Raw genomic sequence first — 57671 nt, 5'->3', positions numbered from 1 at the left:
CCGTTAGTGGTGAGCCTGTCGAACCACGTCTCTCGTCGATAGACGCCCTTCGACAAGCTCAGGGCTAGCGGATCGATTTAACCCAGCTCCGCCATCGAAACTGCTTCCGCCCGATATATTTTTATCTCCGGTCGTTCGCCCACCAGCGCCGTCAACCGCTTCACAAACGCGCCCGATTCCGGAACCGCGAAATGCGCGGCGACGGCGGCTTCGTCCTGCCATTCCTCATGAAAGAACAGACGTTCCGGATCCTCGCAGTCGGCGTGGATATGGTGCGAGATACAGCCCGGCTCGGCGCGGGAACGGGCGCTATGTTCCACACATAGCGCGATGATATCTTCGCGCCTGGCGGGCGGAACGGCGAAGGAGGCGGTGATAATGATCATGCACCACGACTAGCTCAATCAGGCCGGTTTGGAAATGGTCAGAGCTGCAGCGTCGCCCGGGTTGTGCTCTTGGACATGAAATAAGCCAGTACCGCCGCAATCACGGTGACAATCGCAGTAAAAACCATCGGCGAAAAGCGGAGCTCCGGCGCGGCACCTTGCAGAATCATGACGATCAGGATGGCGGGGACCAGAGTGAACATGAGATGTTTCAGCGCGAGAACCAGCGGCGTAAAACCTGACCTTGTATCGGCCAACAGGCCGGGCACGATCTTGCCCGCCTTGCGCTGCGAAACCGTGATCGCCCAGACAATCAGCGACAGCAACACACTCATCAGCACTGCGATGGCAATCAGGGTTCCGCCCAGATTGGGCGCCGGGTCGCCAAAAGGCAGAACCGCCGGAATAAAAGGCAGATCACGCGTCAGCCAGTAATTGATCCCGCCCGCCAGCACGATATTCACCACCGCATCCGCCCGCGCCTGCTTTTCGATAAAAGCATCCATGGTGGTGGGTACTGCAGCGATATTGGTGGCCATATTCTCACTCCCTGTTTTTTTAGGGGAGAGTGACGGTGGCGGGCGGAATGTCAAGCCGGGATGATCACTTGCGATTATCCGATCATACCAAGCTTCCGCAGCACCCGCCAGGCCAGCGCCTTCGCCTTGTTCCGTGCCGGAAAGCGCCCCGGTGCCCTGGGCGTCACGCCCCTCTTGCGCAGCCAGCCGTTAAACGCCCGCGCGTCCGCCTCTTCAAAGCTCCAGTCGCTGCGCCAGGTGATCGAGAGCGAGATGCTGGACTCGCCGCCCACCTTCACATGGTGCGGGGCCATCACGGGCACAAAAATCGCCTTGCCGGGAGTCAGGTGGTGACGGCTACCCTCGGCCTCGAACCCTTCCCGCCAGACCAGATTGCGATGCCCGCCGAGATGATAGCCCTCGTGGATTTCGTCTGCCGCAAAGCGGGCGTCACCGGCGGGGAAAGTCGTCATCCATTTTTCGCCGCGCAGCTGCAACAGGATATTATGCTCCGGATCGAAATGATAGGGCGTCACCGCGTCGGGTGACGACACGAAGATAAAGCCCTGTGGCTTGAGCATCTTGCCGGTCTTGGCTTCCAGTATCGGTCGGATTTCACCTAGCAGCGAACGCAGCAATTCTTCATATTCCGGCATCTGCTCGATATTCTTGAGCACCGCCCAGCTGGCCGAGCGATCGATCATCCGGATGGTGTCACCAATGGTCATGCCATTGCTCGGCACATGCTCGGGCTTGATGCCGACAGGCAGATCGCCGGGATTATATTCAATGCTCTTTTCAGGGAGCACCTCCCCCAATCGCGCCAAGGCGTCCAGTGTCAGCAATTCATGCGACACCATATTATGATCCAGCACCCGCGCCTGTTCAGGATAACAGGCATCGAATTGCCGACGCATCTCGGCACCGAAAACCTGCGGCTGAAAGCTCGCCTTGGCGGACATCCGGTTCATTGCGAACGCTCCGTCGGGTCGACAATGGTGCGCCCCTTGATTTTGGTCATCAAGGTTTCTCCCAGTCTGACTCCGCGGAAGACGGCGCGACGGCAGAGGCCCTGCAATTCGATCGAGAAGCGGCCGATATGGCGGCGATCGGACCACAGGCTGTCGATCATCGGATGATCCTGCGACGCGCAGCTGTCGATCCATTGCAGCGCCCGCAGATCCAGAAATTTCAGATTTTCAATCTGCAACAGGACACCGGGCGAAAAGCGGGAATATTCTTCATCAAAGGCGGTTTTGAAGCCGAAGGCGCCGGGCGGGGAGAGAAAGTTGACCAGCATCGCCAGCGGCTTTCCATCGAGACGAATATCGCGGCGTTCCAGTTGGCCCGCCGCCGCCGCGCCGGCAAGCGCCTGCCGGAAAAACGCGCTGGTTTCCGGAGAGCTGTCCAGTGCCGACCCATTTTTACCTTTCCATCCGGCCTTTTCCAGCCTCAGAAATTCGTCGGTCCACTCGTCCAGGCCCGCTGCACCGAGATGCTGCCCGAAGGTCACATCGCCCTGTTCGTTCAGCCGTTTGCCCAGCCGCCGCCATTCCTTGCGCTTTTTCCCCCGCAACGTGGCACGGTGATAGGCATCAGAGCTGAGGTCGCTCTGGAGCAGCGCCCGCGCGGTACTGTGCACCAGATCGCAGCAGCGCTTCTGGTCACTGCAAACCGCGCGCAGGGCCTGATCCAGCGGGCCGCCAATCGTCATGCCATTGATATGCAGAAAACCCGGCCAGTCGCTGCTGTCGAGCGCGGTCAGCAACTCTTCCCAGAATATCTGTTCAAATCCCGTGCGGACCAGCGGCGTGCCGAGAAAACAATTGTGATGCATCCAGTTCTGGACATGCCTTGCCGGCAAGCGACCAAAGCGGTCGACGGGGCCAAGCGGGAGCAGCCCGAGCAGCGGCGAATGACCAGGCTCACCCGCCCATAAGAGGAAAAGTCGCAGCTCGGGGTCTTGGCCAAATTGAGTCAGGCCGGGACGCAGAAACCATTGCTCGTAAAAGATATTCGGCTCGCTCGCCTGTCGAGCAAGATCCGTCCACGCCTCCGCCAGATGGGCATCAATGTCCGCGACCGGAAGGAATATTGCTCGGGGAGTGGACGCGGACAGGTGATCGTGGAACCGGTCATCCCCAACCTGTTTGCAAGCAGCGTCCTGTAACCCGCTTAGATCCATCAAATTTTATGCCCCGCGTCCGTTTTTCGATCTAGCGGCAATGCTAGGGACAAAGGGGTAATATGTGATTAACGCTCGGTCGACGGACGCAGACCGGCTCCGACCATGAAAAAACCCCGCCGAAATCGCTTCCGGCGGGGCCTTTTTTGAGATCGATAGGTTCAGCGTCCTAGTGGATGCCGCCCTGCGCCGCATAGAGCGCTGCTAGCAGCAGCAAGGCGACGATATTGGTGATCTTGATCATCGGATTGACGGCCGGACCCGCGGTATCCTTGTAAGGATCGCCAACGGTATCGCCAGTCACCGCAGCATGGTGGGCGTCAGAGCCCTTGCCGCCGTGATTGCCGTCCTCGATATATTTCTTGGCATTGTCCCAGGCACCGCCACCTGCCGTCATCGACAGGGCAACAAACAGGCCGGAGACGATCACGCCGAGCAGCAGAGCACCAAGTGCGGCAAAGCCGTTCGCCTGTCCCGCAACCGCGGTGATCACGAAATAGACCACGATCGGTGCCAGCACCGGCAGCAGCGATGGCAGGATCATTTCCTTGATCGCAGCCTTGGTCACGAGATCGACCGTGCGCGCATAATTGGGACGCGAAGTACCGTCCATGATACCCTTGTCGGCAGCAAATTGCGCGCGAACGTCTTTCACAACGTCACCCGCAGCACGGCCGACAGCGGTCATGCCCATGGCTCCGAAGAGATAGGGCAAGAGCGCGCCGAGCAGCAAGCCGACGATCACATAGGGGTTTTCCAGGCTGAAGCTGACTTCGAGGTTCGGGAAGAACTCTTTCAGGTCAGCGGTATAAGCCGAGAACAACACCAGCGCCGCGAGACCGGCCGAACCAATGGCATAGCCCTTGGTTACCGCCTTGGTCGTATTGCCAACCGCGTCAAGCGCGTCGGTCTTCTCGCGGACGCTTTCGTCCAGACCGGACATTTCGGCGATACCGCCGGCATTGTCCGTTACCGGACCATAAGCATCCAGAGCCACAACCATTCCGGCAAGCGCCAGCATGGAGGTTGCCGCAAAGGCGATGCCGATCAGACCGGCAAGCTGAAATGCGATGACAATGCCAATGACGATGACCAGCGTTGGCAAGGCCGTTGCTTCCATCGAAATTGCCAGCCCCTGGATCACGTTGGTACCGTGGCCGGTTTCCGAAGATTTGGCGATCGACCGCACCGGACGATATTCCGTACCGGTATAATATTCGGTGATCCAGATGATCAGGCCGGTCACAGCCAGCCCCACCATCATCGACCAGAACAGGGCCATGCCGGTAAACCCGCCAGTTCCGTCAAGCGCAACACCGATCGGCGTATTCATGTCACCGAGCGTGCGCATGGTCACATAATAGATGGCCGGGATCGACAGCACCGCAGTGGTGATGAAGCCCTTGTAGAGCGCGCCCATGATGTTCGTGCCGCTGCCGAGCCGCACCATATAGGTACCGATAATCGACGTCAGGATGCAGACACCGCCGACGATGAGAGGCAGAGACATAAGGTCATAAAGCATTGCGCTGCCAACGAGATCGCCGAACAACAGCGCCAGAAGGACCATGGTGGCTCCGACCGTCACGACATAAGTCTCGAACAAGTCAGCCGCCATGCCGGCGCAATCGCCAACATTGTCGCCGACATTATCTGCGATGGTTGCAGGGTTGCGCGGGTCATCCTCGGGGATGCCTGCTTCAACCTTGCCGACCAGATCGGCACCCACGTCGGCGGCCTTGGTGAAGATACCACCGCCAAGACGCGCAAAGATCGAGATCAGCGAGGCACCGAAGGCCAGAGCGACGAGCGCGTCGATGACCGTGCGGTCATTGGCGGCCATGCCCATCTGGGTGGTTAATACATAGAAGAAGATGGAGATCGCGAGCAATGCGAGGCCAGCCACCAGCATACCGGTCACTGCACCAGCGCGGAAGGCGACGGTAAGACCGGTTTGCAGGCTTTCGCTCGCACCCTGAGCCGTGCGGACATTGGCCCGAACCGAAATGTTCATGCCGATATAGCCCGCTACGCCGGACAGTATCGCCCCGAGCAGGAAACCTACGGTGGAAATGCCTCCGAGGAAGATGAAAACGAGAACCGCAACGACAATGCCGACAAGGCCGATGGCCCGGTACTGGCGGTTCAGATAGGCTTGTGCACCTTCCTGTATCGCGCCTGCGATAGATTGCATTTTCTCATTGCCAGCCGGCGCACTGAGCACCTGTCGGCTGGTAATAAAGCCATATAATATGGCGATAAACCCGCATAAAATTGAAATGGTGACGACGGTCATCGCTTCAAATCCCCTCCGTTTGTTACAATAAAACGCCCCGTCAGACGCGGGGCTGTCATCCAAACTATAGGGCGGGACGAAAAACGTGCAAGTCTTGATTTTACCCGTTTTGACAGGCGCAACCGCGGCTGTGGAACCAGACCGGGCCCGACGGGTCAGATGTGCACAAAACCCAGATGTTCAGGAAGCTCCAGCCGTTCGCCATGACTATGCAGGGTGAGGCCCGATCCCGGGCGACAGGTTCCCACGCATGTCAACGCAATTGGCAGAACGGTCTCGGGACTGGCAGTAAGCAGCAACTGATAATCGTCACCGCCGGTTACCGCCTTGAGCCGGGCCTCCTGGTCGTCGCCCAAAAGGCTCTGAAACTGTCTGGATAGCGGCACTTCCGCCAGATCTATTTCGATCTGGACGCCGCTGGCCTTGGCGATCCTCGATGCATCAAGCAGCAGGCCGTCCGAAACATCCATCATCGTGCTGACGAGATTGGACAGCGCTCTCCCCTCTTCTACCCGCGGCATCGGACGGGTATGAGCTTTCAGCAACGACGCGGTGATCTCGATATCCGGAGACTGCAACAAGCCGGTTGCAATTTGCAGGCCCGCCCAGGCATCACCAATCGTACCCGTAACATAAACGGCGTGCCCCGGTTTCGCATCGCTGCGCGAGGGCACGATATGGCCCTTTGCTTCGCCGATCGCGGTCAAGCCAAAGGTTCTCGGCGCACCTTCTCCCATCGCCACCGTATCACCGCCGAGCAAAGGCACGGCAAAGCGGTCAATCGCTTGTTTCAGGCCCTCGACAAAAGCAGCGTCCCACCGGTCTCCGGACGTCCGGCCATAGCCGAGCAGAAGGCCGAGCGGCTTCGCGCCCTTGGCCGCAAGGTCGGAAAGATTCACCGCCACCAGTTTCCAGGCCACATCAGCAGGATCGGCATCGCGTAGGAAATGTACACCTTCGACCATCATGTCGTGAGTCATCACCAACTTGTGGCGCCCAAAAGGCATCATCGCGACATCGTCAGCCAGACCACGCGCAGCAGGATGGGTGGTAATGGCCTTAAGCCGGTCAATAAATTCCAGTTCGTTCAAGAGAGAGCGTGCTCCAGTGCCATTCTGATGGAAGCGTTGGCGCGCTTGCTGACCGCTGCCTGGGGGACAAATCCGTTAAACCCGTGCGGCGCGCCGGGGTAGATAGCGAGTTCAACCGGAATGCCGGATGAACGAAGGCGGTTGGCATAGGCAATATCTTCATCTCGAAACAGATCGAGATCGCCGCACATGATATAGGCCGGAGGCAGGTCAGCGAGATCGGTTGCCCGCGCTGCGGCTGCATAGGGGCTGGCACCGTCTTCCTCCGCATAGAGCGACCAGGCATGCAGCGAAACATCCCGGGTCCAGAAGGATGGCGGAATATCCATCCGCCCCGATGGTGTATCATGCCGATCATCCAGCATCGGGTAAACGAGTAGCTGGAACGCGATGTCCGGGCCACCACGGTCGCGATTCAGCAACGCGGCGCTCGCCGCCAGTCCGGCTCCTGCGCTTGCGCCGGCAAGAATGATTTTGCGCGGATTGCGGTTTTCAGCCACCCCTTCAATCACCGCACACACGTCGCGGGCCGCTGCCGGAGAGCGGTACTCCGGAGCCATCCGGTAGTCGACCGATATCACCGGTGCGAGTGACGCATAGCTTTTCGCCGACAAGTCATCGGCATTCCCCATCAGATAACCGCCACCATGTAGCCAGATGATCGTGCAATCCGGATAGAGCATGTCGCGCGCGCGAAATTCGATCACCGCAACGTCCGGGTCCCCCGCCAATCCGGCTATATGATATTCATCGCTCTGGCCTTCAAATGGGGGAACCAGAGCCGCCATTTCGGCAAAGCGCCCATCCCGTATCGCTCTTGCACGGGCAATATCGGTCTTTAATATGCCGAAAATATTGGGCCACACATCCGGGACCAGGTCGCGGAATGCGGGATCCAGCCGGTCCAGAAAATCAGACAATAATCCTACCCCCCAAACACAAGGGGGTGCGGTTCAGCCCCTTACCTGTTTCGCGATGGCGTCCAGCAACCCATTGACAAAGCCCGCATCCTTTTTGTCAAAAAAGGCATGCGCTACATCCAGATACTCGTCAATCACCGTTGCGATCGGCACATCGTCCTGTGCGACCAATTCAAATGTCCCGGCGCGGAGAATCTGGAGCATCGTCTTGTCGAGACGGCCCAATGTCCAGCCGGAAGCCAGCTTTGCATCTACAAGATCGTCGATTTCTTCCAGCCGGGAGGTCACGCCAATAACAATGTCATCAAAGAAATCCCGCTCCGCCGGATGATATTGATCATCCTCAATTTCCTGACCCAGCCGATGATCGTGAAATTCCTTGATCAACTTTGGCACCGGCGTCTTTTCCATCTGGTGCTGGAAAAGCGCCTGAACGGCGGCCAGACGGGCGGCAGATCGGGATGCAGATTTTGCAGTCATGCTCTTTTAATCCTTGGAGTGCCCAGAAAATCGCGCTTGCCAATCTGGAGGCCCTGCTCGCGTAGCAGGTCATAGGCAGTCGTTGCATGGAAATAGAAATTGGGCTGGGCAAAGCTCAGCAGAAAATTTTCGGCGGTGAAAGGCATTACCGCGTCCTTGAAGCGAAACTCCATATGCTGGCCGACAAAGCCCTCCATCTCGGCTGCGCTGACCGCTTCCAGCCCAGTCTTCGCTTCATCGAGTTTTTCGTACAAGCCCTCCCAATCATTGGGTGGGGCGACGAGGCTTGGCGTGAACATGCCCTCTCTCACCCCTTCAATCGCGCCCAGCGAATGCTCACGGCAACTTTTCACCTGATAGGAAAAGGGCTGCATATCCTCAATCAGCCGCGCGCCGATAATCTCTTCCGGCGCCGTGCCCTTGTCCTCGCAATGGGTTTTTGCCTTGTCGACCAGTGCACGGACGGCAGCGATAATCTGGAGCTGGGTTGGAATTATGGCATCATATAGTGAAATGGTCATGGCATTTTCTTTCTGTTGACTGTCAGCTTTGGTCAAGCCGCTTTTCTATGCTGGCAGCGTGCGCGGGCAAGCCCTCTGCCTCTGCCAGAGCGACCGCGGCCGGGCCAATATTGCGCAAAGCTTGTTCGTCGCAACGAATGAAGCTGGTGCGTTTCATGAAATCGGTCACAGACAGACCGGACGAGAATCGTGCCCGGCGACCGGTGGGCAGGACATGGTTGGGACCGGCAACATAGTCGCCGACCGCCTCGGGCGTGTGCCGGCCAAGAAAGACTGATCCGGCGTGGCGGATTTTCCGGAACAGAGCCTCGGGGTCATCGATCGCCAGTTCGAGATGCTCGGCCGCCAGCCGGTCAACCAGCGGTGCAGCCTGGTCCAGCCGCTCGACGATGATGATTGCACCATTGTCATTCCAGCTGGTCGTCGCGGTTTCGGATGTTGCAAGAATGCTCAGCTGTTCATTTATTTTTTCAACAACTTGATCGGCAAACTTTTGATCATCTGTAAATAATATCGACTGACTGGTCGGATCATGCTCCGCCTGGCTGAGCAGATCGGCGGCAATCCAGTCGGGATTATTCTTGCCATCGGCGACGACCACGATTTCCGATGGGCCGGCAACCATATCAATCCCGACGACGCCGTATACTTGCCGCTTCGCTTCCGCGACCCAGGCATTGCCGGGTCCGGTTATGACATCAACCGGTTTGATTTTGTCCGTGCCATAGGCCAGCGCTGCAATCGCCTGCGCCCCGCCAATCCGCCAGATTTCATCGACACCGGCCAGTTCTGCGGCAGCCAGCACCAGCGGATTGATGCTGCCTCCGGAGGCCGGCGTCACCATGACAAGCTGATCAACCCCCGCCACCTTGGCCGGTATCGCGTTCATCAACACCGACGACGGATAAGCCGCACGACCGCCCGGAATATAGATACCTGCCCGTTCCACGCCGTTCCACCGGGCCCCGATGCGAACTCCGGCATCGTCAATATAGTCCCGGTTATCAGGGAGTTGCCCCTCATGATAGTCACGAATTCTTAAGGCTGCCAGCTCCAACGAAATGCGCAGAGATGCTTCCAATCCTTCCAATGCGGCAGCGGATTCGGCTTTGGAAATACACCAGCCGGTCTGCTCGAGATCGTGACGATCGAATTTGCTGGTCAGCCGTAGCAGCGCGCCATCGCCCTGTTCGCGAACATCCCGGATGATCGCCTTCACATCAGCGGAGACATCCGCATCCGCCTCGCGCCGGGCGTTGACCAGCGCATCGAAGGCCTCGGCAAAACCGGCGTCGGTTGTAGCCATCCGAAATGGCATCAGACCTGCCCCGCCAGCTCGCGAAATTTCTGCACCAGCGGTGTCAATTCAGCGCTGCGCATCTTGTAGGCTGCGCGATTGACAACCAGCCGGCCAGAAATATCCAGTATCCGGTCGGTCTCGACCAGATTATTCGCTTTCAGCGTACTGCCGGATTCGACCAGATCGACAATATGCCGCGACAGGCCCAGCGAGGGCGCCAGTTCCATCGCGCCGTTCAGCTTGACGCATTCCGCCTGGATGCCCTTGCCCTCGAAATAGCGGCTGGTGAGATTGGGATATTTGGTGGCGACCCGGAGATGGGAGATATTGCCCACCTGCTCCGCATCGTCCTTCGGCTGCGCCACCGACAGGCGGCAGCGGCCGATACCAAGATCGACCGGGGCGTATAGCTCGCTGTAGCCGAATTCCTCGATCACATCCGACCCGACAATCCCGATTTGCGCGGCGCCATGGGCGACGAAGGTCGCAACATCAAATGCCCGCACCCGGATGATCGACATATGCGGGAGATTGGTCGCGAATTGCAGACTGCGGTTGGACTTGTCAAAAAAGGCGTCCTCTGGCACGATCCCGGCCTGCGCCAGGAGCGGCAAGGCATCGTCGAGAATCCTCCCTTTCGGAATTGCAAAGATTAGTGGTTTGGCCATGATGGCCGCGGCTTTACGGCTTCGCAGATGAAAGGGCAACGAGTTATGGACATTTTGGACGTCGAAGATATCGCGCAGGGAATGCGCGGTCAGGCGGAACATTGCCGGCGCAACGATGCCCCGGTCACCGCGTCGATCATTTTGGCCCAGATAGCGCTGATGGACGGCGACACCCAATGCGGACAGACAATCCGCAACTGGCCCGGAAAACCACTGGAAGATGCGATGCCGCTGCGGCTGACCGGCGGGCTGCATTATTTGCATCTGACGGGCCGGGAATCGCGGCTGGGGCCGATTTACGGAGGCGAAATTTCCGATCAGCAAGCGATCAACGCGATCGTTGCTGACGTCGTTGCCGACCATGATGCAGAATTGCTGCCATGGTTCGACAATCCTCCGCAGACCAATGAATCCGGCCGGTCGGCGAGCTTCATGGCCGGGCTATTGTGGCTGTCGGGGCGTATCGGCCCGCGATTCGAACTGCTCGAATTGGGGGCCAGTGCTGGCGTGAATACGATGATGGAGCGCTATCATTACGACCTCAATGGCGTGCTTGCCGGGCCTGAGGATTCGCCGATGCGGATCAAGCCGATATGGCGCGGTCCCCCTCCCCCGCAGGCCCCGGTCGAGATTGTCAGCACCCACGGTTGTGATCAGAATCCGATTGATCTCACCGATGATGAAACCGCTGCACGGCTCAAAGGCTATATCTGGCCGGAAATGCCCGCGCGATTCGAGCGAATGGAGGCGTCTATCGCATTGGCCAAACAGGACGCACCCGATGTCGCCAAAGCCGATGGCGCCGACTGGGTCGAAGCGCAATTGCTCCTGCCCCAGCAAAGCGGCGTCACCCGGGTGCTGATACATTCGATCGTCTGGCAATATCTGCCACAGACAACCAAGGACCGGATTACTTCAGCCATGGAAACGGCGGGCAAAGCGGCGACTGCGGACAGGCCGCTGGCATGGATGTCACTGGAAACCAACCGCAAGACCTTCAGCCACGAACTGATCATCCGCTATTGGCCGGGCGGCGAGGAACCGGCTCTGCTGGGCCGGGCGCACGCCCATGGCGCCTGGGTCGAGTGGTTTGAAGGCTAACGGGAAAGCGTAAATTGCCCTCTCCCATAGGGAGAGGCAAGTGTAGCTTGTCAGCTTGCTGACTAGCGAAACTCGGTGAGGGGTTCGACTGTCGAGAAGGCAAAACCCCTCACCGACTGCGCCTAAGGCAATAAATTGCCAAGGCTTGTTGCCTCTCCCTCTGGGAGAGGGCAATTCAATCCGTAACCGTCTTCGGCCGCCCCTCGGGCAGCGGAATAAATTCATCCGAATCCCCCGGAACGATCGGAAAGCGCCCCTCGAACCAGTCGGCCTTGGCCTGCTCGATCCGCGCCTTGCTCGACGAGACAAAATTCCACCAGACATGCCGTTCGCTGGCAAAAGCCTCGCCGCCGAGCAGCATCGCGCGCCCTCCCGACAGTGAAGTAAGCGAGACCTTCGCCCCCGGCGCGATCACATAGAGTATATATTTTTCCAGCGACACGCCATCCAGCGCGCCGTCGCCGTCGACCAGCATCACCGCCCGTTCGTCGGCCTCGGCATCGATCGGGATCGCGCCTCCGACGTAGAGCAGGATATCGGCATAAATCGTCTCGGTATGACAGGTGGTCGGCGCCGTCTGCCCCCAGAGTCTACCCATGATGATCCGGGCTTTTGCGCCACCATCCTCGACCAGCGGCAAATCACTCGCGCCGACATTCTCGAACGCTGGATCCATCTCTTCCTTGCCATCAGGGAGTGCCAGCCAGGTCTGCATCCCGAACATCGGCTTTGGCTCATTTATTGTTGCAAGCGGAGATCGCTCCGAATGGACAATCCCCCTGCCCGCGGTCATCAGGTTGACTTCGCCCGGCCGGATTGTCTGATGGGTGCCCAGACTGTCGCGATGATCAATCGCGCCTTCGAACAAATAGGTCACCGTTGCCAGATTGATGTGCGGATGCGGGCGCACCCCCATACCCGGCCCTTCCGGCAGTGTAGCCGGTCCAAATTCATCGACAAAGATAAACGGCCCCACCATCCGCCGATGACGCGACGGCAGCACCCGGCGGACCTGAAACGCGCCCAGATCATGGGTGGCGGGAGTGATGGTCTGGATGATGCTGGTCATAGCCTGTCCGGATTTCTGACGGTTTTTTCCGTGATGACATTGCCGGTATTCAATGTCTGGCCCGGCTCCATCAGCACCACATGACATTCGCCGTCCAAAGCTTTCGGGCAATGTTCGACGCCTTTCGGGACAATGACAAATTCCCCTTCGCCGACATCGATATCACCGGTCCGCAAGCCCATACGCATGACGCCCTTGATGACCAGAAACAGTTCATCCTCATTGTCGTGCCGATGCCAGTCAAACTTCCCGTCAAATTTGACGAGCTTGATCTGCATATCGTTGATGTCGCCTGCGATTTTCGGGGACCAGTGGTCCGAAAAGCCGGCAAATGCCTGGGCGAGGTTGACTTTTTCGATCACTCCCCCGGCGCTCTGGCCTTGATCACCATCGCGTGGACCTTGTCGCGCATCAGATCGCCCAGCGCCTTGTTCACCATGCGCTGCCGGTTGAGCCGGGACTTGCCTTCAAAGGCCGCGCAGACAATCTCGACGGTAAAATGCGATTCCCCGCTGCCGTCATCGCCGGCGTGGCCGTGATGGCTGGCGCTGTCGTTGGTGACGACAAGCGATATTGGCGCGAGTTCTGCGGTAAGCCGCTTTTCAATCTCGCTGTGCACTGGACCTTTGGACATCGAATCTCCATATTGCTCGTTCATTGGCCATATTAGCTGTTCCCACCACGCTTGTCGAAGTGCGTTTACGGCTTTCAAACAGCCCGGCTACGAGCGCCGGACCAACGGAGTAACATTGACCGTTTCCCCCAAAAGAAAACCAAACCGCTTTCACGGCCGCGTCGAAACCGATGGTCAGCGCTGTGCCATCGAAGGCTGTGCGCATGAAGGCGAGTTTCGGGCACCACCGGTCTATGGCGTCCGGCACAGCTATGATGGTCCCGGCGAGTATCGCTGGCTCTGCCTCGACCATGTGCGCGAGTTTAACCAGAGCTATGATTATTTTCAGGGCATGGACCAGGAGCAGATATTCGAGGCACAGCACCCCGTGCGGGGGTGGGATTCATCCCGCCGAATCTATGAAGGCGGCGCCGGTGCCCAACCGGCCTGGGCCGACTTCACCGATCCGCTCGATGCCATTGGCGCACGGTTTGCAGCCGGAATTCACCGACGCCAGACCGCCGGCCCGACCATTTCCCGTGTCGACCAGAAAGCGCTGGAGACGCTAGGGCTTGGCGTGACAGACTCCCGATCCATCGGCCGCAGTGACATTCGCCGCGCCTATTCCGCGCTCGTCCGCAAATATCATCCCGATCGCAATGGCGGTGACCGCAGCCACGAGAAACAGTTGGCAAAAGTGATCGAGGCCTATACGCAGCTTAAGGAATCACCAGATTTTAGATAGTGGCCCGCCCCTATTGCATTTCTTAGGGCGGCAGAGATTTTTCGAAGGACGACGATGACCAACATTCCCGATATCAACCCCGACGCCAGCGGCGAAACTATTCTGGACGCTCCCGATATAACCGTCGATGCGCGCGAAGTCTTCGGTGTGGATGTGGATATGCAAATTCCGGCATTCAGCGAAAAAGACGAGCGGGTGCCCGATCTCGATCCTTCCTATGTTTTCGATCCGGAAACCACGATCGCGATCCTCGCCGGATTCGCCTATAATCGCCGGGTGATGGTGCAAGGCTATCACGGCACCGGGAAATCGACCCATATCGAACAGGTCGCCGCGCGCCTCAACTGGCCCTGTATCCGGATCAACCTCGACGCGCATATCAGCCGGATCGATCTGGTCGGCCGCGATGCCATTGTCCTGAAGGACGGCCAGCAGGTCACCGAATTCCGCGAAGGCCTGCTGCCATGGGCACTGCAGACGCCAACCGCGCTGGTGTTCGACGAATATGACGCCGGTCGCCCCGACGTGATGTTCGTGATCCAGCGCATCCTGGAAGCGGAAGGCAAGCTGACTCTGCTCGACCAGAACCGGGTGATCCGCCCGAACCCCTATTTCCGCCTGTTTGCCACCGCCAACACGGTCGGCCTCGGCGACACCAGCGGCCTCTATCACGGCACCCAGCAGATCAACCAGGGCCAGATGGACCGCTGGAATATCGTGGTGACATTAAACTATCTGCCCGCTGCGACCGAAGCCAAGGTGATCCTGTCGAAGGTGCCGGAAGCAGGGGACGAAACGGTCCAGAACATGATCAAGGTCGCCGATCTGACGAGGCAGGGATTCATCAACGGCGATATCTCCACCGTGATGAGCCCGCGGACCGTAATCAGCTGGGCGCAGAACGCTGCGATATTCAACAATATCGGCTTCGCCTTCCGTCTTTCCTTCCTCAACAAATGCGACGAGGCGGAACGGATGCTGGTGGCGGAATATTATCAGCGGGTGTTTGGCGAAGACCTGCCCGAAAGCGTGATGGGCGGCTAGTCAGACTCAGCTTTCGTCGGATGGCGGATTTTCTGCACGATCCGAAAATTCGGTCATCACGGCCAACGCCGCCCAAACGGTCAGCGTTGGCAACACGCGATCGGGGAAATCAATGGCGCCGCCGCCATTATCGCTTTCTGCATACCAGGCAGCCAGCAAGGCCCCCGCCAGCATGATGCTGTTCCAGATTCGCCGGTGGCTATAGGTCACGAGCAGGATGCTGCTCACCAGCACCGAGATGATGATCAGCAAAATTACATATTCATCCATCGGGATTTCGGTGATATTGCCCAAGCTGACACCGATGATGGCGCCGAAGAAAATATTCAGCGCGTTGATCGTCGCTTCATATTCGCGCTGAGTCAGTTTAAACGGATTCCCGATTTTAAACAGTTTTCCTAGCATCATCCATTCCCGAGATATGCCCATTGACTAGCAAACCGTTCATGTTTTCCAAACTTCTTTCTCGCCAGCGCCGTATTATTATGGCAACACAGCTTGCACATGCCTGAGCATATCCAAGATTCTTCCGTCAAAAGGCGCTGGTATTGGCCATTTGGTCAGCAACAGGCCGCAGAAACCACCTTTTACGAACCCTATGGCGACGCCATCCCGCCGCGCATCGACGAACCGGTTGCCCCGCTCAAGAAGCCGCGCGGCAAATGGTGGTGGTTCAGCCGCGGCGTGGCGGCGGCCCTGTTGCTGTTCATCCTGCTGGTCGCCTATCTCGCGATTACCGCACCCTTGTCCAAATCGCTGCAACCGATCGCTCCGCCGCAAATCACGCTGCTGACATCCGACGGGCAGCCTTTTGCTCGCAATGGTGCGGTCGTCGATGACCCCGTTCAGGTTGCCAAATTGCCCGATCATGTGATCGAAGCCTTCATGGCGATCGAGGATCGGCGCTTCTATTCGCACTGGGGTGTGGATCCCCGGGGACTGGCGCGGGCATTGTTCAGCAACCTGTCCGGCAGCGGCATGACCCAGGGCGGCAGCACGATTACCCAGCAACTCGCCAAGACTACTTTTCTGACTCCGGAACGCAGCCTGACCCGCAAGGCACGGGAAATGATGATCGCCTTCTGGCTCGAAGCCTGGCTGACCAAGGACGAGATACTCGAACGCTATCTGTCCAACGTCTATTTCGGTGATAATGTCTACGGCCTGCGCGCGGCATCGCTGCATTATTATTATCGCCAGCCGGAAAATCTGAAGCTGGAACAGGCTATCATGCTCGCCGGACTGGTTCAGGCACCGTCCCGTCTGGCACCCACGCGCAATCCTGAACTGGCAGCAAAACGGGCCAGTCTCGTCAAGTCCGCGATGGTCAGCGCCGGCTACCTGACCCAGAAGGAAGCCGACCGGCTGGGAACCGCGAGGCTCGACGTTCGCGCCAGAAATGCCCTGCCCACCGGCACCTATTTCGCCGACTGGGCCATACCGCAGGCGCGCGAACTCACGGACCTGAGTTACGAACAGCTCAATCTGACGACCACGCTTGATTCCCGCCTGCAGGAGATTGCCCGCCGTGCAGTGGCCCGGGCGCCGCTTGGTCAGGCACAGGTTGCGCTGGTCGCGATGCGCCCCGATGGCGAAGTCGTGGCAATGATAGGTGGCAAGGACTATGCCCAATCCGCCTTCAATCGGGTCACGCAGGCGAAGCGTCAGCCGGGATCGACTTTCAAGCTGTTCGTCTGGCTGGCGGCGCTCCGTTCCGGCATGACACCCGATGATATGGTCGACGACAGTCCGATCACAAGGGGCGGCTATCTCCCGAAAAATGCAGGCGAAAAATATCGCGGCCCAATCAGCCTGAAAGAAGCTTTCGCCAAGTCGAGCAACGTCGCGGCGGTGCGGCTCTTCGGCCAGGTCGGTGACCGGGCCGTTATCCGCGAGGCGCGCAATCTGGGAATCCGGTCGCGGCTGGCCGAGGATGATCCCAGCCTGGCCCTCGGAACATCGACGATGACGCTGATGGAACTGACCGCGGCCTATGCCGGGGTGGCGGGGAATAACTGGCCGGTTGAGCCTTATGCCTTCAAGAAGGAAAAACAGACCTGGCTCGAGTGGCTGTTCGACTGGCCGGGTCGCTACAGCTCACAAACGCACGCCGATATGGAGGAGCTGCTGCGATCCGCAGTCAATGATGGCACCGGACGCCGGGCCATGCTGTCGATCCCCAATTATGGCAAGACCGGTACCAGCCAGAACAATCGCGATGCGCTGTTTGTCGGCTATGCCGGCGACGGCGACGAGCGGCTGGTCGTCGGTGTGTGGATCGGCAATGATGATAATAAACCGCTGAAGGGCGTCAGTGGCGGCAACCTGCCAGCACGTATCTGGAAGGATTTCATGCAGCAGGCTGTGCAGGCAAAGAAGCCCGCTTCTCCCATCAAACCAGACAAAAAGCCCGATCCGGAAGGCCCGGTCATCCCGCTCGACCTCCCCGAGGTGCCCGAAATCCCGGTAGATATCGGGGAATCTGAAATCAGAATAAATGGCAATTCCGGCGTACGGGTTGGCACGGAAATCGGGGGCGTGCCGATCGATCTGAAGATTAACGGCGATGGTGTAGCGATTGAACGGCGCCAGGAGGAAAATCCATCCGCACCGGATCGCTAGCCGCGGGGTTCCGCCCGACAAAAAAGTAGGAAATTAGGTCTTTGATTCCCCACACCTTTCCGCTTAAAGCTGTTCGCTTCTATGGCCGATCGTTCCAAACTTGATGACCTGAAAGACGTGCTCGGCGGCGCGGCACGCGCCATCGCCCAGGTTCCGGACGTCGAACTGGCCTATACCGCCGAAGCACCTTCGCAATCCGGTGAGCATCTCAAAGTACCGATGCCGGCGCGCGATCTGCCTCCGGCGCAAGTCGCCGAAGCAAGGGGATTTGCCGACAGTTTTTCGTTGAAATTGCGCCATCATAACGAAGCGGTGCATCGGAAGAATGCACCTCAGGAAGCGGTAGCCCGCACCTGTTTCGATGCCCTCGAACAGGTTCGCACCGATGCGCTGGGATCGCGCAATATGGCGGGCGCGAAGGATAATCTCAACGCGGCGCTGGAAATGCGGATGCGGTCCGATCCGATTGCCCGGGCACAAAATCGGGATGAAGTCCCGATTTCTACAGCTCTGGCGTTGCTGGCACGGGAAAAACTGACCGGACAGGCCCCGCCGCAAGGCACGATCAAGGGCCTCGACATGCTACGCGAGTGGATCGAGGAAAGCGCCGGCGCCGATCTCGACGGCCTCAACCTGACACTCGACGATCAGAACAGTTTCGCAAAATTGTCCACGCAATTGCTGCAGCATCTCGACCTGATCAAGAGCGATGAGGAGTCGGAAGCCGAAGACAGCGACGACGACGATAGCGACGAAGACAGCGACGACAGCACCGATGACGGTGCCGACGAGGAAGCGACCGGCGATCAGGGCGAGTCCGAAATGCGGTCAGAACCCTCCGATGACGATAGCCAGGAGGGTGAAAGCGATCAGAACGCCGAGGAACTGGAGGAAGGCGCTGAAGAGGAAATGGGAGATGCCGGCGATGATGGCATGATGCCAGTCCGGCCCAATCGGGCGATGTCCGACTTGCCTCCCGGTTTCAACTATACCGCATGGACCGAGAAATATGACGAAGTCGTCAGCGCCACGGAATTGTGCGATGAAGAGGAACTGACGCGCCTCCGCGCCTTCCTCGACCAGCAACTGACCAGCTTGCAGGGCGCGGTGACCAAGCTCGCCAACCGGCTGCAACGCCGGCTGATGGCGCAACAAAACCGCAGCTGGGACTTTGATCAGGAAGAAGGCATGCTCGATGCCGCCCGCCTTGCCCGGGTCGTGAGCAACCCGTCACACAGCCTGTCCTACAAGATTGAGCGCGAAACAGAATTTCGCGACACGGTCGTGACCCTGCTGATCGACAATAGCGGCTCGATGCGCGGACGGCCGATATCGATTGCCGCAATCTCTGCCGATATCATGGCACGCACGCTGGAACGCTGCGGCGTCAAGACCGAAATTCTCGGTTTTACCACCCGCGCCTGGAAAGGCGGCCAGACCCGCGAAGACTGGCTCGCGGCGGATCGCCCGGCCAATCCCGGACGGCTCAACGACCTGCGCCATATCGTCTACAAGAAAGCGGATGAACCCTGGCGGCATGCCAGGAAAAATCTCGGCCTGATGATGCGCGAAGGCCTGCTCAAGGAAAATATCGACGGCGAGGCCCTGCTCTGGGCCCATAGCCGATTGATCGCCCGGCCTGAGGAACGCCGGATATTGATGGTGATTTCCGACGGTGCACCGGTGGATGACAGCACTCTCTCGGTCAACCACGGCGCCTATCTGGAAAACCATCTGCGCAAGGTTATCGAATGGATCGAAAGCCGCTCGCCGGTGCAACTCGTCGCGATTGGCATCGGCCATGATGTGACGCGCTACTACAAGAGAGCCGTCACGATCATGGATGCCGAGCAGCTGGGCGGGACCATGGTCGAGCAACTGGCCGGACTATTTGATGAGGAATGATGCCATGAACGTAACCGAAGCCGTCACCTCCCGGCGATCCGTTCGCCAGTTTCTCGACAAGCCTGTCGACAAAGCGACTCTCGAACGGGTTTTGGAAACAGCTCAACGCTCGCCTTCCGGCGGCAACACCCAGCCATGGAGTGCCGTTGTCGTCACCGGCAACGAGCTGACCCGGATCACCGACGCGATCAAGGCCAAGGCTCTTTCTGCACCCATGGGTGAAGGTCATGAATATGCCATATACCCTGGCGAATTGGACGGCAGATATGAAGAACAGCGCCGGGCGGTAGGCAAGGATATGTTCGACAGCATCGGACTCGCTCGTGAGGACAAGGCGGGACGCATCGCCCAAATGGCCAAGAACTGGGACAGTTTCGGCGCGCCGGTGCAATTGTTCACCTACACCAAGAAATATATGGGTCCCCCGCAATGGTCGGACATGGGCATGTGGCTGCAGACAGTGATGTTGCTGTTGCGCGAAGAAGGTCTGGATAGCTGTGCTCAGGAAATCTGGGCGATGTACGGAACCTATATGCGGGAATTGCTCGACATCGGCGATGACTATATCTTCTTTTGCGGCATGGCGATCGGATATCGCGATCCGGACGCGCCGATCAACAATTTCAAAGTGTCTCGCGTCCCGATCAGCGACGCCATAGAGTTTCGGGGTTTTTAACCAACAAGACCTTTGATCTTCAGACTAAAATCTGAAGAATGTCCCGCGATGTGACAACAATCACTCAATCTCACTCCAGAGTCGATAATTTACTATTAGAGACTCGGACCTACCCGCTAGCACATGTAACTATTAGAATATTCTGGGTCGCAATGATCGTTGCTTGCGTTTGAGGGAACCGGGCAACGCACAAATATTGTGGGAGAATATCGTGCGCCGAACAAGGATTTGCACTCTATTGATATTTTTGGGGTTGGTAACCAGCCCTACGGTGGCCCTTGCTCAGTCGACACCGGTTTCTCTGCGCGACAGTTTCCCGATCGGAAGCAGCGAGGGCATCTTATGCCAAGTTCAGGATCGCAGTATCGAAAACAAGGCAAAGGCCAATATGTTCGACCGCAGCTGGGCTGTCGTCTGTCGGGATTCCGCCCGACCGGTCGGCTATGTCTATTCGTCGCGGGCATCTGAACAGGATCTGCTGAAGCGCATCATCCCCTATCGCAGCGAATCTGTGATTTGCACCAGCAATGAAACCCGCCCCACTCTCGCAAGCTTTCGCCACACGGAATGCCGCCTTTCAGCGGAACCAGTCGCATATTCACTGATCGTCGGCCAACAGGACGGTTTGACCTATATTGCGGAAGGTTTGGCCGCATATGATAGTGCTACGCTACTGGCGCTAAGGTCGATTCTGAGCGACTCGGTCGCCGAAGGCAAAATTGATGTCGCGTCGACATCAGTTGAAGATCCCTTTGCCTTTGCGCGGGTACAGGCCGCTACGCTCAGACCCGACCAGGCCTTGGCGGAAGGCTATAGACGAAATCTCAGTGGCAATTATGCAGAAGCTGCTGCTTTTTTTGAAACGCTGCAGCAGCGCACATCGGGCATGGATGGGGAAGATATCAACCCCGAAGAGTATTTGATCAACCGCGCCCTTCAAAAGTCCAATCTGGGTGAATTTGCCGAAGCGGATGATCTGTTCGAACAAGCCAGAGAGCTGAACACCGTTGACCCGGTGACCGAACGGCTACAACGAAATTTTGAAGCGATGCACATGCTTAATCAGGGCTTTTTCAATGCAGCGGTCGAGCGGATAAATATGCCACTCCAGACGTCGCTAGTAGAACAACGCGCATTGTCCAAGCGCCTGGAAATCACCACTCCGATCTCGACCCGGATCAACGGCAGCGTTCGAACCCGCAGTCTGCTCGGTTTCGTTGATGAATTGAAATTGAGCGTGCCCGAACGCGCAGAGATTATTGACGCGCAGGCGCTGCAACTCATAGGCACCGCGCAACGGATCAACGGCGACCGCACGGCTGCACGAAATTCGCTCATCTCCGCGTATAATCGCGCTGTCGCTATTCGTGACGGTCGGGTCACGTCAATCACACGCCTGAGAGCACAGACATTGGCGGAGCTGGCACTGCTTTCAGAAACCGAGGGCAATTTGGACGAAGCCGAACAGCTGCTTCGCGATGGTCTGGATTTGCTGAGTGTCCAATATCCGGAGACGCGCGCTGTCAATGGCGCCAAAGCGCGCTTGGCCGCTTTTCTCCTGCGGCACGGAGAGGAACCTGAAGCCCGCCAACTATATGGCGAAGTTGTTGATAGTTCGCTGGGGAAACGAAGTGCGATTTCTGGCATGGCTAACCAGCTGGCTCCCTATTTCGCCCTGCTGGCAGCAGACAAAACAGCGACCGAGCAGTTTTTCAAAGCTTCCCAGATATTGATCCGCCCCGGTGTTGCGGAAACTCAAGCCGTTCTGTCCCGCGAACTGAGCGGCGGCACTGATGACGCCGCTCGGCTGTTCCGGCAATCGACCAATCTTGCCCGCAATATTGAACGACTGAGAATCCGGTTCTCGGCACTGGGTAAGACAAACCAAACAGCGGCCGTTCGCCGGCAACGCGATGATATGGCATCAGAAATTGAAGCATTGGAGAGAAGTCAGCAGCTCACCCAGGTCAGACTTGCAGAATTCCCGCAATATCGCGCGGTTGCCGATCGTTTCCTAAGTCTCGACGAATTGCGCAGTACCATGCACGCCGGGGAAGCCTATATACGCATGGCAATTATTGGTGGCGATATTTTCATATTCTACGCTGATCAATCAGAAGCGGAAACTTACAAGGTTCCGCTTCACGAAGATGCGCTCGACCGGACGGTCGATACAATTCGCGCTTCAATCTCCGTTTTCGAAAATGGTCAATATGTAACCTATCCTTTCGACATCGAAGCGGCGCGCGCGCTTTATTCGAATCTTTTTGAACCGGTTTCTGACCGGCTTGCGAGCAAGACACATTTAATATTCGAGCCCGATGGGGCGATGCTCAGATTGCCAATTAATTTGCTTGTCGCTGATGATGCGTCGGTATCCCAATATCTTGCCAGAACCGAAGCACCCGATGGAGACGCTTTTGATTTTACCGGTGTTAAATGGCTCGGCAAGGATATCGATATCAGCACTGCTGTATCTGCCCGGGCATTTGCCGATGCCCGGATGGCGCCCCAATCCGGCGCCTCCCGGCAATATTTGGGAATGGGCCGGAACCTTCCGATCCTGGCCAACACCAAAATTGCTAGTATTCGCGATGGTTCCGAGAATAGAAATGGTAATTGCGAATGGCCGCTCAGCCAGTGGAACAGCCCCATATCCGATCGCGAACTGCAGGAAGCAAGGTCTCTGGTTGGTGCAGAAAATTCCGACATCATTACGGGTGCGGCGTTTACCGACACCCGTATTTTGTCGAACAAAAAAATCAGCGATTATCGCATTTTGCATTTTGCGACGCACGGGCTGGTGACTGCGCCCAGCCCTTCCTGCCCGGCCAAACCCGCACTACTAACGTCTTTCGGGGACAGTGGATCGGACGGACTGCTGGCTTTTGATGAAATTTTCGATCTTAAACTGGATGCGGATATCATCATTCTTTCCGCCTGCGATACAGCGGGCAAAGCTAGTATAGCCGTTACCCGGGAAGCAGGTGTCAGCAGCGGTGGCGGAACGGCTCTCGATGGCTTGGTTCGATCCTTTATCGGAGCGGGCGGGCGGTCCGTACTGGCAAGCCATTGGCCTGCTCCAGATGATTTTCGCGCTACGGAACGGCTGATAAACGGACTGTTCAGTGAAGGGCGCGATCAATCAATCACCGGTGCGCTCAGAAAATCCCAACTGGACTTGATGAACGACCCGGTCACATCCCATCCCTATTATTGGTCGGGGTTCGCCTTGATCGGAGACGGTGCCCGGCTGTTTTTACCAAGGGTCAACGACCCGCTGGCCGGTAATGACGTGGCAGCCGCAGCGACAAAAGCGAGCTGGAAATAGTGACGGAAACTACCATGCCAACGGCCCCGATCAATAATCACCGCGACGTGAAAGAGGGGGCTAGAGGCGTGCTGCAATCCCTGCGCCGTCTTTTCGATCACCTGGGCCCAATTCGCCTGGCATCGACGATGCTGTTCCTGATCCTTGCGCTTCTTGTCGCCCGTTTCAGCTGGACAACGCCACTGATTCAGGAAGCCGAGCGTGCACTCTATGATTTACGGGCCTCTGTATTCGCGCCAGAAGTCGAGAAAGACGAAAACATCGTCATGGTCGTCTACAATGAAGACACGCTGAAACTGACCGGCCAGCGATCTCCTGTTGACCGCACGATTCTGGCCCAGGCACTTGAATCGATTGACGCAGCTCACCCCAAATCCATCGGCATTGATGTCCTTTTCACCATGCCGCAGGATGATGATGACCTGCTCATTTCTGCCTTCAAGAACATAAAAACGCCGACTTTTCTAGCTTATGCCGACCCTGCAGAAAATCCTGAAATTACGTTCGCCGAACATGAATTTCTGCAGCAGTTTTTTGAACAGGCCCGCAGCAAAAATATTGAACCGACTAATATTAAGCTCGAGACAGACAGCGACGGAGTCCAGCGCAGGTGGACACCGCACAGGCCCGGAGCACCTCCGTTCATGGCAATTGCGCTAACGGGGCCCAACCCGAAATTTGCCCAAAATGACGGGGCCATCCGCTATCATGTCCCGACGACGACAGATGTGCCGGTATTCGACAAATTTCCAATTGAAAGCTTCGCTGATCCGGAAATTGCAGAAATGCTTGGCCCCTTCATCGCCGGCAAGCACGTACTGATCGGCGGCGATTTCATCGATCGGGACCGTTTTGAAACGCCGGTGGGCGGACTGGCCGACATCAAGGGTGATGACGGCAAAATGATCGGGCTGGAAGTGCATGCTCATATGCTTGCACAATTGCTAAATGATGATCTGCCCTCCCCCATTCCGGTCTGGAGCTTGTGGTTGGCCGCATTGATTGTTGCGATTTGCGGAGGTTTGTCCGCTTTGATCGTCGGGAACGCCTTGAAAGTTGGCTTTATACTTATCAGCCAGTTCGCATTTTTTCTCATCTTTCCGTTCTTGTTGCAGAATACTGGAATTGACACCCTTTCGCTTCCCGCCTTTGGCTGGGCGGTTGGTTGGTTACTCGGCTATGCTTCCGTCGGCTCGGCCGCGCGAACCGTCAATTCCAAACAACGTGCATTTGCACAAAATGCGCTTGGCAAATATCTGCCGAAATCGATTGCCACCGAAATCCTGAAAGACCCGGAAAAACTGGCTCTGCATGGCGAGAAACGCAAGATTTTTGCGGTGTTTACTGACCTCGAAGGCTTTACCAAACTGACCCATGCAATCGAACCAGAAATGGTCGCGACATTGTTGAACGATTATCTGGACCGGTTGAGCGAAGTGGCGCTCCAATATGGCGGTACGATCGACAAGTTCGTTGGTGATGCCTTGGTCACCTTCTGGGGGGCACCCATCGCCTATCCCGATGATGGCGAGCGGGCAGCCAAGGCAGCTTGGGCACTGTATCTGGCCGGTGAAGAATTTCGCAAAAACATTCCCGAAGGCGTACCGCCCATCGGTCGAACACGTGTCGGCATGCATTACGGTGATGCCATCGTCGGTAATTTTGGCGGTGAAGGCCGGATTCAATACACTGCTCTGGGTGATGCCATGAACACCGCAGCACGGCTGGAGGCGGCCAACAAGACTCTCGAGACCAAAATATTGCTCAGCCGACAGGCAATGGAGCGGACGGGGCTCGACTGGTACAGGCCGATGGGCCGGATCACTCTGCGCGGGCGCTCCACACCGGTAGAAGTATTCGAACCGGTCCCCGAGTGGGACGAAAAAGATCGGGCGGCAGTGACCGCCGTCATAGCGGCGCATGACAAGGGTGATATCGCTGCGATCCAGGCACTGAGTGTCGTGATCAAGCAATTTGGCGGGGACTTGGGCCTCGCCAATCTGCTCAAAAGACTAAAAAAGACAAAAAATGGAGAAAGCTATGCACTTGGATAAGAATAGTCCGACGAAATCCGGCAAAATTATCTCACGTTTTTTTAAGGCTGGGCTTGGTTCGCTTATGCTTTTCGGCGTTAGCGGCGTTGCCGTGGCTCAGAATATGGTTGTGCGCTCGACCGGTCCCTCGGCGAGCAGCTACCCAGCCGGTAAAAAAATGGCGAACGACGCCAAAATTTCACTGAAGGCACAGGATCAGGTGACAATCCTGACCAAATCAGGAACCCGCGTTCTCAAGGGACCCGGCACTTATTCGCTTACCGAGGGAAGCGGATCAGCCGCAAGCGCATCACGCCGACTGTCAAGTTTCATCAGCAATCGCGGGAGCAGCCGGGCGAGAACCGGGGCGGTCCGCGCAGCCGGTAACGTCGCCGTTGAGACCCCAAGTAATCCCAATCTCTGGTTCCTCGACGTGACCAAGGGCGGGAAATTCTGCGTAGCGGATGCCAATGCGCTGGTGGTCTGGCGACCGGATTATACCGGTTCCGCAACGGCTTCGATCGTCGAACCGGAAAATGGCAAGGTCACCGAAATAATCTGGCGGAAAGGCAACCCGCTAAAAGCGTGGCCTAAGGACGTTCTGCCGGTGACCAACGGGGCGACCTATCGCCTGCTCGGATCGAATGTTCCGCAATCTGTCGAGGTGGATTTTGTTGTCCTACAAAACCGGCCGACTGACCTCGATGATGCAGCATCCATATTGATCGAAAACGGATGCACTGGTCAACTCGATTTGCTGGTCGAGACGCTCAACTTGAACAACGGGGATTCAGCAAACCAGGGTTAGCTATTGATGAAATTCTGCCGCGCGGAATGAGGGCCGAACGGAAGAGTTGCAACGAGATGGTTCCGTCAGGAAACATCACCACACGAGGAAATTTATGCCGCGAGCGAGCACAGCTTTTCACACCACCGCCTTGGCCGCAAGCCTTGCCATATTCGCTACCAGCGTGCCGGCCTGGGGACAATCTTCCGCAGCGGCGCCGACCCGGGAAGAAATCCAGCGCGGAATCATCGACCAAGCATTGAAGGGTCAGGCACAAACCTTGGCCATCGACGGACAGGTAGAGCGCTCGGCATGCCCGCTCGCGGGTCCTGAGTTTGCCGATGTGCGGTTCACTCTGAATTCGGTCGATTTTACCGGTCTGATTTCGGTTAACCCTGCCTCCCTGACCTCCTCCTATTCCGACTATGTGGGACAGGAAGTTCCGGTATCGGTCGTCTGTGATATCCGCGACCGGGCGGCCACAATGCTCCGCAGCAAGGGCTATCTGGCAGCTGTGCAAGTCCCGCCTCAGACGATCGATCAGGGCAATGTCCGGTTCGATGTGCTGATGGCCCGCATGACATCAGTGCAGGTTCGCGGCAATGCCGGTGCATCGGAGCGCCTGCTGCAGAAATATATTGAGAAGCTCTCCGAACAACCCGTGTTCAATATTAATATAGCGGACCGCTATCTGTTGCTCGCGCGTGACATACCGGGGCTTGACGTTCGGCTTTCGCTCCGGCCGGTTTCTGCTGAACTCGGCGGCCAGCCGGGTGAAGTCATCGGCGAATTCAATGTCGTCCGCACGCCGGTTTATGCCGATGTCAACATTCAGAATTTCGGATCCGAGGAAGTCGGCCGTTTCGGTGGACTGGCTCGTATCCGGTTCAATGGACTGACCGGGCTCGGCGATGAAACGATCATCAGCGGCTTTTCGACAGCAGACTTCAAGGAACAGCAGGTCTTGCAAGCCAGCCACGAGTTCCGGGTCGGAAGCGAAGGCCTGAAGTTCGGGGGCAATTTTACCTATGCATGGACAAAGCCGGAATTGCCCGGCGGTTTTGATATCCAGTCGGAAACGCTGGTGGCCGGTGGCTACGCAACCTACCCATTCATCCGTAAGCAATCGCGCAATTTATTCGGAACGATCGGACTGGACTATGTTGATCAACGGACCAACATTCTGGGCGTCCGCACCAATGAGGACCGGCTGAGCATTGCCTATGCGCGTCTCGACTTCAATCAAATCGAGTCGGGCAGTATTTCGGGACAGGGCGGCTATTCCGCCTTTGAACCGAAATGGGGCTTCGGCGGCTCACTGGAAATCCGGCAAGGTCTTGATATTTTGGGTGCAAGCAAGGGATGTGGCGCGGCGTTCATCAACTGCATTGGTCAGACCGTAATTCCCACACGGGCGGACGGCGATCCGACAGCGTCCGTGATCAGAGCGCAAGCAAAAATTGACTATCGACCAACCCCGCTCCTTGCATTCACTCTTCAACCGCGACTGCAATATTCTCCGGATGCCCTGTTCTCCTATGAAGAAATTTCGGGCGGCAATTATACCACGGGCCGTGGTTATGATCCCGGCACGATCATCGGCGACAGCGGCTATGGCCTGCAAACGGAAGTCAGCTACGGCTCATTGCTGCCCGACTCAGTCGAAGGCATAGCTATCCAGCCCTATCTGTTCTTCGACCTGATGGGTGTCTGGAATAAAAATTTCCCGGGTGACCCCCAGAAACTCTATTCTGCCGGCGGCGGGTTGCGTGCAACGATTGGCCGGCACGCCAGCCTAGACCTGACCACAGTCGTGCCTCTGAAACGTGCCGCGGTACAGACACGGCGTGACAGTGCGCGGGCCTTGCTGACCTTAACCATCCAACTCGCTCCCTGGGCGCGCAGATGATGGAACCGTTTTGCCACCCCCGACCAACCGAAGTTCTACCTAGGACAGCATCATGAGCAAACCATCTCAGGCTCGAAGCCCGAAATATTCTTCACGTGTCACCAAGAAAATGTGCTGGCTGTCCGGAAGCTCGATGGCCGCCGCAGCATTCATACTGGCGTCGTCTGTGCCCCCTGCGCGGGCGCAGACGTTTTCTCCGGATCCGAACAGGGCATTTCAGGTCAACTTCACATCTGCATCTGGCACGGGCTCCTTTGTCCCTACAGCCAATTTAGACATTGTGACGGTAACGAGCAGCGAATTGCTCCTTAACTGGCAGCCCCTCGACACCAACGCCGCAACCTTTGATCCGGTTAGCGGTCTGGTGAACAATCCTATTGATATATTGCCCAGCGGCCGGACATTGAGATTTCAGTCCGCCGGGACCGATTATACCGTCCTCAACCGGATACTTCCCTCCGCGACCGCAGATGGCCGACCGATCCAGTTTAACGGCACGGTCGAAAGTTTGATCGGTGGCGCGCCAGGGGGAAATGTCTGGTTCTACAGTCCCGGCGGTATTATTGTAGGCAGCACAGCGCTTTTTGATGTCGGCAGTCTGGTATTGACCAGCAATGATATCGATACAACAGGCGGGTTATTTGGCTCTGAAGGCGAAATCCGGTTTCGCGGCGTCAACAACAATTCGTCTGTCATCATCCAATCCAATAATGATGCGACTCCGCAAATTCGGCAGGCCACCGAAGGCAGTTATCTGGCAATTGTTGCCCCCCGGATCGAGCAGGGTGGGGACGTCAGTGTCAACGGATCGGTGGCCTATGTGGCGGCAGAACAGGCTGACCTGACAATCAACAATGGTCTGTTTGATATTTCAATCGGTGTCGGCACGACCGATACCAATGGTGTCGTTCACACCGGACTGACAACCGGGCCATCATCCACGCCGACATTTAACGGCTCCGGCGATGTCACCAACGCCGATGCTCAGGCCATTTACATGGTTTCGGTACCCAAAAATGATGCTGTTACCATGCTGGTCGGCGGTAGCCTTGGTTATCAGGCAGCCGCCAGCGCGACGATCATCAACGGCAGTGTTGTGCTCAGCGCAGGTGCCGATGTCGCTACAACTGGCGATATAACCAATACCGGATTTGCGTTTGATACAGACGCTCCGGATTCAGATTCCAATATCCAGTTACAAAATGTCACCTTCGGGTCGTCGGTTTCCGCCTTTGCGACAAACGGGATAATTGCATCCACTTCATCGGCGACTGATTTCGTCGTCGCCAACAACTCCCAGGGGACGCAAGATCTCTCGCTCGCAGCGAGGGACCAGATTGATATCAACGCCCGAGGCGGCGGAACTATCGGAGCCAATGGCAACGTGACCCTGCGGGCAGGATTCGGTAATACCGGTGGCACGATCAATATCAATGCCGACCAAACCGGTTTTACCGATACGATAGTTAGCGGATTAATCGCGACCGGCAATCTGGTCGTCGATACCAGCGCCACTGGGCTGGATGATTTTTTCACCGTACGCAACAATGGCAATACCGGCATCGGGGAGGATGCGGTTGGCGGTGACATAAATATCAATATCAATGGCGGTGGCGATCTAGTTGTCGGCGGTACGGCGCAGTTTATAGCCACTGCCCAAGGCGGCAAGGGAGAGAATCTGAACGGCTCCGGTCAAGGCGGAAATATTGATCTGAATATGTCCAGCGGGACGATCAACGTGACCGGGACGACAACGTTCAATTCCGAGGTTGTTTCTGCACAAAACGGAAAAGTCGGCGGAAATGGCTCCGGCCTCATCGGTAGTGACAGTATCGCCGGTGACATCAGTGTTAGTCTTTCCGGTGGCTCCGTCACGACCGGAAATATGTCTTTTCAGCTTGGTGCCGTTGCGTCATCCGGAGCCGCGCCGGGCGGCGCACAGAGCAATGATGCCACCGCCGGTGCGTTCGATCTGACGGTGACCGGCGGGACGCATGTCATTGCTGATCTCGAAATCGACGCGGTTGCTGATAGCCGTTCCGGCTCTTTTGACACCGCCGGTACCGAAATCTCGGGATCTGCTGAGTCTGGCGGCGCGAACGTTCTGATCAATGGCGGCAGCCTGACGGTCAATTCGAATTTTGATGCCGATTTGATCACATATGGCGTTACACCTGTTAGCACCGACAACAGCGCTAGTCTGACGGTTCAGAATGGGGGAGCTCTGACCGTAGGTAATCTTTTCTATATCCAGACACTGGGATTGAATGGCACTGACACCATTATCAGCGGAGGAGGATCTGTCTCGCTTCTCGCGGACAATGCCGCTATCACTCTCGGTAGAATAATACTCGACACCTCCGCCAAGCCGAACAATCATTCTTCGACCTTTCTCAGCGATGAAGGCCGCGATTTTCAGGCAGGCGATATTCGCATTGTTGCCCAAAATGGCGGCACCTTTACGTCCGGCGCGTCCGGACAGTCCTTTTTCTCCGCAAACGGCACAGGCAACGACAGTAATGCCGGCAACGGCACGGGCGGCGACCTTCTCTTCCATGCCAATGGCGGGACGATAAATTTCACCGATGACGTTTCGATCGATGCCAGCGGCGTTGGCGGAGTGGGTGGCAATAGCGACAATCCGGACACTCTCGGGGTAGGACGAGGCGGCACGCTAACACTCCGCGTGGAAGGTGCGAGCGGCTCGATGTCATTCACTGACCTGGATCTGGATTCTGACGGATCCATCGCCAATGGTGGCGAAGGGGGGGCGCCGCCATTCGAAGGAGATGGTGGCCTTGGGTTTGGCGGAGACATCACATTCGATCTGCTCGGCGGGACCTTCATCGCGACCGACATTATAGTAGGTTCGGACGGTTTGGGCGGAGGTGGTGGCGATTTGGTCACGCCGGCGGCATCCGGACTCGCGCGCTCGGTTGCAGCGCTGGCACTTCCGGCGGACCTTAGTGTTGCAGCGGCAGCTTCAGTTGCGCCCCTTTCCGGAGGCATATCAGCTGGCGATGGCGGAGAAGGACAAGGCGGCGATGTAACCTTCAACCTGAATGGCGGCAGTGCGGCTGTTACCAACCTTACAATTTCGGCCAACGGATTCGGTGGCGACGGTGCCAAGGGCTATACAGATTCGGGGACTGCCGGCGGCAGAGGCGGCAGAGGACTGGGCGGCAACGCAACCTTCAATGCCCTGGCCGGAAACCTGACAATCACCAGCACCCTGACCGTGTCCGCTTCCGGCAACGACCAAAGCCTAGCGCCTTACCCAACCACGGGAGGAGGAGGTTATGGCTTTGGCACGGACGGGGGTGCGGGCGGATCAGGCATCGGTGGGACCGCGACCTTTAATCTGGACGGTAGTGCATCAATCAATGCCGATAACGTTGTCATCAGCACGATCGCAGGCGGTGGTCATGGAGGACGAAGCAGAAGCGCGACTGATGGTCTAGGCAATCCGGTACAGGCAGGTATCGGCGGCAGGGGCGGCGATGCCGTGGGCGGTGATGCCACGTTCAACAACAACGCCGGCACACTGAACTTTAGCCAGCTTACAGTGAATTCTACTGGAACCGGAGGCAATGGCGGTGATGTTTTCGGTCCCGCCGGTCGGGCGGACAATATCGCCGGCGATGGCGGCAGCGGAACGGGTGGCAGTGCCACAATTAATATTAATCAGGATGATCTGAACAACCCCGTCTATGTCGTCAATGCTAGCGGGATTGGTGGCGACGGCGGCGACGGATTGGCCGGGGGCGATGGCGGCTCTGCCATCGGCGGTATCGCAGCAATAAACATTATCGATGCTGTCGCCAATCCCGATGATCCTTCTGTTATTGCCAATGCGACAGGCGGCTCCGGCGGTGCCGGCAAGCGCGATATCGTAACCGGCGCGCCCGGTGATGGCGGTAATGGCGGAAGCGCGAACGCAGGCACCGCAAGATTGGAAGTTACGGGTGCCGGCGGCAGTATTGATGTGGGTTTCATCACGCTGGAAGCCAATGCCTCGGGCGGCACGGGTGCGACAGGTTTCTATGAGTTTGGCAGCGGCATTGATGGGAGCGACGGCGGTGCCGGCGGCACGGCCAATGGCGGGGCGGTCGAAATCATCGCCCGCACCGGCGCGACGATCACAATTTCCACTGGCGACTTTAGCATGACCAGCACAGGTACCGGCGGTGCCGGGGGCAACGGCGGAAATTCCTATGACAGCGACAGTGGCGATGGTGGCGACGGCGGCGATGCTACCGGCGGAACGGCCCGTCTCCTGGCCCAGGGTGCCACGATATCCGGCGACGACCTGATACTCACAACCGCCGGTCAAGCGGGCGACGGAGGAAATGGCGGCAGCTATGGAATCGATGGCACCAATGGGATCAGCGGAACCGGCGGTGATGGAACCGGCGGTACAAATATTATAGAAGTCCAGGAAGGTAGCCCCGGGATCATAAACTTCGCCAATGTGATCATGGAAGCCAATGGATCCGGTGGTGGCGGACCGATTGGCGGCGTTGGTGCCGGCGGCCGGATTGAAATTACCGACAGCTCGATCGATCCGGCCGGGTTGATCAGCTTGAACAGCTTGACCGTCGACGCCTTTGACACTGCGGTAGGCGCAGCGGCATTTTCCAACTCTGCTCCGCTCGGCGGATTTTTTGTTGCCGGTAACAGCGGTGCAATGTCCATAGTCGGTGACCTGACCGTCAATGTCGCGGGCAATATCGAATATAGTCTGGACGGCGACGGCCAGATGACGGTTGGTGGTAACACCATCCTGAACAGCGGTCAGAATATCCTGATCGCCCATAGCAACAATATGTCACCGGTAAACTCCATTGACGTGGCCGGCACTTTTGCGGCTACAGCGCAAGGCAATTTCGTCAGCACCGCCGGGTCTCAAGTCAATGCGGCGGGCATAGCAACGGTGCGCGCCGAACAAAATGCCACGGTTGCCGACATAGCCGGTATCGGACTTGTCAATATTTCTGCCTTGCAGGATGTAAATGTCACCAACGCAGCCGTCTCCGGGGTAACGACTACGGTCACCTTGGGCGCCGGAACGCTCGTCCTAGGGCCACAATTGACCATTGCAGCCGGGTTAAATCCAACACCTACCCCCACTTACAACCCGAATTACGATGCCACAATCGACGGCTTGGTCACGTCGGCCGGGCATATCGTGGTCAATGCAGGCGGCAACGCCACTTTTGCAAACGGTAGCAGAACGATTTCGGACAATGGCCTCACCGTCCAGACAGGGGATGACATCGTCATTGCGACTGGCGCCAGCGTTATCGCGGCAGCCAATCCCGCCACCACGCCCAATAGCACAAACCCCTTCACCTTTAACAATCTGGTGCTGCAGGCCGGGGCTCTCACGCCGCTCAGCACGACAACGCTGACGCCGATTTCCTCGATCGTGGCGGCAGGCGATCTTGACGCCAACAGCTTCGCGGTCGTCATGACCGCCAACGCGATTGATGGCCTGGGTGGCACGATCAGCGCCAGTTCGATCAGCGTCGATATCGACGACGCCCCCGCCAACGGCGTGGTCCAGCGCGACGATAACAGCTTGCTGAGCGCCCAATGCGTCGAAGGTAATATTTGCCTGGGCGCGCTCCAAGCGGATAACCTTGTCTATATCGGTCAGGCGAGTAACAATGATGTAATCCAGGCATTTGTCGAGAGCGGCACGGTCACTGCCAACGAAATACTGGTGACGACGCGTCGTGATATTATCTTGGGGACGACTGGCATCGCAACATCGTTAAATGCGACCAATCAATTGGCTTTGCAAAGCACCGAGGGGAATATCAACCTCGCTGATGTTTCTGCAATCAGCAACGCCATAACCATCAACGCCGCGGGTAGCTTGCTGGGATCAGCGAACCTCACCAGCACCAATGATATTGGCATAACGGTGGGCGCAGACGTAAATGCCGCGTCCATCACGACCGACGGTCAGCTGACCCAGGTCGCCGATGTCGGTGGTGTGCCGGAAAGCCTCTATACTGTGCCTGGCAGCATCGCCGTCGGCTCATATACTCAGGGCACGGCCCTTCGATTCCGCGTGGAGGCCGGCAACGATATAAGCTTTGACGAGATTATAGTTCCCAATCGCGAAATCCAGTTGTTAGCCGCACAAACGGGCCCGGGCGACGTGTTTCTCGGCACCACGAACGGGGCAAGCGATATAAGCCTTCAAGGCGAAAATGTCGGTTTCACCAGTCTTGATTCCACAGTTTCTGTAATCAGCGGTATCACGATACTGGCAACAAACGGCAGCATAACCGGCGGCGATGCGCTGGCCAACTTCACCACCGATTTAGAAGCGGTTGGAGGAGACATTAATATCGGTGATCTGACTGGCGGCGCGAGCGGCGGCACCAATCTCGACGCAACCGGCTCGATCACGGTCGGAGCAGTGAGCGGCGGCGTGGTCATCAACGTCACCGCGGGTGATGATTTTGACTTTGATACGGTTGAAGCATTCAGAACCAATATCAATGCCACCAATATAACCGGAAATATCATTCAGTCATTGGGTGTAACCGGCGGCGGTCCCAATACATTGGCGATGACCGCTAGCGGGGATATGACGCTCGGCACAGCCACCGCAACCGATACACTCGACTTGACGGTTGGTGGAACCTTGACCGCCAATTTGCTGGACGGAAATTTCCTTGTCGATATCACCGCCGCAGCGGTTGACGTTACAACGCTCAACTCGGCCCAAATCGGAAATATCACGGCAACCGGCGGCGATCTTGCCATTGATGATATCGTCGGTGAAAGCTCGATCAGGCTGGAATCGCAAACGGGTAATGTAAACCTGATGACTGCCAGCACAACCAGCGGATTCACCGTGCTCGCCAACAATGGTTCGATCAATTTTGCCGATATTACCGCCCGCGGAATCGGATTGACAGCAGGTGGAGATATTACCGGCACGTCACTGACAGCAACCAACGCCGGTGCCAACCAGAACATCAATCTGGTCTCCGGCGGAACAGCGACCGTCACCACCATGGTCGCCAACCAGATCGTCGATGTCGATGCCGCATCTGCCAATTTTGGCGATATTACCGGCAACGCGCTGGTCCGTATCGAGGCGGATGACATTATAACCGGCGATGTGGCCTCCGACGGGATCGTGACACTCATCGCATCAAACGGAAATATCGCGAGCGGCACGCTTTCTGGTAATTCTGTTCAAGCATTGGCAACCGGCGGCAATGTCACCACCGCCGACGTCACGGGATCATCGATACTCGCGCGCGCGCTCGACGGCAATGTCTCGACCGGCGATTTGAGCGCTACTGGTGGCGGTGCCAGCGATGTCCAGGTCGGAGCAAGCGGAACGGCCAATTTCGGCTCAATCACAGCAGGCCGCCTCGTCGATATTGATGGCACGGTGATTACTGGCGGCGACATCGACGCTGTTGCTTTCGTCGATATAGATGGCACGGATATCTCTGTCGGAGATGTCACCGCAGGTGACAATCTGACGATCAATGCAACCACCGGTAGCATAACCACTGGCGCTCTGGACGCAGGCCTCGGCATTACACTTTCTGCAAGTGAGAATTTCGACATCGCCTCTGCGACAAACGGCAATACGACTGCTCTCCGCTTGTCCGCCATCAACGGATCGGGCCATGTAGGCAATGTTGCATCGCAAGGATCGATCGTCCTCACAACCGGTGCCGACCTTGCTGCCGGCGTGCTTGATGCGGCAACGAATATCACCGCAACAGCTGGCGGCACGCCAACCATCGCCAATGCGCTCAGCGGCGGCAACACGAGTATCAGCGGTGTTTCCGTAACCTTGAACAACGGCACCATAGGCGGCGATCTGACCCTCAACGCAACGGCAGGCGATGTCGATGGCAATGGTGTCGTGACCAGTGGCGGCGCTATTGACCTGGATGCCACCGGCAATGTTGGTTTTGGTGATCTTGATGCTCAAGGCAGCACCTTCACGGTCGACGCGGGAGGCAATATAGAATTCACAAATGCTGCCAGCAGCGAAGACATGAACCTGAATGCCGGCGGTGGCATCAACGGCGACAATTTGACCAGCGGCGGAGATATCATGATCGATGGTACAACTATCGACTTTGCCACGGCGAGCGGTGGCGCCATTGATATTGTCAGCAATGGGGCGGTTACCTTTGTGGCGATTGACGCATCAGGCGGGGTGGACATCGACACGACTGCCGGCACTCCAGTGGGGGACCTTACTGGCGGGGACATCGACGCCAGCGGTCCGGTTTCGATAATTTCAAGTCGTGATGTTTTGCTAGGCAATGTCTCCGGCGGTGCAAATGTCCAGATTATAGGTAACAATAGCATCGACGTGACGGTAGGATCACTCAACAGTAGCACAAATGTGTCTGTCCGGTTGCAAGGCGCCTTTGTCGCCGACGAAGTGAATGCCGCCAAGACCGGCCAAGGTTCCGTCAATATTCGTTCCGACAACGGTATTGGTCTCAACAATATTTCCGGCAACGACATATTTCTGACCGCAGTCAACGGTTTGGTAAAAGTAACAAATAACGTCGATGTGACCAATAGTCTCAGCGCTTCCGGCGAAGCGATCTCCATTGTCACCCAACAAGATATGATGGTCAATGCTGAAGCAACTGATGGCGATATAGGGCTTTCTTCTGCTGGAAACCTGGATGTGCGGGGCGCACAGGCAACCGGCGATATCACGATCGCCGCCGGTGGGTCTGTCTCGCTTAACGATGCCAATATTATCACAGATTCTGCATCGATCAGTCCCGTTGCAGCACAAATTGCAATCACTAATGGCAGCAACGTTATCGTCACCGCCGTCGACGATGTGCTGATTAACAGCTCGGTGAGTGCGGCAAATGATCTGCAGATCACGGCTGGTAGTCTGATCGACATTCAGGCAAGTGCCTCGGGCAGCAATATTCAGACGGAAAGCACCGATATTAATATCGGCGCGGATGGCGACTTGAGAAACCCCGGAAACAAGGGGTCCATCGAGTTTATGAACACCGGTCCGGGGCAAATGGTGGTCGGCAACGGGACCAATGATCCAACAGATGCCTACAAGCTGGACAATGACGAATTTTCGCGGGTCTTTGGCGGAGACCTGAGTTTCCGCACTGGCATCGCCGCCGGTACATCCGAAAGCGATCTTATCATTGGCGAACTCGATGTCCTATCGGGCAATAATATCGGCGACAGTGGATCACTGGCTTTTGTCAGCGATGGCAGCATCCGGGTCGAGGGAAAACTCGCACTCGGCCAGGCTACAGCGGACAATATTGTCCGATTGGATGCCGGCGACACCATCAGGCTGGACGCCAGTGCCGGAAATATCGGTCTGCTCGACGGAAACGGAGTGGTAGCGGGACAACTTGAACTCTCAGCCCGCAATATTTTTGCGCTGTCAGATAGCGCACGGACGGATATCAACGGCATGACGACCGAGCAGATTGATATCCGGTTGGCAAATAATGACGGCTTCATCCGCGAGGAAGGGTTTTTCCAGGCTGATATGATCAGCATGACCCTGCTCGCGAGCCAGCTTTACGTTCAAAATAGCGGGGAAGGAACAGATTTCGATGACCGGCGCGGCTTTGTCGTTGGTGCTGGCGGGCTTACCATCGCGACCGGACCCAGTGGCGTAACACCAATAGTTATCAACGGTGTGATAAGCGATGCCAATGGTAATCTGACGACAGGTATTCCCGTCGTAACCGCGCCGACTATTGCAGGAGCCGGCTTCGATCCTGCATCGACGATTAACGGCTGTGTGATCAACAATCCAGCGAGTTGTACTCCTACTCCTACTCCTACCCCTACCCCTACCTCCAACACGCCTGAGATTGATGATCCGGTTCAGGATGTGATTGAAGAAGAAGTAACACCAGAAATATATACGTCAGACCCTTTTGAAACCAATCTCATCACGATAAAGAAAAACGTGGATTCCGTTGACAATCCGATGATCGACGAGCCGGTAACCGGGGCGGGAAATGACGACCTTTGGGTAAGCGGAGTCAATTGCGAACGCGATGACAGCCAAAAATGCATGAGCACGGATAAACCTGAAGAGTTCGGACCGGCCGAATGATGCCCGCGAGCAATTGATCGGTTGACCTTTTGCGCGGAAAGCCATTAGGCGATGGACGATGACTGACACTGCCGCACATCCGCTGAAACTGTTCAACAGCCTGACCCGCCAGATGGAAGAGTTTGTGCCCGTCCATGAAGGCGAAGCACGCGTCTATACCTGCGGCCCGACGGTCTATAATTACCCGCATATCGGCAATATGCGGGCCTATGTGTTCGCGGATCTTCTCGGGCGGACGCTGAGCTGGAAGGGCTACAAGCTCACCCATGTCATCAACATCACCGATGTCGGACATCTGACCGACGATGCCGACGCTGGTGAAGACAAGCTCGAAAAAATGGCGGCTGAGAAAGCCCAGTCAATCTGGGATATCGCAAAACATTATACCGAGGCTTATTGGCAAGATATCAAGGCGCTCAATATCCGGCAACCGGCACACTGGTCGATTGCCACCGACTATGTGCCGGCGATGATCGAATATGCCAAAGGCATCGCCGAGAAACATTGCTACGAGCTGGACAGTGGCCTCTATTTCGATGTCTCTACCGTGGCAAATTACGGCACCCTCGCCCGCGCATCAACCGACGATGGCGAGGGCCGGATCGAGACGGTAGAGGGCAAGCGCAACGCCGCCGATTTCGCGATCTGGCGCAAGACACCGCCGGGCGAGAAGCGGCAGATGGAATGGGACAGCCCCTGGGGCAAGGGCGCGCCGGGCTGGCACCTGGAATGTTCGGTCATGTCGGAGGCCTTGCTCGGTCTCCCGTTCGACATCCACACCGGCGGCATTGACCATCGCGAGATTCACCATCCCAACGAGATCGCGCAGAATCAGGCGCATAGCTGCTCCGATCACTCGGGCGCAAAAATCTGGATGCACAATAATTTCCTGATCGACCGGACCGGCAAAATGTCCAAATCGTCTGGCGAATTTTTGCGAGTGCAGTTGCTGATCGACAAGGGCTTCCACCCCCTCGCCTACCGCCTGATGTGCCTGCAGGCCCATTATCGCAGCGAGCTGGAATTTAGCTGGGACAATCTGGTCGCGGCGCTGACTCGGCTGAAGCGGATCGTGATGGGCGTCGAACGGCTGCGGGAGAAAGCGGATGGACAGACAGCGACGATAGAACATCCGGCCCTCGTGCAATTGCGGGACAAGTTCGATGCCGCCCTCAGCGAGGATCTGAACAGTTCGAAATGCCTGCCGCTGCTCGAAGAACTGCTTTCGCTCAAGAAGCTGCCGGCCGGACAAAGGCTCTCGCTGCTGTCGGAGATGGACTCGGTTCTGGGCCTCCAGATGGCCACCCTGACGCGCAAGGAACTGCGGGTGCGTCCGGCAGGTGCAGAAATTGATGAAGCTGCAATCGAAGCCAAGCTCGATCAGCGTCAACAAGCCAAAGCGGAAAAGGATTTCGCAACCGCCGACACGATCCGTGATGAACTGACCGCGAAAGGCGTGGAACTGATGGACGGCGACCCGCTGCGCTGGGACTGGGCGATAGAGATTTAGATTTTTCCCTGGGGAACCTTCGTACAGACGTAGGATCCCATAAGCGCGGACGCATCGGAACGCCAGATTCCGGCCCTCGCGAAAACAGATTTTAGGAGACCGAATATCATGACCACGAAACCCAAAGCCGCCATGGCATCTCTCGTCCGTCCATTGGTCGAACCGCATTGCGGCGATTTGGATGTCACATGGTTCACCAGCACCGAGGAAGCGATGGAAGTTGCGCCGTATGCCGAGATCGGCTGGTTCGACATGTATGACAAGGAAAAGATGGCCGAGATCATCGGCGCGGCGACCAGCCTGAAATGGCTCAACAGCATCTATGCCGGAGTGGAACATTTTCCGCTCGAGCAGCTCAAGGCGCAGGGCACGATCCTGACCAACGGCGCTGGCCTGAACAGCGCTCCCATCGCCGAATTTGCGGTGATGATGATGCTGGCCGCCGCCAAGCGCAGCGATGTCATCCTCGACAACCAGCGCCAGCACAACTGGCTCGAAACACCGCCCGGCACAGCAGAAATTGACGACAGCAAGGCGCTGATCATCGGCTATGGCGGCATCGGCCAGCAGATCGCCAAAAAGCTGTCCGGCTTTGACGTCGACGTGACCGCTGTCCGGCGCACCGCGACCGGCGAGCCCAATGTCATCGGGCTGGACGACTGGCGCGACCGGCTCGGCGAATTTGACTGGGTCTTCGTTTCCGCCCCCGCCACCAGCGACACCAAACATATGTTTGGTGCGGACGAGTTTGCCGCGATGAAATCCTCCGCCTGGCTGGTCAATGTCGCGCGCGGCACATTGGTCGACCAGGATGCATTGCTTGCAGCGCTCAACAACAAGGCGATCGGCGGTGCGGCGCTCGACGTCACCGATCCCGAACCGCTGCCAGCCGACCACCCACTCTGGGACACACCCAATTGCATGATCACCATGCATCTGTCCGGACAAGCCCAAACACGCATGTTTCAGCGCGCCGCTGCCCGCTTTGTCAAAAACCTGAAACGCTACCTGGATGGCAGCGAGATGATCGCCGTGGCGGACTTTGATCGTGGATATTGAGGGGGGTGACTCACCGCCTATTTTAACTTATCAACCAAGAACATAGGGGTAAGGTGAGTCTCCTTCTTGAGGGGGATGAGAGTCATCTGGGTCGTTGCCATTCGTTCGTACAACCACTGATCATTACGATCCGGGAAGGACCCACATGACCAAAGCATCCGATCTGTTCGTAGAATGTCTCGAGAATGAAGGCGTTGAATATCTGTTCGGCGTCCCCGGCGAAGAAAATCTCGATATGCTCGACAGCCTGTCGCGCTCCAAGAAAATCAAACTTATTTTGACCCGTCACGAACAAGGTGCCGGCTTCATGGCCGCGACCTATGGCAGGCATACCGGCAAGACCGGCGTCTGCATGGCAACATTGGGACCCGGAGCGACCAATTTGGTGACCGCGGCGGCCTATGCCCAATTGGGCGGCATGCCGATCCTTATGGTCACCGGCCAGAAACCGATCAAGAAATCCAAACAGGGCCGTTTCCAGATTCTCGACGTGGTCGACATGATGGGACCGATCACAAAATTCACCCATCAGCTGGCCTCGGCCGACAATATCCCGAGCCGCGTGCGCGAGGCAATCCGCCTGGCCGAAGAAGAAAAACCCGGTGCCACCCATATCGAGTTTCCGGAAGATATCGCCGACGAGGAAACAGACTCCACTCCGATTACGCCGAGCCTGACCCGGCGACCGGTTGCCGAAGCGAAAGCCGTGCGCGCCGCAACCCAGAAAATCGAAAATGCCAAATCTCCGATCCTTGTCGTCGGTGGCGGTGCCAACCGGACGACCACCGGCCGCATGCTCACGCAATTTATCGAGAAGACCGGCATTCCCTTTGTCACCACCCAGCTTGGCAAGGGCGTGGTCGATGAAACCCACAAGGAGTTCATGGGCTGCGCGGCATTGTCCGCCAATGACTTCGTGCATCGGGCGATCGAGGCCGCGGATCTGATCATCAACGTCGGCCATGACGTGATCGAAAAGCCGCCTTTCTTCATGGCACCCGGCAGCACGGAAGTGATACACGTGTCGATGAACAGCGCCGAGGTCGATCCGGTCTATTTCCCGCAGATCGAGGTGATCGGCGATATCGGCAATGCGATCTGGCAAATGAAGGAAGATATTGTTCCTTCCGGCAGCTGGAATTTCGACGCGATGTACAAGGCGCGCCGGGCCGAGGAAGAGCATACCGATTCGATGGACGACGACATGCGCTGCCCGATCTACCCTCCCCATCTGGTGAAGGTGGTACGCGAGGCAATGCCGGCCGATGGCATCATCTGCCTCGACAACGGTGTCTACAAAATCTGGTTTGCCCGCAATTATAAAGCCCGTCAGGCGAATACCGTCCTGCTTGACAATGCGCTGGCGACAATGGGGGCCGGCCTGCCCTCGGCCATGGCGTCGGCGATGGTCTATCCCGACCGCAAGGTGATGGCGATTTGCGGCGACGGCGGCTTCATGATGAACAGCCAGGAAATGGAAACCGCCGTCCGGCTGAAACTCAACATCACCGTGCTGGTTCTCAACGACAACAGCTATGGCATGATCCGCTGGAAGCAGGCGAACATGGGCTTCAAGGACTGGGGCCTGACCTATGGCAATCCCGACTTTGTCAAATATGCCGAGGCTTATGGTGCTAATGGCTACCGGATCAGCAGCGCCAAGAACCTGCAGGAAACGATCGACCATTGTCTCGGCACCGAAGGCGTTCATCTGATCGATTGCCCGGTCGACTATTCCGATAATGATCGTATCTTGAATCACGAAATCAAGGAACTCAGCGCAAAGGTTTGATCGAGACCCATATGACCAAGTTAAAAGACGTCTATCCGCTTTATCTCAACAATGAAGCGGTGCAGCCGAATACAGATTTGGAAGTGACTGACAAATTCACGAATGAAGTCGCTTTCCGCACGGCCGTAGCCACACCCGATATTATCGAACAAGCAATCGCCGGTGCGGTGACCGCTGCCGAGCCAATGGCCGCGATGGCGAGCTTCGAACGGCAGAATTTGCTGCAACATTGCGTTGACCGGTTCAAGGAGCGGTTCGACGAGCTGGCCTATTCGCTATGCGTGGAGGCGGGCAAGCCGATCAAGGATGCGGAAGGCGAAGTCGGACGCCTGATCGATACGTTCCGCATCGCCGCGGAAGAATCCGTGCGCAATTACGGTGAAGTCCAGCCGCTGGACATTTCAGCACGCGCCAAAGGCTATATGGGGATGTGGAAACGCGTCCCGATAGGACCGTGCAGTTTCATTTCTCCCTTCAATTTCCCGCTCAATCTCGCAGCGCATAAAATTGCGCCAGCGATTGCAGTGGGTTGTCCGTTCGTGATGAAACCGGCCAGCAAGACACCGCTGGGCGCGATCATCATGGGCGAGATATTGGCAGAGACCAATCTGCCAAAAGGCGCCTTCTCGATTTTGCCCGCAAGTCGGGATGGCGCCGATTTATTCACCGTCGACGAGCGTCTGAAACTCCTGTCGTTTACCGGCTCGCCGGGTGTTGGCTGGGACTTGAAGGCCAAGGCCGGAAAGAAGAAAGTGGTTCTCGAACTGGGTGGCAATGCCGCAGTGATCGTCGACCATGACGCCGATCTCGATGATGCGCTCGAACGGATTGTCTTTGGCGCATTTTATCAATCCGGCCAAAGCTGCATCGGTGTACAGCGCATCATTATTCATGAAAGCGTCTACGACAAGTTCAAGGACATGCTGGTTGCCAAGACCAAGACGCTGGTCTCTGGCGATCCGAAGGATCGCGACACATTCATCGGTCCGATGATTTCCGAAGGCGAAGCCAGCCGGCTGCACGGCTGGATCGAAAGCGCCGTGGCCGGTGGTGCGAAGCTGCTGTGTGGCGGCAACCGGACCGGCAATATGCTCGAAGCCACGCTGCTCGAAAATGTCGACACCAATGCGGACGCCTATCGCGAAGAGGCATTTGGTCCGCTCGCCCTGCTCTCCAAATTCAGCGATTTCGGTGCGGCGCTGAACGAGGTGAACGACAGCAAGTTCGGTTTGCAGGCCGGCATTTTCACCCGCGACCTGTTCAAGTCGCTTGATGCATGGGATCATCTTGATGTTGGCGGCGTAGTGATTAACGACGTGCCGTCCTACCGCGTCGACAATATGCCATATGGCGGCGTCAAGGATAGCGGTCTTGGCCGCGAGGGCATAAGATTTGCAATGGAGGACATGACAGAAATCCGCAATTTGGTGATCCGCCGCAAACCCGGTTGAGAACTCGCTCAATTCCGTCGCGATTTGGCGACAATATGTGACAAACTGCACATGTATCGCGTATCAAATGACTAGAAAATAACAGAAATTGGTCGATTTTCGGTTGCATTGGGCTGAAACTGGGGGATAAGTGTCATGGTCGTTCGGGGAAACGGCAAAGGGTCGCGTCGTGCTGAATGAGGGGACCGGTTTCGAACCGGAATGGGCAACGATGCAAACGAGGAAACAATTTTCGTGGGTACCAGGCTGGCCAGCGCTGGCCGCCAGCCTGTTCTGCTCGGCGCTTGCCGGGACAGCGCTGTTCCTCTCGTCCATGGTAAACCCGACACCGGTCGAGGCCGCCACGGATTTGACCGACGGCACCTATCTGGGTGTGGCGACTTGCGGTGGCACGACCTGCCACGGCAGACAGGAAGCCGATGGCAAGATTGTCCGGCAGGACGAAATCATGCGCTGGCAGGAAGAATCCACGCCCGGCGGAGCCCATAGCCGCGCTTTCCGCGTCTTACGCGAACCGCGCAGCATCGCGATTGCCAAGCGTCTCGGCCTGAAGGATGCGGCATCAGCACCGGAATGCCTGGGTTGCCACAGCACCGCAGCCGCCCGCAAAGGTCCGCGATTCCAGCGCAATGATGGCGTCGGCTGCGAATCATGCCATGGCCCATCCTCGGCCTGGCTTGCGAGCCATTACGCCGTGGGTGCGAACCACGCGCGCAATGTGTCGCAGGGGCTGGTGCCACTCGACAATCCCAAGGCGCGGGCCAGCGTCTGCCTCGACTGTCATTTCGGCAGCGCCAAAAAGGGTCAATTTGTCGATCACCGGATCATGGCCGCCGGTCATCCGCGCATCTCCTTCGAGATGGACCTGTTCTCGACCCTGCAGCAACATCATGACGAGGACGTCGACTATATCCGCCGCAAAGGTCGCACCAACAGCGTCCAGTTCTGGGCTGTGGGTCAAGCCATGGCGCTGGAACGTTCGTTAAATCTGTTCACCAAACCGGCCCTTGCCACAGAAGGCATATTCCCGGAATTTTATTTTTACGATTGTCATAGCTGCCATCGCCGGATCTATGACGACGCGTCCGCCCGTCCGACGTCCGTCGCCAATCCCGGACGTTCGATCCCTGAAGGCATGCCGCCTTATAATGACGAGAATATGATCATGCTCAGCGCGGCTATCAAAGTGGCAGCGCCGGACATTGCGGGCGAATTCGACGGCCGGTCGAAGGCATTTCATGCCGCCATGGCGCAAGGCCGCGGTCCTGCGGTTGAGGAAGCCGCCCGTTTGCGGCAATATGCTACCAAGCTTGCGGACCGTTTCTCCCGCGCCAGCTTTGGCCGCGATCAGACGTTCCAGATCATGGAAACCATCGCCGGTCAGGCAATCTCGCCGCGCTTCACCGATTATGAAGGCAGCGTACAGGCGGTCATGGCGATCGACACATTGCTCAACGGACTGGTCAATAGCGGTCAGGTCAGCGAATCCGCAGCCGCCAGCCTCCGCGGCCAGATCAATGTTGCTTATGCTGCCGTCGCCGAACCCAATGGTTACGAGCCGCTGAAATTTCGCCGCGCGCTGGGCAGCGCCGTCCGCACGATCCGGTCGCTCAGATAAGGGATTTGGTGATGCGCAAACCCTTTTTCACCTCCGCCATTTCTGCTGCAGCACTGCTGCTGACCTCATGTGGCGGCGGTGGTGACAGCAATGATTTTGGCGGCACACCATCGCCATCGCCCGCTCCAACACCGGCCCCGACACCGCCGCCAACCGGAACCGGCGGCCTGTTCACGCCACCGGCACAAAGGTCACTGACGGTAACCGATGTACAAACAATCATCGCCCAGGCCGTTGGTGAGGCTCAGGCCCGCAACCTGCCGTCGGTAATCGCCGTGGTCGACCGCGTTGGTAATGTGCTGGCCGTATATGACATGAACGGTTCGAACAACGGCTCGACCGAGATCACGATCAGCAACAGGCAGATTGGCGGCCTCGCCGGTCCGGCAGATCTTGTCGGGCTGCAGGGCCAGCAAGTCCCGGCTGCGGCGGCGGCGATAGCCAAGGCGGTAACCGGAGCCTATCTGTCAAGCAGCGGCAACGCCTTTTCTTCGCGAACCGCCAGCCAGATCGCCCAGGAACATTTTCCGCCAGCACCGACCACCGTCGGTCTCGAAAGCGGACCCCTTTTCGGCGTACAGTTCAGCCAGCTTCCCTGTTCGGACCTGTCGCAGCGTTTCAGTTCCATGGGCGGAACCGGAGCGCTGATCGGCCCGAAAAGATCGCCGCTTGGCCTGGCCGCCGATCCCGGCGGACTGCCGCTCTATAAGGACGGCGTCGTCGTTGGCGGCATCGGTGTCATGGGCGACGGTGACTATGGCTTCGACCCCAATATTCTGGATGTCGATGTTGATGACGAGGAAGCCATCGCCCTTGCCGGAACGCAGGGCTTTGCGCCGCCCGCGTCGATTACTGCCAACCGGATATCCGTTGATGGCACATCCTTGCGCTTCAGCGATATGGTTGTCTCCGACCTGTCGCCGCTGCAGAATAATTTTGCCGCCATAAACAATATCGCCATCGGCCAGCTGATCGCCGTCAAGGGCTATACCAATGGCCCGATCGTCGCCGGCACCGCTTATGGAACGGAAGCATCCGGCATCCGGGCCTCGAAGGCGACCGAATTCAAAAATAGCGATGCCTTCGTGCTGACCGACGGAACCGGCGCCAATCGCTATCCGATCCGCGGCGGCACCGATGCGGCGGCGGTGACCGCTCCGCTAACCGCAAGCGAAGTGCGTGCGATATTGGAAGAAGCATTCCTTGTGGTCAGCCGTGCCAGAGCGCAGATCCGCCAGCCGCTGGACAGCCGAATGCAGGCCACCGTCAGCGTCGTCGATACCCATGGCCAGATATTGGGCATCGTGCGGACACCTGACGGTCCGATTTTCGGCACCGACGTGTCGCTGCAAAAGGCGAGAACAGCGGCCTTTTTCTCGAATACGGTCGCGGGCCAGCAATTGCTCGCAACACCGGTCTTCGCTCCCTTCGCCAATGTGCCGGCCCATGTGCAGCGGGTGCGCAATTTTCTTGGCGATCCCAATGCCCTGACCGGGACCGTCGCTTTCGCCGATCGTTCGGGAGGCAATCTGTCCCGGCCTTATTTTCCGGATGGCGAAATCGGGCGCCCGCCCGGACCGCTGTCGATCGAACAGTCCTCCCGGTTCAGCCCGTTCGCGGTCGGCCTGCAGCTTGATCTGGTCTTTCCCAACATCGTGCAGCATGTGGCCTTTGTCCGGTCCAACGGGGCCAGCGCCGACACGGACCAGCGCTGCACGCAATTGCCGGCCATAGGCGGAACCGGCGGACAGGTCCGTCTCTCCAACGGAATCCAGATTTTTCCCGGCAGCGTCCCGATCTATCGCGGTGACAAGCTCATCGGTGGTATCGGCGTTTCCGGCGATGGCATTGATCAGGACGATATGGCCAGCTTCCTCGGGCTGTATAACGCCGGCCAGCGCGTCGGCAGCATCGGCCACGCGCCAAAGGCAATTCGCGCCGACAATATCGTTGTCGATCTGGGCAATGCCAATGTCCGGTTGCGCTACGTGAACTGCCCCTTCGCGCCGTTCCTCGACAGCAACGAACAAAATGTCTGCGAGGGGCTGTAGGACTGATGGCGGGACTCTCAGCCTCCTTTGTACCGATCCTGGCGGTGATGTCGGGCCAAGCCGAGCAGATGGAGTCTCAACGCGCCTCGGTCGAGGATATGGAAGCGTCTTTGACGGCTTTGCTGGCGGGGGAAAAATTTGACTGGATTCGTACAAAATCTGTCGATTTTGGTCCACAAACGGGCATGGGTGGACCAGATTTGGACGAAGAAGAGGCAGAAAAGGACGAAAAAGCTGCAGCTGCCCCTTCTACCCCAAAAGATGCTTCCAATTCTTCCAATCCGGAGCAATCCGAAACACCAGATCAACTGGAAATGGACGTTGATAGCCTGACAGCCGATGACGCCCTGATCGACGGTCGCCGCCGACCGGGTGTTCAGAAAACGCTGCCCGATCCAGTGACCCAGAATAATCCCGGTGCCGTCAACGCACCACCGCCGGAAGCCTTCCCGACCGACGAATTCCCGGTCCCCGACCGCTGGCGGATCATGCAGAGCCTCTGCCCCGCCAAGGGCGGCGATGAGGCGATCTATACCTTGTTCGGAGCGCTGCGGAACAACTGCCACAGCACGCTCAATCCCTATAACCAGAATGTTCTCAAGGGCGACAAGCCGATCCCGGCCGACAAGAGACCCGGTTTTCTGAAAGGCGATGACTGGTTCTTCGTCGCCAATGTGATTTCCGATACGGTCGTCGAACCCCGCAGTTTTCCCATCCCCGTCGGCGTACAGACCACCGAGCGTCCGAACAGTATCGACGTCTTCGGACGCTCCGGTTCGGAAGTCTATGCCCAGACGTTCATCACCGGTTTTGCCCTGATCAAGGGCTCCACCGCCTACAAACCGCCCGATGTGGAATATCGGCTGACGCTGGCCACGCAGGTCAATCATGTGAACGTGCCGGAACGCCGGGTCCTGTTCGTCGAGCCGTCGAAACCGTCGCACCGCACCGACTGGTTTGTCGGCGTGCAGGAAGCGTTTTTCGACTATCATATCCGCAACACTTCGGCGCGCTATGACTTTGACAGTTTCCGCATCGGTATCCAGCCGATGCAGGCAGATTTCCGCGGCTTCCTGTTCCAGGACAATCAGCTCGGCTTCCGCCTGTTCGGCACCCGTGACAATAACCGAGTGCAATATAATCTCGGCGCCTTCGTCCAGCTGGAAAAAGACACCAATTCCGGCCTCAACGATATCACCCAGACCCCGCGCGAAAGCTATATTTTCTTCGCCAATCTATACCGGCAGGATTTGCCCTTTGTCGGCCTGACCAGTCAGTTCAGCGTCACCTATAATATGAACCGCGAAAAGTCCGATGTCGAAATTGACGATAATGGATTTCCGGTACGTCCGGCGCTGCTTGGCGACCTCAGGGGCCGCGCCTATGATGTCGTTTATCCCGGCTATGCCTTTGACGGCCGGATCGGACGGATCAACCTCACCGGGCAGGTTTACGGCGCCTTTGGCGAGGATCGCAACAGCTTCTTCACCAGCGAACCGGCGAAAATCGAAGCCTATTTCGGTGCGCTGGAAGCCAGCTATGACGTCGACTTCCTGCGCTTCCGCGCCTCCGGCCTGTTCGCCAGCGGTGACGGCAATCCCTATAATAATACCGAAGCCGGTTTTGATGCGATCTTCGAAAATCCGATTTTCGCCGGAGCCGACACCAGCTACTGGATCCGCCAGACCATCCCGTTCGCCGGCGGCGGCCGGGTGATCTCGATCAACGGCCGCAATGGTATCCTCAATTCGCTGCGTTCCTCCAAGGAGCAGGGTCAGAGCAATTTCAACAATCCCGGCACGATATTGACCGGCGTTGGCGTCGATGCCGACCTGACTCCCGATTTCAGGCTTTCCGGCAATGCCAATCATCTCTGGTTCCACAAGACAGAAAGCCTGGAAGCCTTGCGCGTCGAAGGGTCGATTCCGAAGGACATCGGCTGGGATCTGTCGCTGGCTGCCATCTACCGCCCGAAAGCCACGCAGAATATGGTATTCCGCCTCTCGGGCGCTGCTTTGATACCCGGAAAAGGATTCAAGGATTTGTTCGACCAGACCGATAAACGCGACTTCCACTATTCGATCCTGCTCAACGCGATACTGGCTTTCTGATGCGCTGGCGGAACCTCATGACCGGCAATAGCAAATTGATCCTCGCGGGACTGGGCGCCTTGGCCCTGACCGTCACTCCGGCCTCGTTGTTGCTGGCGGCAGGCAAGGAAATGCCGCAAAAGGTCGATTATAGTTTCACGCCCCCTGCCCCGCAAAACCAGACCTGGGACGAAGCGCAGGTCAAGAGCAGCGGCTGCCAGACCTGTCATACCGACAGCGACCAGAAGACCATGCACGAGACCCCTGCCGTGGTTCTCGGCTGTGTTGATTGTCATGGCGGCGATGCCAGCGTGGTCGGCGACAATAGCTGGGGCAAGAACAGTCTCGCCTATATGGATGCGCTGACAAAAGCCCATGTCCTGCCCAAATATCCGGAAAGCTGGCACTGGCCATCCTCCGCCAATCCCAAGCGCAGCTATTCGTTGCTCAATAAGGAATCCCCGGAATTTGTACGGTTTGTCAATCCGTCAGACTATCGGGTGGCGCGCGAATCCTGCGGTGCCTGCCATATGGAAATCATTGAAGCGTCCGAGCGGTCGCTGATGGCCACCGGCGCGATGCTCTGGGGCGGGGGTGCCTATAATAACGGTATTGTCCCGTTCAAAAATTATGTTTTCGGCGAGGCTTACACCCGCACGGGCGAACCCGCGACGATCAAGTCGCCGGGTAATCCGCACGGCACGGTGACCGATGCCGAGAAGAAGCGTGGCGCGCTGCCGATTCTTTATCCTCTGCCAACCTGGCATACGGTTCCGCCGGGAGATATTTTCCGCGTGTTCGAGCGTGGCGGGCGCAATATCAACACCCAGTTCCCGGAAATCGGACTTCCCAATATCGGCGGCATCATCCAGCGGCTGGAAGAGCCCGGCCGACCCGACCTGAAGCAATCCAATCGCGGCCCCGGCACCGGCCTGCGCGTTGCCATCCCAGTACTCAATATTCACAAGACCAGGCTCAATGACCCGTTCATGTGGTTCATGGGAACCAATGACCAGCCGGGCGATTATCGCCAGTCGGGCTGCGCCGGCTGTCACGTTGTCTATGCCAATGACCGCGAACCGCGGCACAGCTCGATCTGGGCAAAATATGGCCGCGACGGCCAGACCCAGACCGTCGACCCGACGATCCGCAATCTGAAAGAGGGCGAACATCGTTTCGGCAGCTACGGTACCTATGATGCTTCGCATGGTGCAAAAGGCGGCCATGGTGGTGAACATGACACAAAAGCAGATTCACATGGTGAAGATGTCGGCCATGGCGAAAGCAAAGGCCATGGCGATGAACATGCGAAAGACATAGACCCTGCAACGCGGGAGAAAGGTCATCCGCTGCAACATGCTTTCACCCGTGCCATCCCGACCGCCCAGTGCATGAACTGCCACATGCACCAGCCGAATATCTTCCTGAACAGTTATCTTGGCTACACCATGTGGGATTATGAATCCGATGCACCCTATATGTGGCCGGGGCCTGACAACAAGACGCCCAAGCCGGAAGGCATGAGTGACGCGGAATATGAGAAAAAATACAAGCAGCAGAAATATCCGACAGCAGCAGAAGTCCGGGCCGTTCTCGACCGCAATCCGGAGGGTGCCTCGCCCAAGGGGCTCTGGGCTGACATTGATTTCCTGCGCAACGTCTATGATCTGAACAGTGAGACCAAGGATACACAATTTGCCGACTATCACGGTCACGGCTGGAATTTCCGGGCGATCCTGAAACGTGACCGCGACGGCAATTTGCTCGACGCGGAAGGGAACCAGGCAAGCTACAGTACCGATACCGACAATATCGTCGCCAATGATGATCCGGAAAAATTCCGCAAGAAAGGCGAAGGGCAATTTGTCGAACCGGGCACCAATCCCGGCAAATCGGTCCATATGATGAGCATCCATGCCGAAGTCGGCATGCAATGTGCGGACTGCCACTTTGCCCAGGACAGCCATGGCAATGGACTGATCTACGGCGAAGTTGCCAATGCCGTCGAAATCAGCTGCAAGGATTGCCATGGCACGGCCGACGCCTATCCGACCCTGCTGACCAGCAATCTGGCAGCGCGGCCGAAAGGCAAGAACCTCGGTCTGCTCCGCAATCCCAATGGCGAGCGGCGTTTTGAATGGTTCGAGGATCCCAACGGCAGCCGGGTGCTGATCCAGCGCTCGATTGTCGATCCCGATCTCAGCTGGCGGGTCAGCCTTGTCAAAGACAGCGTCAACCGGTCGCACCCCGATTTCAATCTCAAGGCCGCGCGGGCGAAACTCATGTCCAAATCCGGTGCAGAAACGGGACAATTTGCCTTCGGCAGCGGTGTATTGAAAGAGGATCGGGCGCATAAAGATGAAAATATGGTCTGCTTCACCTGCCATCTGAGCTGGACAACCAGCTGTGGCGGCTGCCACTTACCGATCGAGGCAAACTGGCAGGCCGACAGCCACAAATATGAAGGCGGCACGACACGGAACTATGCGACCTATAACCCGCAGGTCGCCCGCGACCAGATGTTCCAGCTCGGCCGCCACCAGACCAGCAAGGGCAATATTATCGCCCCGGTTCGTTCGACTTCGGCTCTGGTTCTATCCTCGACCAATATCAACCGCGAACGCATCTATGTGCAGCAGCCGCCGATTTCCGGCATCGGCTTCTCGTCGCAAGCTTTCGCACCGCATTTCCCGCACACCGTGCGCAAGACCGAGAGCAAGCAATGTTCCGACTGTCACGTCAGTGCCGCCAATGACAATAATGCGATCATGGCGCAAACGCTGTTACAGGGAACGAATTTCGTGAACTTCGTTGGCCTCCACGCCTGGGTCGGTCTGGAAAAGGGCTTTGAAGCGGTCCGGGTGACGGAGTGGGACGAGCCACAGGCGGTTATCGGCTCCTATCTCCAGAAATATGCCTATCCCGACTATTGGCGGATGCACGTCGAGAACAATGACCGGGAGCTGATCAACTGGGTCCGCGGCGAGCGACTGGACAAGGACCTGTCCGGCGAGACCAAGGCACTCGAAGAATTCAAGAATGTCATTCAGGGAACCGGCGATGCCGTCCGCTGTCTGCAATTGCGCGGCGAATATATGTTCGTGGCGGAAGGCAAAGGCGGTTTCCGCGCCTATGATGTTGCCTCGATCGGCAACAAGGGATTTTCGGAACGTATCGTCAAAGCGCCCTTCTCGTCGCTGGGTCATGACACCCATGTCGACACAAAGAACGCAACCTGCATGGCGCTGGCAACCAACCAGCCGATTGCGCCAACCCGCAACACCAAGGAATTGCGGGAGATTAACGAAGAGCAGCCATTCCACCCCATCTACAATTATGCAGTGGTCACCGACAGCGAGGAAGGCCTGATCCTGGTCGACATCAACACTTTGGCCGATGGCGAATTCCGCAACAATTTCTTCAAGCGCAGCCTGACCTGGAATGAAGGCGGCGTACTGGATGGCGCGCAGCATATCACGCTGGCTGGCCATTATGCCTATATCACGACGCGGGCGGGCCTGACTTTGATCGATCTAGACAAGCCGTTGAAACCCCGTCACGTGATCACCATCCCAATGACCGACGCGCGGGCATCGGCGCTGCAATTCCGCTATCTTTGGGTCACGGATGCCGAAGGTGTGAAGCTGTTTGATGTTACGGATATGGAAATGCCGGTGGCCGTGCCATCCGGCACGATAGCGCTCCGCAACGCCCGGCGCCTCTATCTCGCCCGTACCTATGCCTATATCGCGGCCAAGGAAGAAGGGCTGGTGATCGCGAATATCACCAAGCCGGAAGCGCCTGTTGTCTACCGGAAAGAGACATTCGGTGGCACGATGAACGATGCGGAAGATGTGATTGTCGGGTCGACCAATGCTACCCTGTTTGCCTATGTTGCCGATGGTCGCAATGGCCTGAAAGTGATCCAGCTGACCTCGCCCGATAGCCAGAAAAACTATTATGGCTTCTCTCCGGCACCGAAGCCGGAACTTATCGCCTTTGCCCGAACACCCAAACCGGCCCTAGCCTTGTCCAAGGGACTGGACCGTGACCGGGCAGTGGATGAGACGGGTGGCCAGATGGCCGTCTTCGGGCGGCTGGGTTCTCGCCCGTTCACCCGTAGCGAAATGCAGCGCTTCTACCTGAACAGCAAGGGCAAGCCCTATTTTGTCAAGGACGAGGCCGATCTGGCAGACTGGATCGGACCGGTACCGGCAATGCTCGCCAAACGATAAAACGGGGGCCGCGCTATTTGACAGCACCGGCCCCCTGTCCTCCGCTACGCTACTCGGAGGCATTATAGCCCCTGCGTCCGGAGACGCAGGGTGATAACGAGATTGCTTGTGAACCGAAAAGGTCAGCAGTTGCCGTCGATCGCGCGACCGGCCAACGCGCCGACGGCGCCGCCGATAATCGTACCTTCGGTCTTGTCACCGCGGCCAGCGATTTCATTGCCAAGCAGACCACCGGCGATCGCGCCGATAATCGTGCCGCCGGTGCCGCGGTCGCAGCCCCGATAGCGCCGATCGCTATAATAACGATTGTCGCGGTAGCGGCGCTGGTCGCGATAGTCGCGGCGATCCTGATAACGGTCACCACGATAATAATCTCCGCGCCGATATTCGCGATATCCATTGCCGCGGACTTGCTCGTAATAGCCGCCGTTATAATAGCCGCCACGCGCTTCCGCCGGCGAAGCAACAGCCATGGTTGCAATAGCCGCCGTTGAAATCGCCAAACTTCCCAAAATCTTGTTGATCATAATCTTCACTCCAAAAGGGGTTATCCAAACCCCGAATCAATTACTGCCCGACAATTGAAGCTCTAGCGGAGCCGTCTTGTCCGAAGACTGAATGGCGATTTTATCTCAGGTTCATATTCGAGGCTATTTTCCTGAATATGAAACAGTCCCGGATAAGCGGGACAAATTCCTGGGCGGCGGCGAGGATAAAATGGGGGCACAGATTCTATGATGGACCGGGCCTGAACTTTACAAACTTGACAGTGTTAAAAGGAAAAATATCCGCCCCTCCCGAAATCGTGATTTTTGGTTTTTTATCAGAAGGTTCAACGAGGATGAGAGCAGGCCCTAACATGATCTGACTTTTAGCATAAACGAAGGCTGTAGGACAGAGATCCGAACCGGGAAATACCCGCAAGGGATAGCAAATGCCGACAGTCCTGATATTCCTTCCGGATGAAAAAATATCGCGAGACTATCGGCTGGGGCGCGATCGCCGTCGCGGCGCTCAATTTTCTCCCCCTTCCCCTGCCCGCACTGCCCCCGATGCTGTCGGCATCTGCCCTCCTGCTGCTGCCGGCGATCGGCCCGGTGCTGATCATGCTTTCGCCGATGCTGCTGTTTGCCGCCGGGATCGGGCTGGTCAAGGGCTGGGATGGCGGGCGCAAGCTATTTGTTGTCTGGGCGGTGATTGGCGGACTGGCGGCGCTCGGCGGCTTGCAATATACCCCTGCCGATTCGGTAGTGGATCTGGCGGTTATCGTGGCCTGTCTGGTGGTGATCCTGTGGCAGGATAGCCGACGGTTGCTGTGGCGGTTTAAGGGCCGGATGCGGCGATGGTGAGCCGCCGCTACTAACGCCCGCGATAGGGCTCGCAGGCGATGCCGTCATTGTCGCGGTCGAGCGGCGTCCGGTAGCCGGGATCGCCCCGATAGAGCGGCGCGGCGCCGGCGCTGCGGGCGGCGGTGCAATTGGGATAATAGGCGCTGGATTGCGGCCGCTGGGCGAAGGCCTGCACCTTCCCGGCCTGCGCCGGTGCGGACAGACCGCCCGGTTCGTAGAAATAGACGCCGCAAAAGGTCAGGCCGACCAGCTGGATCATCGCGATATTCTGCAATCTGCTGTTGAACGGCTGCTTGCGGGTCTTGTGGCGAAACAAAGCCCGGCCGGCATAAGCGCGGAGAAAACCGCCAAAGAGCGCAAACTTCAACAGAGTCGCCTCCGACACCCGCCACCGGAATTTTTCCGCCTGAATCTTGTCCCAGCCGAACAGGAGAAAGGTCCATCCGTTGATCAGGATGACAGCCAGCAGAATGTTGGTCGCGGTCAGCATCGGCCAAATTTACGGGAACATGCTTAAATTTTGGTGAAACTGGGAGCGTCCGTCGAATAGATCGTCATTCTGAAGATAGGATCGTCATCCCCGCGCAGGCGGGGATCCAGTGAATGAACAAGGCCGCTTCGCGACATTTTTTCGGACGAGATTCCCGCCTGCGCGGGAATGACAATGGGTGATTCCAACTAGCGTTTGAAACAATTCTCCCGATGCCATTCCAGAAAGTGAGGATATGGACGCATTTTGGGATCATCAGGAGCCACGGCTTTTCTGGTCGGCAACAAGAGGCGATCAATACTGCCGATATCATTCACGTGTCGTGAAACCATGATCGAAAAATCGTCCCCCAACGACAGCAAGCCACGATCAAACATCCAATGCATCGTTCCGCACAGCGCAAGCCCATTATTTACGCTGTCGGGTCCTTTGGCGGATACAGGTTTTATATGTGCTGCTTCCACTTCAGCACGCCCACCTCCGTTGATAAATTGCAAACCAGTGAAAGCGCAGCGTCGGTCATAGGCCCGAATGATGGCCTTGCGAAAATTCGCATCTCTCGCCGTTCTGGAGGTAAGAATTCTCTCGCGGTCCTGTTCGCTTGCAAACAAATATGGCGCACGCTCTTCGGCCAAGGTGGAATTGTCGGCAAAATCTGTTCGCGGAAGTACGGATGGATCTTCGCCCAGACCGAGATTGATAATTCGCACAAAATCTTCGGCTATCAACGGTCTAACGGCAGCCTGTGCATTTCGTAGGCCTGTCTCGACCAGTTTTCCGTCGATCCGATGGGGAACATTCTGACCAAAATCGAGATAGCTGCCCGGTTCAATCAATGCGAGAAAGTGATCCGGTGTCGTGGGATCAGGAACAATATCTTCGACGAACGCAACTGCATAAAACCCCCGCCCACCGGCTTTTACCGGCTCGTAGTAAACTGCCCAATCACCCTTAAACAGGGACGCACGGGACAAATAGTTTTTGGGAAACTGATAATGCTCGTCCGGTCTGTCGGCATAGTGCGTATCGCGGCGATGAACGAAGACCCCAGCCATTCTGGTTCAGGACCTGATGCCCCCTACTCCGCAGCAACCCCCGCCTCTTCAAACATATCCGGCCCGTCATCGGCGACGGCTTCGTCCTCGTTCGCGACCTTGCCCTTGCGCTGGTCGAAGCTGTTCCAGACGGTGTTCCAGTCGCCCTTGGTCGCGCCTTTTGAATATTCGGTGGCGCGGGTTTCGAAGAAGTTGGCGTGTTCGACACCGTTCAGCAATGGCGCGAGCCAGGGTAGCGGATGGTCCTCGATCATGTAGATCGGCTGGAAGCCCAGCTGGCCGAGGCGCCAGTCGGCGATGTAGCGGATATAGCGCTTGATTTCCTTGGCGGTCATGCCGGTGACCGGGCCGTCGCTGAACGCGAGGTCGATGAAGGCGTCTTCCAGCCGCACGGTCTTCTGGCAGCAGTCGATGATGTCGTCGCGCACCGACTTGGTCAGGCAGTCGCGTTCCTCGACGAAGGTGTGGAACATCTTGATGATGCCCTCGCAGTGCAGGCTTTCGTCGCGGACCGACCAGGAGACGATCTGGCCCATGCCCTTCATCTTGTTGAAGCGCGGGAAGTTCATCAGCATGGCGAAGCTGGCGAACAGCTGCAGCCCTTCGGTGAAGCCGCCGAACATCGCCAGCGTCTTGGCGATATCCTCG

Annotated in this window: 39 protein-coding genes; 20 read left to right on the top strand and 19 right to left on the bottom strand. The window is 57.4% G+C overall.

Translation table 11 applies throughout. The annotated features are described in order from the left end of the window. Nucleotides 1-77 precede the first annotated feature (77 nt). From ACN0WX_RS12375 to hisG, 11 genes are all read right to left on the bottom strand, one after another. The gene (locus ACN0WX_RS12375) at nt 78-386 is read right to left on the bottom strand and encodes a putative quinol monooxygenase (RefSeq protein WP_417622641.1); all 309 of its coding nucleotides are present in this window, start codon (nt 384-386) and stop codon (nt 78-80) included. A 38-nt stretch (nt 387-424) separates the two neighbouring features. Next, nucleotides 425-925 carry a hypothetical protein gene (locus tag ACN0WX_RS12370; RefSeq protein WP_417622640.1) on the bottom strand — a complete coding sequence of 167 codons (501 nt, stop codon included), beginning with the start codon at nt 923-925 and terminating at the stop codon, nt 425-427. 74 nt (nt 926-999) lie between these two features. Beyond that, nucleotides 1000-1866 (bottom strand): transcriptional regulator, encoded by an 867-nt coding sequence (locus tag ACN0WX_RS12365; protein ID WP_417622722.1) that lies wholly within the window; start codon nt 1864-1866, stop codon nt 1000-1002. A 5-nt stretch (nt 1867-1871) separates the two neighbouring features. Continuing rightward, nucleotides 1872-3089 carry a GNAT family N-acetyltransferase gene (locus tag ACN0WX_RS12360; RefSeq protein WP_417622721.1) on the bottom strand — a complete coding sequence of 406 codons (1218 nt, stop codon included), beginning with the start codon at nt 3087-3089 and terminating at the stop codon, nt 1872-1874. 169 nt (nt 3090-3258) lie between these two features. Next, nucleotides 3259-5385: a sodium-translocating pyrophosphatase gene (locus tag ACN0WX_RS12355; protein WP_417622639.1), complete on the bottom strand. Its 2127-nt coding sequence runs from the start codon at nt 5383-5385 to the stop codon at nt 3259-3261. A 155-nt stretch (nt 5386-5540) separates the two neighbouring features. Then, entirely contained in the window at nt 5541-6476 is a 936-nt protein-coding gene (thiL, locus tag ACN0WX_RS12350; RefSeq protein WP_417622638.1) for a thiamine-phosphate kinase, read from the bottom strand. Beyond that, nucleotides 6473-7396 (bottom strand): alpha/beta hydrolase fold domain-containing protein, encoded by a 924-nt coding sequence (locus ACN0WX_RS12345; RefSeq protein WP_417622637.1) that lies wholly within the window; start codon nt 7394-7396, stop codon nt 6473-6475. Before ACN0WX_RS12345 ends, thiL begins: the two co-directional genes overlap by 4 nt. Nucleotides 7397-7429: 33 nt before the next feature. Further along, a complete protein-coding gene (gene nusB / locus ACN0WX_RS12340; protein ID WP_417622636.1) occupies nt 7430-7876 on the bottom strand; it encodes a transcription antitermination factor NusB in 447 nt (148 codons plus the stop codon). After that, nucleotides 7873-8397 carry a DUF1993 domain-containing protein gene (locus ACN0WX_RS12335; RefSeq protein WP_417622635.1) on the bottom strand — a complete coding sequence of 175 codons (525 nt, stop codon included), beginning with the start codon at nt 8395-8397 and terminating at the stop codon, nt 7873-7875. The genes nusB and ACN0WX_RS12335 overlap by 4 nt, the downstream gene beginning before the upstream one ends. A 22-nt stretch (nt 8398-8419) precedes the next feature. Continuing rightward, nucleotides 8420-9715 carry a histidinol dehydrogenase gene (hisD, locus tag ACN0WX_RS12330; protein ID WP_417622634.1) on the bottom strand — a complete coding sequence of 432 codons (1296 nt, stop codon included), beginning with the start codon at nt 9713-9715 and terminating at the stop codon, nt 8420-8422. Continuing rightward, nucleotides 9715-10365 carry an ATP phosphoribosyltransferase gene (gene hisG / locus ACN0WX_RS12325; protein WP_417622633.1) on the bottom strand — a complete coding sequence of 217 codons (651 nt, stop codon included), beginning with the start codon at nt 10363-10365 and terminating at the stop codon, nt 9715-9717. Before hisG ends, hisD begins: the two co-directional genes overlap by 1 nt. Before the next feature lie 45 nt (nt 10366-10410). Between hisG and ACN0WX_RS12320 the strand changes: the two genes are divergently transcribed. Next, nucleotides 10411-11466: a DUF2332 domain-containing protein gene (locus ACN0WX_RS12320; protein ID WP_417622632.1), complete on the top strand. Its 1056-nt coding sequence runs from the start codon at nt 10411-10413 to the stop codon at nt 11464-11466. A 175-nt stretch (nt 11467-11641) separates the two neighbouring features. Here ACN0WX_RS12320 and ACN0WX_RS12315 read toward each other — a convergent pair whose 3' ends face one another. The 3 genes from ACN0WX_RS12315 to ACN0WX_RS12305 are packed head-to-tail and all read right to left on the bottom strand — an operon-like array spanning nt 11642 to nt 13169. Then, nucleotides 11642-12535: a pirin family protein gene (locus tag ACN0WX_RS12315; RefSeq protein WP_417622631.1), complete on the bottom strand. Its 894-nt coding sequence runs from the start codon at nt 12533-12535 to the stop codon at nt 11642-11644. Next, nucleotides 12532-12897 carry a cupin domain-containing protein gene (locus ACN0WX_RS12310; protein ID WP_417622630.1) on the bottom strand — a complete coding sequence of 122 codons (366 nt, stop codon included), beginning with the start codon at nt 12895-12897 and terminating at the stop codon, nt 12532-12534. Before ACN0WX_RS12310 ends, ACN0WX_RS12315 begins: the two co-directional genes overlap by 4 nt. Then, nucleotides 12894-13169: a BolA family protein gene (locus ACN0WX_RS12305; protein ID WP_417622629.1), complete on the bottom strand. Its 276-nt coding sequence runs from the start codon at nt 13167-13169 to the stop codon at nt 12894-12896. The genes ACN0WX_RS12310 and ACN0WX_RS12305 overlap by 4 nt, the downstream gene beginning before the upstream one ends. 115 nt (nt 13170-13284) lie before the next feature. Between ACN0WX_RS12305 and ACN0WX_RS12300 the strand changes: the two genes are divergently transcribed. Further along, complete coding sequence (locus ACN0WX_RS12300; protein WP_417622628.1) at nt 13285-13893, top strand: J domain-containing protein; 609 nt, start codon at nt 13285-13287, stop codon at nt 13891-13893. A 54-nt stretch (nt 13894-13947) separates the two neighbouring features. Then, nucleotides 13948-14937 (top strand): cobaltochelatase subunit CobS, encoded by a 990-nt coding sequence (gene cobS, locus ACN0WX_RS12295; RefSeq protein ID WP_417622627.1) that lies wholly within the window; start codon nt 13948-13950, stop codon nt 14935-14937. A 6-nt stretch (nt 14938-14943) separates the two neighbouring features. On the opposite strand, the gene ACN0WX_RS12290 is transcribed toward cobS, so the two are convergent. Next, on the bottom strand, nt 14944-15345 hold the full coding sequence (locus tag ACN0WX_RS12290; RefSeq protein ID WP_417622626.1) for a hypothetical protein: 402 nt from the start codon (nt 15343-15345) through the stop codon (nt 14944-14946). A 96-nt stretch (nt 15346-15441) separates the two neighbouring features. Here ACN0WX_RS12290 and ACN0WX_RS12285 point away from each other — a divergent pair, with 96 nt between their 5' ends. The 16 genes from ACN0WX_RS12285 to ACN0WX_RS12210 all read left to right on the top strand — a co-directional run bounded on the left by ACN0WX_RS12285 (nt 15442) and on the right by ACN0WX_RS12210 (nt 54129). After that, nucleotides 15442-17559, top strand: a complete 2118-nt coding sequence (locus ACN0WX_RS12285; protein ID WP_417622625.1) for a transglycosylase domain-containing protein — start codon at nt 15442-15444, stop codon at nt 17557-17559. An 81-nt stretch (nt 17560-17640) separates the two neighbouring features. Further along, nucleotides 17641-19464, top strand: coding sequence for a cobaltochelatase subunit CobT (gene cobT, locus ACN0WX_RS12280; protein WP_417622624.1), 1824 nt, complete (start codon nt 17641-17643; stop codon nt 19462-19464). Nucleotides 19465-19468: 4 nt separating this feature from the next. Further along, nucleotides 19469-20140, top strand: a complete 672-nt coding sequence (locus tag ACN0WX_RS12275) for a nitroreductase (protein WP_417622623.1) — start codon at nt 19469-19471, stop codon at nt 20138-20140. Nucleotides 20141-20378: 238 nt separating this feature from the next. Continuing rightward, nucleotides 20379-23471: a CHAT domain-containing protein gene (locus ACN0WX_RS12270; protein WP_417622622.1), complete on the top strand. Its 3093-nt coding sequence runs from the start codon at nt 20379-20381 to the stop codon at nt 23469-23471. 14 nt (nt 23472-23485) lie between these two features. Next, entirely contained in the window at nt 23486-25525 is a 2040-nt protein-coding gene (locus tag ACN0WX_RS12265) for a CHASE2 domain-containing protein (RefSeq protein WP_417622621.1), read from the top strand. 91 nt (nt 25526-25616) lie between these two features. Continuing rightward, nucleotides 25617-26312 carry a hypothetical protein gene (locus ACN0WX_RS12260; protein ID WP_417622620.1) on the top strand — a complete coding sequence of 232 codons (696 nt, stop codon included), beginning with the start codon at nt 25617-25619 and terminating at the stop codon, nt 26310-26312. 94 nt (nt 26313-26406) lie between these two features. Then, nucleotides 26407-28200 (top strand): ShlB/FhaC/HecB family hemolysin secretion/activation protein, encoded by a 1794-nt coding sequence (locus tag ACN0WX_RS12255; protein ID WP_417622619.1) that lies wholly within the window; start codon nt 26407-26409, stop codon nt 28198-28200. Between the two features lie 52 nt (nt 28201-28252). Then, nucleotides 28253-38323 carry a hypothetical protein gene (locus ACN0WX_RS12250; RefSeq protein ID WP_417622618.1) on the top strand — a complete coding sequence of 3357 codons (10071 nt, stop codon included), beginning with the start codon at nt 28253-28255 and terminating at the stop codon, nt 38321-38323. A 58-nt stretch (nt 38324-38381) separates the two neighbouring features. Continuing rightward, nucleotides 38382-39833 (top strand): cysteine--tRNA ligase, encoded by a 1452-nt coding sequence (cysS, locus tag ACN0WX_RS12245; RefSeq protein ID WP_417622617.1) that lies wholly within the window; start codon nt 38382-38384, stop codon nt 39831-39833. Nucleotides 39834-39941: 108 nt separating this feature from the next. Continuing rightward, nucleotides 39942-40892 carry a D-2-hydroxyacid dehydrogenase gene (locus tag ACN0WX_RS12240; protein ID WP_417622616.1) on the top strand — a complete coding sequence of 317 codons (951 nt, stop codon included), beginning with the start codon at nt 39942-39944 and terminating at the stop codon, nt 40890-40892. A 145-nt stretch (nt 40893-41037) separates the two neighbouring features. After that, nucleotides 41038-42684, top strand: coding sequence for an acetolactate synthase large subunit (locus tag ACN0WX_RS12235; RefSeq protein WP_417622615.1), 1647 nt, complete (start codon nt 41038-41040; stop codon nt 42682-42684). A gap of 11 nt (nt 42685-42695) precedes the next feature. Further along, complete coding sequence (locus ACN0WX_RS12230; protein WP_417622614.1) at nt 42696-44135, top strand: aldehyde dehydrogenase family protein; 1440 nt, start codon at nt 42696-42698, stop codon at nt 44133-44135. A gap of 313 nt (nt 44136-44448) precedes the next feature. Beyond that, nucleotides 44449-45753, top strand: a complete 1305-nt coding sequence (locus ACN0WX_RS12225) for a multiheme c-type cytochrome (RefSeq protein ID WP_417622720.1) — start codon at nt 44449-44451, stop codon at nt 45751-45753. Between the two features lie 11 nt (nt 45754-45764). Beyond that, nucleotides 45765-47804: a heme-binding protein gene (locus ACN0WX_RS12220; protein WP_417622613.1), complete on the top strand. Its 2040-nt coding sequence runs from the start codon at nt 45765-45767 to the stop codon at nt 47802-47804. A 314-nt stretch (nt 47805-48118) separates the two neighbouring features. Next, the gene (locus tag ACN0WX_RS12215) at nt 48119-49915 is read left to right on the top strand and encodes a hypothetical protein (RefSeq protein ID WP_417622719.1); all 1797 of its coding nucleotides are present in this window, start codon (nt 48119-48121) and stop codon (nt 49913-49915) included. Nucleotides 49916-49932: 17 nt separating this feature from the next. Next, entirely contained in the window at nt 49933-54129 is a 4197-nt protein-coding gene (locus tag ACN0WX_RS12210) for a hypothetical protein (protein ID WP_417622612.1), read from the top strand. A 122-nt stretch (nt 54130-54251) separates the two neighbouring features. Here the strand turns inward: ACN0WX_RS12210 and ACN0WX_RS12205 are convergent, their stop codons facing one another. After that, on the bottom strand, nt 54252-54656 hold the full coding sequence (locus ACN0WX_RS12205; RefSeq protein WP_417622611.1) for a glycine zipper 2TM domain-containing protein: 405 nt from the start codon (nt 54654-54656) through the stop codon (nt 54252-54254). A gap of 435 nt (nt 54657-55091) precedes the next feature. On the opposite strand from ACN0WX_RS12205, the gene ACN0WX_RS12200 reads away from it, so the two are divergent. Then, nucleotides 55092-55478, top strand: coding sequence for a hypothetical protein (locus ACN0WX_RS12200; RefSeq protein WP_417622610.1), 387 nt, complete (start codon nt 55092-55094; stop codon nt 55476-55478). Nucleotides 55479-55488: 10 nt separating this feature from the next. Here ACN0WX_RS12200 and ACN0WX_RS12195 read toward each other — a convergent pair whose 3' ends face one another. From ACN0WX_RS12195 to ACN0WX_RS12185, 3 genes are all read right to left on the bottom strand, one after another. Further along, nucleotides 55489-55968 (bottom strand): DUF1294 domain-containing protein, encoded by a 480-nt coding sequence (locus tag ACN0WX_RS12195; RefSeq protein ID WP_417622609.1) that lies wholly within the window; start codon nt 55966-55968, stop codon nt 55489-55491. 188 nt (nt 55969-56156) lie between these two features. Further along, nucleotides 56157-57023 (bottom strand): HNH endonuclease, encoded by an 867-nt coding sequence (locus ACN0WX_RS12190; RefSeq protein WP_417622608.1) that lies wholly within the window; start codon nt 57021-57023, stop codon nt 56157-56159. Nucleotides 57024-57046: 23 nt separating this feature from the next. Then, on the bottom strand, nt 57047-57671 hold a 625-nt coding region (locus tag ACN0WX_RS12185; protein ID WP_417622607.1), incomplete at its 5' end, for a ribonucleotide-diphosphate reductase subunit beta.

Source organism: Parasphingorhabdus sp. (assembly GCF_048269915.1).
Lineage (GTDB): Bacteria > Pseudomonadota > Alphaproteobacteria > Sphingomonadales > Sphingomonadaceae > Parasphingorhabdus.
Note: the sequence above shows the minus strand (reverse complement) of the source record. Positions and strands in the feature narration are given on the sequence as shown.

Excerpts from the sequence above, each read along its gene's own strand:
- ACN0WX_RS12375 (WP_417622641.1), bottom strand. The coding sequence starts at position 386 with ATGATCATTATCACCGCCTCCTTCGCCGTTCCGCCCGCCAGGCGCGAA.
- ACN0WX_RS12370 (WP_417622640.1), bottom strand. The coding sequence starts at position 925 with ATGGCCACCAATATCGCTGCAGTACCCACCACCATGGATGCTTTTATC.
- ACN0WX_RS12365 (WP_417622722.1), bottom strand. The coding sequence starts at position 1,866 with ATGTCCGCCAAGGCGAGCTTTCAGCCGCAGGTTTTCGGTGCCGAGATG.
- ACN0WX_RS12360 (WP_417622721.1), bottom strand. The coding sequence starts at position 3,089 with ATGGATCTAAGCGGGTTACAGGACGCTGCTTGCAAACAGGTTGGGGAT.
- ACN0WX_RS12355 (WP_417622639.1), bottom strand. The coding sequence starts at position 5,385 with ATGACCGTCGTCACCATTTCAATTTTATGCGGGTTTATCGCCATATTA.
- nusB (WP_417622636.1), bottom strand. The coding sequence starts at position 7,876 with ATGACTGCAAAATCTGCATCCCGATCTGCCGCCCGTCTGGCCGCCGTT.
- ACN0WX_RS12335 (WP_417622635.1), bottom strand. The coding sequence starts at position 8,397 with ATGACCATTTCACTATATGATGCCATAATTCCAACCCAGCTCCAGATT.
- hisD (WP_417622634.1), bottom strand. The coding sequence starts at position 9,715 with ATGCCATTTCGGATGGCTACAACCGACGCCGGTTTTGCCGAGGCCTTC.
- hisG (WP_417622633.1), bottom strand. The coding sequence starts at position 10,365 with ATGGCCAAACCACTAATCTTTGCAATTCCGAAAGGGAGGATTCTCGAC.
- ACN0WX_RS12320 (WP_417622632.1), top strand. The coding sequence starts at position 10,411 with ATGGACATTTTGGACGTCGAAGATATCGCGCAGGGAATGCGCGGTCAG.
- ACN0WX_RS12315 (WP_417622631.1), bottom strand. The coding sequence starts at position 12,535 with ATGACCAGCATCATCCAGACCATCACTCCCGCCACCCATGATCTGGGC.
- ACN0WX_RS12305 (WP_417622629.1), bottom strand. The coding sequence starts at position 13,169 with ATGTCCAAAGGTCCAGTGCACAGCGAGATTGAAAAGCGGCTTACCGCA.
- cobS (WP_417622627.1), top strand. The coding sequence starts at position 13,948 with ATGACCAACATTCCCGATATCAACCCCGACGCCAGCGGCGAAACTATT.
- ACN0WX_RS12290 (WP_417622626.1), bottom strand. The coding sequence starts at position 15,345 with ATGATGCTAGGAAAACTGTTTAAAATCGGGAATCCGTTTAAACTGACT.
- ACN0WX_RS12285 (WP_417622625.1), top strand. The coding sequence starts at position 15,442 with ATGCCTGAGCATATCCAAGATTCTTCCGTCAAAAGGCGCTGGTATTGG.
- cobT (WP_417622624.1), top strand. The coding sequence starts at position 17,641 with ATGGCCGATCGTTCCAAACTTGATGACCTGAAAGACGTGCTCGGCGGC.
- ACN0WX_RS12275 (WP_417622623.1), top strand. The coding sequence starts at position 19,469 with ATGAACGTAACCGAAGCCGTCACCTCCCGGCGATCCGTTCGCCAGTTT.
- ACN0WX_RS12265 (WP_417622621.1), top strand. The coding sequence starts at position 23,486 with ATGCCAACGGCCCCGATCAATAATCACCGCGACGTGAAAGAGGGGGCT.
- ACN0WX_RS12255 (WP_417622619.1), top strand. The coding sequence starts at position 26,407 with ATGCCGCGAGCGAGCACAGCTTTTCACACCACCGCCTTGGCCGCAAGC.
- ACN0WX_RS12250 (WP_417622618.1), top strand. The coding sequence starts at position 28,253 with ATGAGCAAACCATCTCAGGCTCGAAGCCCGAAATATTCTTCACGTGTC.
- cysS (WP_417622617.1), top strand. The coding sequence starts at position 38,382 with ATGACTGACACTGCCGCACATCCGCTGAAACTGTTCAACAGCCTGACC.
- ACN0WX_RS12240 (WP_417622616.1), top strand. The coding sequence starts at position 39,942 with ATGACCACGAAACCCAAAGCCGCCATGGCATCTCTCGTCCGTCCATTG.
- ACN0WX_RS12235 (WP_417622615.1), top strand. The coding sequence starts at position 41,038 with ATGACCAAAGCATCCGATCTGTTCGTAGAATGTCTCGAGAATGAAGGC.
- ACN0WX_RS12230 (WP_417622614.1), top strand. The coding sequence starts at position 42,696 with ATGACCAAGTTAAAAGACGTCTATCCGCTTTATCTCAACAATGAAGCG.
- ACN0WX_RS12225 (WP_417622720.1), top strand. The coding sequence starts at position 44,449 with ATGGTAAACCCGACACCGGTCGAGGCCGCCACGGATTTGACCGACGGC.
- ACN0WX_RS12220 (WP_417622613.1), top strand. The coding sequence starts at position 45,765 with ATGCGCAAACCCTTTTTCACCTCCGCCATTTCTGCTGCAGCACTGCTG.
- ACN0WX_RS12215 (WP_417622719.1), top strand. The coding sequence starts at position 48,119 with ATGGACGTTGATAGCCTGACAGCCGATGACGCCCTGATCGACGGTCGC.
- ACN0WX_RS12210 (WP_417622612.1), top strand. The coding sequence starts at position 49,933 with ATGACCGGCAATAGCAAATTGATCCTCGCGGGACTGGGCGCCTTGGCC.
- ACN0WX_RS12205 (WP_417622611.1), bottom strand. The coding sequence starts at position 54,656 with ATGATCAACAAGATTTTGGGAAGTTTGGCGATTTCAACGGCGGCTATT.
- ACN0WX_RS12200 (WP_417622610.1), top strand. The coding sequence starts at position 55,092 with ATGAAAAAATATCGCGAGACTATCGGCTGGGGCGCGATCGCCGTCGCG.
- ACN0WX_RS12195 (WP_417622609.1), bottom strand. The coding sequence starts at position 55,968 with ATGCTGACCGCGACCAACATTCTGCTGGCTGTCATCCTGATCAACGGA.
- ACN0WX_RS12190 (WP_417622608.1), bottom strand. The coding sequence starts at position 57,023 with ATGGCTGGGGTCTTCGTTCATCGCCGCGATACGCACTATGCCGACAGA.